At 69.8% G+C, this 56,607-nt stretch carries 53 protein-coding genes (1 of these 53 only partly in view); 31 read left to right on the top strand and 22 right to left on the bottom strand.

The window, feature by feature from the left end:
• Window positions 1–1,379: the 3' portion of a hypothetical protein gene (locus ACWEIJ_RS00265; protein ID WP_449835028.1), read on the top strand. Its footprint begins 139 nt before the window's first position; only the last 1,379 of its 1,518 coding nucleotides appear in the window; the start codon falls outside the window, past its left edge; its stop codon occupies window positions 1,377–1,379.
• On the opposite strand, the gene ACWEIJ_RS00260 is transcribed toward ACWEIJ_RS00265, so the two are convergent.
• Window positions 1,354–3,117 (bottom strand): tetratricopeptide repeat protein, encoded by a 1,764-nt coding sequence (locus tag ACWEIJ_RS00260; RefSeq protein ID WP_449835027.1) that lies wholly within the window; start codon window positions 3,115–3,117, stop codon window positions 1,354–1,356. The two genes, ACWEIJ_RS00265 and ACWEIJ_RS00260, sit on opposite strands and share 26 nt — an antisense overlap.
• 102 nt (window positions 3,118–3,219) lie before the next feature.
• Between ACWEIJ_RS00260 and ACWEIJ_RS00255 the strand changes: the two genes are divergently transcribed.
• A complete protein-coding gene (locus ACWEIJ_RS00255) occupies window positions 3,220–3,648 on the top strand; it encodes a DUF2690 domain-containing protein (RefSeq protein ID WP_449835026.1) in 429 nt (142 codons plus the stop codon).
• Window positions 3,649–3,729: 81 nt separating this feature from the next.
• Complete coding sequence (locus tag ACWEIJ_RS00250; protein ID WP_449835025.1) at window positions 3,730–4,158, top strand: hypothetical protein; 429 nt, start codon at window positions 3,730–3,732, stop codon at window positions 4,156–4,158.
• Between the two features lie 3 nt (window positions 4,159–4,161).
• On the opposite strand, the gene ACWEIJ_RS00245 is transcribed toward ACWEIJ_RS00250, so the two are convergent.
• Window positions 4,162–6,834: a BTAD domain-containing putative transcriptional regulator gene (locus ACWEIJ_RS00245; protein WP_449835024.1), complete on the bottom strand. Its 2,673-nt coding sequence runs from the start codon at window positions 6,832–6,834 to the stop codon at window positions 4,162–4,164.
• 53 nt (window positions 6,835–6,887) lie between these two features.
• Between ACWEIJ_RS00245 and ACWEIJ_RS00240 the strand changes: the two genes are divergently transcribed.
• From ACWEIJ_RS00240 to ACWEIJ_RS00220, 5 genes are all read left to right on the top strand, one after another.
• Complete coding sequence (locus ACWEIJ_RS00240) at window positions 6,888–7,349, top strand: (2Fe-2S)-binding protein (RefSeq protein ID WP_449835023.1); 462 nt, start codon at window positions 6,888–6,890, stop codon at window positions 7,347–7,349.
• Entirely contained in the window at window positions 7,346–9,154 is a 1,809-nt protein-coding gene (locus ACWEIJ_RS00235; RefSeq protein WP_449835022.1) for a molybdopterin cofactor-binding domain-containing protein, read from the top strand. The genes ACWEIJ_RS00240 and ACWEIJ_RS00235 overlap by 4 nt, the downstream gene beginning before the upstream one ends.
• A gap of 130 nt (window positions 9,155–9,284) precedes the next feature.
• On the top strand, window positions 9,285–11,411 hold the full coding sequence (locus ACWEIJ_RS00230; RefSeq protein ID WP_449835021.1) for a bifunctional diguanylate cyclase/phosphohydrolase: 2,127 nt from the start codon (window positions 9,285–9,287) through the stop codon (window positions 11,409–11,411).
• Window positions 11,412–11,439: 28 nt separating this feature from the next.
• Complete coding sequence (locus ACWEIJ_RS00225; protein ID WP_449835020.1) at window positions 11,440–13,413, top strand: amino acid transporter; 1,974 nt, start codon at window positions 11,440–11,442, stop codon at window positions 13,411–13,413.
• A 46-nt stretch (window positions 13,414–13,459) separates the two neighbouring features.
• On the top strand, window positions 13,460–15,010 hold the full coding sequence (locus ACWEIJ_RS00220) for a tannase/feruloyl esterase family alpha/beta hydrolase (protein ID WP_449835019.1): 1,551 nt from the start codon (window positions 13,460–13,462) through the stop codon (window positions 15,008–15,010).
• On the opposite strand, the gene pip is transcribed toward ACWEIJ_RS00220, so the two are convergent.
• The 3 genes from pip to ACWEIJ_RS00205 all read right to left on the bottom strand — a co-directional run bounded on the left by pip (window position 14,983) and on the right by ACWEIJ_RS00205 (window position 17,071).
• Entirely contained in the window at window positions 14,983–15,954 is a 972-nt protein-coding gene (pip, locus tag ACWEIJ_RS00215; protein WP_449835018.1) for a prolyl aminopeptidase, read from the bottom strand. The genes ACWEIJ_RS00220 and pip overlap by 28 nt on opposite strands.
• A gap of 22 nt (window positions 15,955–15,976) precedes the next feature.
• Window positions 15,977–16,519 carry a DUF305 domain-containing protein gene (locus ACWEIJ_RS00210; RefSeq protein ID WP_449835017.1) on the bottom strand — a complete coding sequence of 181 codons (543 nt, stop codon included), beginning with the start codon at window positions 16,517–16,519 and terminating at the stop codon, window positions 15,977–15,979.
• A 75-nt stretch (window positions 16,520–16,594) separates the two neighbouring features.
• A complete protein-coding gene (locus tag ACWEIJ_RS00205; RefSeq protein WP_449835016.1) occupies window positions 16,595–17,071 on the bottom strand; it encodes a hypothetical protein in 477 nt (158 codons plus the stop codon).
• 247 nt (window positions 17,072–17,318) lie between these two features.
• Between ACWEIJ_RS00205 and ACWEIJ_RS00200 the strand changes: the two genes are divergently transcribed.
• Genes ACWEIJ_RS00200 through ACWEIJ_RS00190 form a run of 3 tightly spaced genes read left to right on the top strand, consistent with a single transcriptional unit; the run spans window position 17,319 to window position 19,694 of the window.
• Window positions 17,319–18,035 (top strand): lytic polysaccharide monooxygenase, encoded by a 717-nt coding sequence (locus ACWEIJ_RS00200; protein WP_449835015.1) that lies wholly within the window; start codon window positions 17,319–17,321, stop codon window positions 18,033–18,035.
• Window positions 18,036–18,039: 4 nt separating this feature from the next.
• Window positions 18,040–18,636, top strand: coding sequence for a DUF305 domain-containing protein (locus ACWEIJ_RS00195; protein WP_449835014.1), 597 nt, complete (start codon window positions 18,040–18,042; stop codon window positions 18,634–18,636).
• A 35-nt stretch (window positions 18,637–18,671) separates the two neighbouring features.
• Window positions 18,672–19,694: an FAD-dependent monooxygenase gene (locus ACWEIJ_RS00190; protein ID WP_449835013.1), complete on the top strand. Its 1,023-nt coding sequence runs from the start codon at window positions 18,672–18,674 to the stop codon at window positions 19,692–19,694.
• Here ACWEIJ_RS00190 and ACWEIJ_RS00185 read toward each other — a convergent pair.
• Window positions 19,663–22,263 (bottom strand): BTAD domain-containing putative transcriptional regulator, encoded by a 2,601-nt coding sequence (locus ACWEIJ_RS00185; protein WP_449835012.1) that lies wholly within the window; start codon window positions 22,261–22,263, stop codon window positions 19,663–19,665. The two genes, ACWEIJ_RS00190 and ACWEIJ_RS00185, sit on opposite strands and share 32 nt — an antisense overlap.
• 4 nt (window positions 22,264–22,267) lie before the next feature.
• A complete protein-coding gene (locus ACWEIJ_RS00180; protein ID WP_449835011.1) occupies window positions 22,268–23,038 on the bottom strand; it encodes an AraC family transcriptional regulator in 771 nt (256 codons plus the stop codon).
• Between the two features lie 100 nt (window positions 23,039–23,138).
• Between ACWEIJ_RS00180 and ACWEIJ_RS00175 the strand changes: the two genes are divergently transcribed.
• The 5 genes from ACWEIJ_RS00175 (at window position 23,139) to ACWEIJ_RS00155 (ending at window position 27,509) form a co-directional block, all read left to right on the top strand.
• On the top strand, window positions 23,139–23,537 hold the full coding sequence (locus ACWEIJ_RS00175; RefSeq protein ID WP_449835010.1) for a DUF2000 family protein: 399 nt from the start codon (window positions 23,139–23,141) through the stop codon (window positions 23,535–23,537).
• 13 nt (window positions 23,538–23,550) lie between these two features.
• Window positions 23,551–24,471 (top strand): RNA polymerase sigma factor SigJ, encoded by a 921-nt coding sequence (sigJ, locus tag ACWEIJ_RS00170; RefSeq protein ID WP_449835009.1) that lies wholly within the window; start codon window positions 23,551–23,553, stop codon window positions 24,469–24,471.
• 98 nt (window positions 24,472–24,569) lie between these two features.
• A complete protein-coding gene (locus tag ACWEIJ_RS00165; RefSeq protein WP_449835008.1) occupies window positions 24,570–25,688 on the top strand; it encodes an NAD(P)/FAD-dependent oxidoreductase in 1,119 nt (372 codons plus the stop codon).
• A gap of 8 nt (window positions 25,689–25,696) precedes the next feature.
• Window positions 25,697–26,275, top strand: coding sequence for a Pr6Pr family membrane protein (locus ACWEIJ_RS00160; RefSeq protein WP_449835007.1), 579 nt, complete (start codon window positions 25,697–25,699; stop codon window positions 26,273–26,275).
• Between the two features lie 28 nt (window positions 26,276–26,303).
• A complete protein-coding gene (locus ACWEIJ_RS00155) occupies window positions 26,304–27,509 on the top strand; it encodes an MFS transporter (RefSeq protein WP_449835006.1) in 1,206 nt (401 codons plus the stop codon).
• Here the strand turns inward: ACWEIJ_RS00155 and ACWEIJ_RS00150 are convergent.
• Window positions 27,419–28,243, bottom strand: coding sequence for an alpha/beta fold hydrolase (locus ACWEIJ_RS00150; protein WP_449835005.1), 825 nt, complete (start codon window positions 28,241–28,243; stop codon window positions 27,419–27,421). The genes ACWEIJ_RS00155 and ACWEIJ_RS00150 overlap by 91 nt on opposite strands.
• Entirely contained in the window at window positions 28,240–28,923 is a 684-nt protein-coding gene (locus ACWEIJ_RS00145; protein ID WP_449835004.1) for an SRPBCC family protein, read from the bottom strand. Before ACWEIJ_RS00145 ends, ACWEIJ_RS00150 begins: the two co-directional genes overlap by 4 nt.
• Before the next feature lie 136 nt (window positions 28,924–29,059).
• Between ACWEIJ_RS00145 and ACWEIJ_RS00140 the strand changes: the two genes are divergently transcribed.
• Window positions 29,060–29,644, top strand: a complete 585-nt coding sequence (locus ACWEIJ_RS00140) for a DUF998 domain-containing protein (protein WP_449835003.1) — start codon at window positions 29,060–29,062, stop codon at window positions 29,642–29,644.
• Between the two features lie 49 nt (window positions 29,645–29,693).
• Here the strand turns inward: ACWEIJ_RS00140 and ACWEIJ_RS00135 are convergent, their stop codons facing one another.
• Window positions 29,694–29,930, bottom strand: coding sequence for a zinc-ribbon domain-containing protein (locus tag ACWEIJ_RS00135; RefSeq protein WP_449835002.1), 237 nt, complete (start codon window positions 29,928–29,930; stop codon window positions 29,694–29,696).
• 78 nt (window positions 29,931–30,008) lie between these two features.
• Between ACWEIJ_RS00135 and ACWEIJ_RS00130 the strand changes: the two genes are divergently transcribed.
• From ACWEIJ_RS00130 to ACWEIJ_RS00105, 6 genes are read left to right on the top strand one after another with little or no spacing between them, the layout of a single operon-like run.
• The gene (locus tag ACWEIJ_RS00130; RefSeq protein WP_449835001.1) at window positions 30,009–30,599 is read left to right on the top strand and encodes a nucleotidyltransferase domain-containing protein; all 591 of its coding nucleotides are present in this window, start codon (window positions 30,009–30,011) and stop codon (window positions 30,597–30,599) included.
• Entirely contained in the window at window positions 30,562–30,810 is a 249-nt protein-coding gene (locus ACWEIJ_RS00125) for a BON domain-containing protein (protein WP_449835000.1), read from the top strand. The genes ACWEIJ_RS00130 and ACWEIJ_RS00125 overlap by 38 nt, the downstream gene beginning before the upstream one ends.
• On the top strand, window positions 30,807–31,529 hold the full coding sequence (locus tag ACWEIJ_RS00120) for a metallophosphoesterase family protein (protein ID WP_449834999.1): 723 nt from the start codon (window positions 30,807–30,809) through the stop codon (window positions 31,527–31,529). The genes ACWEIJ_RS00125 and ACWEIJ_RS00120 overlap by 4 nt, the downstream gene beginning before the upstream one ends.
• Window positions 31,526–33,283 (top strand): thiamine pyrophosphate-requiring protein, encoded by a 1,758-nt coding sequence (locus ACWEIJ_RS00115; RefSeq protein WP_449834998.1) that lies wholly within the window; start codon window positions 31,526–31,528, stop codon window positions 33,281–33,283. The genes ACWEIJ_RS00120 and ACWEIJ_RS00115 overlap by 4 nt, the downstream gene beginning before the upstream one ends.
• Window positions 33,280–34,230: a TIGR03557 family F420-dependent LLM class oxidoreductase gene (locus tag ACWEIJ_RS00110; RefSeq protein WP_449834997.1), complete on the top strand. Its 951-nt coding sequence runs from the start codon at window positions 33,280–33,282 to the stop codon at window positions 34,228–34,230. Before ACWEIJ_RS00115 ends, ACWEIJ_RS00110 begins: the two co-directional genes overlap by 4 nt.
• Before the next feature lie 28 nt (window positions 34,231–34,258).
• Entirely contained in the window at window positions 34,259–34,924 is a 666-nt protein-coding gene (locus tag ACWEIJ_RS00105) for a DUF6766 family protein (protein ID WP_449834996.1), read from the top strand.
• 78 nt (window positions 34,925–35,002) lie between these two features.
• On the opposite strand, the gene tuf is transcribed toward ACWEIJ_RS00105, so the two are convergent.
• Window positions 35,003–36,187 carry an elongation factor Tu gene (tuf, locus tag ACWEIJ_RS00100; RefSeq protein ID WP_449834995.1) on the bottom strand — a complete coding sequence of 395 codons (1,185 nt, stop codon included), beginning with the start codon at window positions 36,185–36,187 and terminating at the stop codon, window positions 35,003–35,005.
• 200 nt (window positions 36,188–36,387) lie between these two features.
• Window positions 36,388–37,260 (bottom strand): LysR family transcriptional regulator, encoded by an 873-nt coding sequence (locus ACWEIJ_RS00095; RefSeq protein ID WP_449834994.1) that lies wholly within the window; start codon window positions 37,258–37,260, stop codon window positions 36,388–36,390.
• Between the two features lie 71 nt (window positions 37,261–37,331).
• Here ACWEIJ_RS00095 and ACWEIJ_RS00090 point away from each other — a divergent pair, with 71 nt between their 5' ends.
• The 6 genes from ACWEIJ_RS00090 to ACWEIJ_RS00065 all read left to right on the top strand — a co-directional run bounded on the left by ACWEIJ_RS00090 (window position 37,332) and on the right by ACWEIJ_RS00065 (window position 41,313).
• Window positions 37,332–38,369 (top strand): FAD-binding oxidoreductase, encoded by a 1,038-nt coding sequence (locus tag ACWEIJ_RS00090; protein WP_449834993.1) that lies wholly within the window; start codon window positions 37,332–37,334, stop codon window positions 38,367–38,369.
• A 5-nt stretch (window positions 38,370–38,374) separates the two neighbouring features.
• Window positions 38,375–38,995, top strand: coding sequence for a response regulator (locus tag ACWEIJ_RS00085; RefSeq protein ID WP_449834992.1), 621 nt, complete (start codon window positions 38,375–38,377; stop codon window positions 38,993–38,995).
• Between the two features lie 70 nt (window positions 38,996–39,065).
• Window positions 39,066–39,437, top strand: a complete 372-nt coding sequence (locus tag ACWEIJ_RS00080) for an ATP-binding protein (protein WP_449834991.1) — start codon at window positions 39,066–39,068, stop codon at window positions 39,435–39,437.
• Between the two features lie 16 nt (window positions 39,438–39,453).
• A complete protein-coding gene (locus ACWEIJ_RS00075; protein WP_449834990.1) occupies window positions 39,454–40,470 on the top strand; it encodes a PAS domain-containing sensor histidine kinase in 1,017 nt (338 codons plus the stop codon).
• On the top strand, window positions 40,467–40,835 hold the full coding sequence (locus ACWEIJ_RS00070) for a response regulator (RefSeq protein ID WP_449834989.1): 369 nt from the start codon (window positions 40,467–40,469) through the stop codon (window positions 40,833–40,835). The genes ACWEIJ_RS00075 and ACWEIJ_RS00070 overlap by 4 nt, the downstream gene beginning before the upstream one ends.
• Before the next feature lie 94 nt (window positions 40,836–40,929).
• Window positions 40,930–41,313: an STAS domain-containing protein gene (locus ACWEIJ_RS00065; protein WP_449834988.1), complete on the top strand. Its 384-nt coding sequence runs from the start codon at window positions 40,930–40,932 to the stop codon at window positions 41,311–41,313.
• A gap of 18 nt (window positions 41,314–41,331) precedes the next feature.
• Here ACWEIJ_RS00065 and ACWEIJ_RS00060 read toward each other — a convergent pair whose 3' ends face one another.
• From ACWEIJ_RS00060 to ACWEIJ_RS00030, 7 genes are all read right to left on the bottom strand, one after another.
• Window positions 41,332–42,477, bottom strand: a complete 1,146-nt coding sequence (locus ACWEIJ_RS00060; protein WP_449834987.1) for a glycosyltransferase — start codon at window positions 42,475–42,477, stop codon at window positions 41,332–41,334.
• 21 nt (window positions 42,478–42,498) lie between these two features.
• The gene (locus ACWEIJ_RS00055) at window positions 42,499–43,578 is read right to left on the bottom strand and encodes a nucleotide disphospho-sugar-binding domain-containing protein (RefSeq protein WP_449834986.1); all 1,080 of its coding nucleotides are present in this window, start codon (window positions 43,576–43,578) and stop codon (window positions 42,499–42,501) included.
• Between the two features lie 9 nt (window positions 43,579–43,587).
• Window positions 43,588–44,106: a TetR family transcriptional regulator gene (locus ACWEIJ_RS00050; RefSeq protein WP_449834985.1), complete on the bottom strand. Its 519-nt coding sequence runs from the start codon at window positions 44,104–44,106 to the stop codon at window positions 43,588–43,590.
• Between the two features lie 70 nt (window positions 44,107–44,176).
• Complete coding sequence (locus ACWEIJ_RS00045; protein ID WP_449834984.1) at window positions 44,177–45,097, bottom strand: hypothetical protein; 921 nt, start codon at window positions 45,095–45,097, stop codon at window positions 44,177–44,179.
• Window positions 45,098–45,231: 134 nt separating this feature from the next.
• Window positions 45,232–47,976: an AAA family ATPase gene (locus ACWEIJ_RS00040; RefSeq protein ID WP_449834983.1), complete on the bottom strand. Its 2,745-nt coding sequence runs from the start codon at window positions 47,974–47,976 to the stop codon at window positions 45,232–45,234.
• A gap of 137 nt (window positions 47,977–48,113) precedes the next feature.
• Window positions 48,114–49,043, bottom strand: coding sequence for an LCP family protein (locus ACWEIJ_RS00035; RefSeq protein WP_449834982.1), 930 nt, complete (start codon window positions 49,041–49,043; stop codon window positions 48,114–48,116).
• Window positions 49,040–49,546 (bottom strand): RNA polymerase sigma factor, encoded by a 507-nt coding sequence (locus ACWEIJ_RS00030; protein WP_449834981.1) that lies wholly within the window; start codon window positions 49,544–49,546, stop codon window positions 49,040–49,042. The genes ACWEIJ_RS00035 and ACWEIJ_RS00030 overlap by 4 nt, the downstream gene beginning before the upstream one ends.
• A gap of 161 nt (window positions 49,547–49,707) precedes the next feature.
• Between ACWEIJ_RS00030 and ACWEIJ_RS00025 the strand changes: the two genes are divergently transcribed.
• Window positions 49,708–51,318, top strand: a complete 1,611-nt coding sequence (locus ACWEIJ_RS00025; RefSeq protein WP_449834980.1) for a ricin-type beta-trefoil lectin domain protein — start codon at window positions 49,708–49,710, stop codon at window positions 51,316–51,318.
• Between the two features lie 5 nt (window positions 51,319–51,323).
• On the opposite strand, the gene ACWEIJ_RS00020 is transcribed toward ACWEIJ_RS00025, so the two are convergent.
• The 3 genes from ACWEIJ_RS00020 to ACWEIJ_RS00010 are packed head-to-tail and all read right to left on the bottom strand — an operon-like array spanning window position 51,324 to window position 53,698.
• Window positions 51,324–52,127: an SAM-dependent methyltransferase gene (locus ACWEIJ_RS00020; protein WP_449834979.1), complete on the bottom strand. Its 804-nt coding sequence runs from the start codon at window positions 52,125–52,127 to the stop codon at window positions 51,324–51,326.
• A gap of 58 nt (window positions 52,128–52,185) precedes the next feature.
• On the bottom strand, window positions 52,186–53,220 hold the full coding sequence (locus tag ACWEIJ_RS00015) for a hypothetical protein (RefSeq protein ID WP_449834978.1): 1,035 nt from the start codon (window positions 53,218–53,220) through the stop codon (window positions 52,186–52,188).
• Window positions 53,213–53,698 carry an RNA polymerase sigma factor gene (locus ACWEIJ_RS00010; RefSeq protein ID WP_449834977.1) on the bottom strand — a complete coding sequence of 162 codons (486 nt, stop codon included), beginning with the start codon at window positions 53,696–53,698 and terminating at the stop codon, window positions 53,213–53,215. The genes ACWEIJ_RS00015 and ACWEIJ_RS00010 overlap by 8 nt, the downstream gene beginning before the upstream one ends.
• Window positions 53,699–54,139: 441 nt before the next feature.
• Here ACWEIJ_RS00010 and ACWEIJ_RS00005 point away from each other — a divergent pair.
• Window positions 54,140–56,607, top strand: a 2,468-nt coding sequence (locus ACWEIJ_RS00005; protein ID WP_449834976.1) for an SdrD B-like domain-containing protein, incomplete at its 3' end; no start/stop codon positions are given.

Here is a 56,607-nt window from a genome sequence, read left to right as displayed (position 1 = left end):
GTCCGCAGCTCGGCGCCATCGGCCGCGAGGACTGGCCCGCGTTGCACGAACACGTGCTCGCCTGCGTCACCTGCAGGCCGAAGAATCCGCGCAGGCTGCGCGAACGCGTCGAGTACCTGGCGCCCGGCCTGGTCAGGCCGCCGGACGACGACCGCCGGTGGCTCGCCTGGCTGAACGCGCCGAGCAGCGGTCCGGTGCCGATGGCGCTGCGCAGGGTCGCCGGCACGCTGAACCGGATCAACCCCGCGCTCACGGACCCGCAGGTGGTCAGGGCCGTCGGCGGCGTCGTCGGACTGCTGCTGGCCGGCGCGCTGCTGGTCAGCTCGCAGCCCGTGCCCGTGAGCAGTGCGTCCGGCACCGGTCAGGACGGACATGTCGTCGGCACCACCGCGCACGACGATCCCGCGAACCCCGGCCAGACGGCGGTGGCCGGTTCGTCCGTGCCGGGAGCCGGCACGCCGGGCACAGGCCTGCAGGGCACCACCGATCCCGTTGTGCCGCAAGGGGAATCGGGTACGGAGACGGCCAGGTACAACATCAGGCCGCCGGCCCCGGGCACCGCGCCGTGCGTCGACGACACCGGCCGCATGGACCCGTCGTCACCGGACCCCGCGCCCGGCAACATCAACATCGACGCCCGTCCGCTGTCCGGCCGCCACTTCGTGGTGACGAACAAGACGAGCTGGCTGGACGCCCGCACCGTCCAGACCCTGCAGCTCGCGCCCGGCACCTACGGGTTCCAGGTCGGCGTGCCTGTGGCCTTCTGGTTCACGGTCGGCCAGGACGGCACCCTCGGCTACCCGCCCGAACTCGACGGGTTCGTGTCCGGCAGGGGAACCCGCACGCTGCGGGTCGACGGCGTGGTCGTCACGCTCGACGCGCGCAGGCTCGCACCGGGAGCGGGCGTGCTGATCGCGAGCGTCCCGGCGGACAACCGCGACTGGATCATGTGCAAGAAGCTGCGCATGGTCCCGGCCAAGCCCTACTACGTGCAGCAGGGCAGCGGCCAGGTCGTGAACGCGGCGTTCGAGGTCACCCGCGACGGCCGGGTGCTGTTCGACCCGAACCTGGGTTACCTGCGCGGCAGCGGAACGTCCACAATGGAGTTCCTCGGCTACCTGGTGCACGTCGACGCACGCCGGTCAGGAGGCTTCGGGCTGCTGGTGCACTTCGTGTCGGGCCTGCAGATGAGCTACACCGAGGAGCAGACGCTCTACCTGCTGCCGACGCCGTCGCACCGGCTTCAGGTCGGCAACCAGGTCAGCGACGCGGGGTTCACGTTGCGCGACGACGGGTCCATCGTCCTCAACCACGACGCGCTGGCGCTCGACCGCGAGGGAGGCGTCCCGGTCGTCACGGTGACTCGTCCTCTTCAGTGAGGTACAGGGCTTCGGCCTGCCGCATCCGCCGCTTCGCCTCCTCGGCGAACCCCGCGGCGTGCAGCAGCCGTGCGGCGTCGGCGAGCAGTTCCCTGTCCCGCAGGCGCGACGCGTGCTCGGCCGCCCGGTCGTACCAGCGGAAGACCTCCGGCGACCGCAGGGCCTCGTGCGCCTGGCCCATGTTCAGCAGGCAGTACACGTCCGGGAAGGCCTGCAGCGCCAGCGAATAGCAGTCGATCGCCGCCTCGTACGCGCCGGCCTCGTGGTGGACCCTGCCCATGCCGTTGTACGCCCGGCCGAGCCGCACCGCGTCACCGATGCGCGTGCAGATGTCACGTGCCTGCTCGTAGCAGGCGATGTCGTTGGTGACTCGGCCCAGGCTCAGCAGCGCGCGTGCCTCACCGGCCGCGTCACCGGAGGCGGTCCGGATCGCGAGCACCTCCTTGAAGAGCGCCTTCGCCTCCTGCTCGCCTCCGCTCGCCAGGTACACGTTGGCGAGTCCCGTCAACGCGCTCGGTTCCCGGTGGAGGTCCAACGCGTCCGCGTGGCAGGCCTCCGCCTCCTCCAGGTTCCCGCGGTCGAACCACGCGTGCCCGAGATGCGCGAGGGCCGTCGCCTCGGCGGCGCGGTCGCCCGACGACCGGGCCGCCTCGACCGCGGCCGTCTGCACCTCCACGGACATCTCGTCCACGAGCCGTTGCGCCAGCGCGAGGCGCCGCCGGGGGTCGGCGACGAACACGGCCGCCTTGGCGTTCTCGGTCTCGGTCTCGGCGACCTCGACGTAGTGGTCGAGCAGCCGCCCGAGCGCCTCCGGGTCGCGCGGGTGCAGCGTGCGCGCGTACTCCCGCAGAAGGGAGTGCATCGTGATCCGGTCGCCCGGCGCGTTCCCCAGCAGGTGCAGTGCGAGCAGCCGGTTGCGCGACCGCCGCACGTCGCCGCCGGCCAGCGCGTTCAGCGCGGTGATCGAGAACTCGCGTTCGAACCCGTCCCCGAGCAGCCGGAAGACCCGGCGGTCCTCCGGCGCGAGCTGCTCGTACGCCCAGCTGAACGCGTCGTGCACGTCACCGCGTTCGGACGGGATCTCCTCGGCCAGCGCGGCCAGCGCGGCCGTCGTGCGCAGGCGGGCGAACCCGGCGGCGACCACCAGCGCCAGGGGCAGCCCGTGGCACGCCCGCACGAACGCGCGCGCGGCGTCCGGTTCGAAGTCGACGCGCGTGCCGAGGTGCGCTCGGAGCAGCGTCAGCGAGTCCTCGGGACTCATCGGCCCCAGCTCCAGCCCGCCGAGCCGTTCCCGGCTGGTCGCGATCACCTTCCGGAACACCGTCAGGTCCTCGCCCTTGCGCACGTTGTCCAGCACGAACAGCACCCGGCGGGTCCCCAGCACCTCGTGCAGCTGCGCCTGTCGCCGCGGCCACAGCGCGATGCCGTCGTGGGTGAGCGCGCGGATGAACGCGGCCAGCGCGTCGTCCATCGTGATCTCGGCGAGGTCGGCGCACAGCTGCCCGTGCGGGAAGTCCTCCGCGACCGAGTGCGCGAGCCGGTGCGCGAGGGTGGTCTTGCCCGTTCCCGGCGGACCGCACAGCAACGCGACGCCGCCGTCGTCCAGGGCCTCGCGCAACGCCGCCAGTTCCGCGGCCCGGCCGTGCACCACCGGATCGGGGCCCAGCCACCGCGGCGCGCGCGGCGGTGGCTCCGGCAGGGAGAAGTTGCTGCTGGACGCGTCGACCGGGTTCGGCACGCCCACGAACGTAGCGTTGTGCTGCGGTTCTGACACCTCGCTGACACCCGGCGGGGTGCAGCTGTCAGGCCGCTGTGAGCGCCGTTCAGCAGTGTCGGCGTCATGAAGTCGACAAGCCTGATCGCCGCGGCGGCCCTGACGCTCCTGAGCTGCCTGATGGCGCCGGACGCCAGCGCGGCGTCGTGCAGCGGGCGCGGCTGCAACGACAAGGACCCGGTCGCCACCGGCTGCAGCAGCGGCTCCACCGTCGCGGACAGCAAGCCGATGTACCCGTCCGGCCGGGCCGAGCTGCGCTGGTCGCCGACCTGCCGGACCAACTGGGTCCGCATCACCGACTACCCCGGCGGGGACTCGGCGCTGCGCATCACCGTGTGGGCGGGCAACGACCACGTCGGCTTCGTCGCGCCGGGAACGCCCGGCACGCACTGGGGAAACATGGTCTACGCGCCAGGTTGTGCCCGTGGAGAGGTGCTGTACGTCGCCAGGGACGGCAGCCACCAGTCCGAACGACTCGCGTCCAGCGACTGCTGAGGGAGCGCGCCGTGACCGGCTACATCACCGACTGACCTCCGCTCCGCATCTGAGCCTTCGCAACACCATTGAGGGAGAAGCATGTTCATCAGGATCGCCAGCGCCGTCGGCACCGCCGCGCTCGTCACCGGCGCGATGCTCGGAATCGCATCGCCGGCGAACGCGGAGACCAACCCGAGCTGCAGCAGCGTCACGCAGATCGGCAGCACCGCCTACATCAAGTCGGGCGGCTCCACCATCGCGTCGGTGAAGCAGTTCAAGGGCTGCAACAAGAACTGGTCCTACACCTACGTGTGGGAGAGCTTCCGCAGCTCGCACAGCGGCAACTGGTGGGCCTGCTCCGGTGTGTCCGCCGGCAGCCAGGGCCTGGTCGACTACAAGTGCGGCGGCAACCACCAGGCCGAGGTCTGGTCGTCCGGTGCCAACACGCTTTCCGTGTGCACCAAGGCCTACGGTCAGCTCGAATGGTCGAACGGCGAGGGCTCGGCCGCGACCGACCAGAGGTGCTGATCTCTAGCTGATCACGCTGTCCAACAGGTTGTCCCTGCGCAGACCGGGTGTGCCGAGCAGTTCGGCCGCCCGGTCCGCGTGCTTTTCCAGCCCGCACCGCGCGAGCACCAGGTGCGCCACGCCCTCGCCGTACCGGTCGCCACGGGCGCTGGTGATCTCCAGGCAGCGCTGGGCGTCCTCCGCGGCCTGATCGGGCTTTCCCTGCGCCAGCAGCACTTCCGCGCGGCACAGCAGGGCCTGCCACTCGTCGTTGTGCTCGCCGGTGGCCCGGCACAGCTCGATGCACTCGTCCAGCGCGACCAGGGCCTCGCCGGACCGGCCGAGCTTGAACAGCGCCTGCCCCTGCGAGGCCAGCGCATAGGCCGTCCCGGCCGCGTCGTGATCCGCGCGGGCGTGCTTCAGGCTCTCCACCGCGGCGGCCAGCGCCTCTTCGTACCTTCCGGCCACCTGGTGCACCTGGGCCAGTGCGGAGAGCGGAACCCGTTGCGCGCCAGCGGGTCCGTGCGCGGCGATGAGTTCGATCGCCTGGGCGAGCGTGGCGGAGGCCTGGTCGAGCTCGCCCAGCTCCCGTTGGATCGTGCCGATGCCGGAGAGCGCGCGGCCCTGCCCGAACGGGTCGTCCGCGCGGGCCTCCAGCACCTCTTCCAACTGGGCGCGGGCGGTCTCGAACTCACCGGTCAGCCGGTTGGCCGCGGACTGCACCAGCAGCGCCGTCTGCAACGCGGCCGAGGTGCCGATCGTGCGCGCCGCACGGGAGGCGATCTGGCCGAGCTCGATCAGCTCGGCGACCCTGTCCTGTTTGAACAGGTGCGGGTAGAGCATGTGCGCGATCGCCAGCGCGTGCTCGGCCAGCGCCGGTTCGTCCATGGTGGACCGCGCGGCCGCCAGCAGGTTCTCCGCCTCGTCCGTCAGCCACTGCAGCGGTTCGTCGAGGTCCTGTTCGGTGGCGGAGTTCGTCAGGGCCCCGTAGGCGTGCGGGCGCAGCTTCTTCAGCGCGGCGGTGAGAGTCTCGCGGTAGTGCGTCAGCGCACGGGTCAGCGCGTCGTGCTTCTCGTCGCTGGGGTGCTCGGCGCCGAACAACCTCAGCAGGTCGTGCACCCGGTAGCGCTCCGGTCCGCACGGTTCCACGAGCTTGGCGTCCACCAACGGGTCCAGCACGCGGTCGACGTCGTCCTGCCCGAGCAACGCCTGCGCGGTCGACTCGCTGACCGTCGGCACGTTGAGGCAGCACAACAGGATGAACGCCCTGGTCGACCTCTCGGCCAGCCCTTCGAAGCTCAGCTGGAAGCTCGTCCGCACGCCGAGGTCGTCGAAGTGCAGCTCGTCCAGCCGGTGTCGCTGGTCCGCGAGCCGCCGCGCGAGCGTGGCGGTCGTCCAGTCCGGCCGGGACCGCAGCCGCGCGGCCGCGATCGTGAGGGCGAGCGGCAGGTAGTCGCACGCCTTCGCGACCTGCCGCGCCGCGTCGCTGTCGTCGCCGAGGAGCTTGATCGCGTCGTCCTCGGTGAGCGGGTCGAGCCGGACGTGCCGCGCGCCGAGCGTCGCGAGCATGCGGCGGCTGGTGATCAGCACCGCGGAACCGGCCTCACCGGGCAGCAGCGGGCCGACCTGCGCCGCGTCCACGGCGTTGTCCAGCAGGACCAGCACCCTGCGCCTGGCCAGCGTCGACCGGTAGAGCGCGGCGGCCTCAGAGGTGTCGGTGGGCACCGCGAGCGGCGGCGTGCCGAGCGCGCGCAGGAACCTCCTGAGCACCTCGGCGGACGACAGCGGCGACCGGCCGGGTGTGGCGCCGTGCAGGTCCACGTAGAGCTGACCGTCCGGGAAGCGGTCGGCCATCGCGTGCGCCGCCGCGGTGGCGAGCGCGCTCTTGCCCTGCCCGCCGGGTCCGTGCACCGCGATCACGGTGTCGGACGAGCCCGTGATCAGCGCGATCTCGTCGCGGCGGCCGACGAACGGTTCCGGCTTCGCGGGCAGCTCGCGCGGCACGGCGGGGATGTCGCCCTGCAGGATCGCGGCGTGCAGGTCCTTGAGCTCCTGCCCGGGATCGAGGCCCAGTTCGTCGGCCAGATGCCGGCGGCCTTCGTCGTAGACGCGCAACGCGTCGGCCTGCCGTCCGCTGCGGTGCAACGCGACCATGAGCGCGCCCCGCAACCGTTCCCTGGTCGGGTGCTGCGTGACGTGGCCGGTCAGCTCGCCGAGGACCTCGTGGTGGCGGCCCTCCTTGATCGCCTTGTCGGCACGTCGTTCGATCGCCGCGAGCCGTTCCTCCTCCAGCTGGTTCGCGAGCTGCGTGTTGGTGGTCAGCTCGGCCAGCGCGGGACCGCGCCAGTAGCCGAGGGCCTCGTCGGGGTCCTCGGCCTCCCGGAACAGCTGCAGGTCGAGCGACCGGTCGGGGATGTCGAGCCGGTAGCCCTGCCGCGACCACTCCAGCGAGACGCCGGGCAGGTCCTTGAGAGCCCGTCTGAGCTGCGAGACGTGCACCTGCACGGCTTTGCGCGCGCTGGCGGGCGGGTCACCGTCCCACAAGATCGACATGAGGTGGTCGACGCTGACGGTCTGACCGGCGTGCAGGAGCAGCAGCACCAGAACCTGACGCGGCTGACCTGCGGAGATGCGCACGTCCCGCCGCCCGTGGGTGACGAGCAGCGGCCCAAGCACTCCGAACCGGACGCCGTCCACAGGCCCACGATATCCCGTCCATAACAGCGTTGTGGCCGCTACGCTCCGGTGACGTGACGATGTATCGGCTGCGGATCAACGGGGAGGTCCGCGACGTCGAAGCCGATCCGGACACCCCGTTGCTGTGGGTTCTGCGAGATCACCTGGGGCTGACCGGGACCAAGTACGGGTGCGGGGTCGGCGCGTGCGGCGTCTGCACGTCCATAGTGGACGGCCAGGCGTTCCGGCCGTGCCAGCACTCCGTGGCGAGCACGGCGGAGCAGGACGTGCTCACCATCGAGGGCGTCGAGGACCACCCGGTGCAGCTGGCGTGGCTGGACGAGGACGTGGCGCAGTGCGGGTACTGCCAGCCCGGCCAGATCATGGCGACCATCGCGCTGCTCGCCAAGCACCCCGATCCGACCGATGAGGACATCGACGAGGCCTTGCGGGACAACGTGTGCCGGTGCGGCACCTATCCGAGGATCCGCAGGGCGATCAGGAACGCCGCGGCCCGGCTGAAGGCCGAGTCGTGAACCCCTTCGTCCGGGTCGACGCGGAGGGCCGGATCACGGTGACCGTCCCCGTGCCCGACACCGGGCAGGGCGTGCGCACGGCCGTGGCCATGATGGTCGCGGAGGAGCTGAGGGTGCCCGTCGAGAGCCTCGTGATCGAGCAGGCCGAGGGCGATCCGGACACCTACGGCCCGCAGATCTCCGCCAACTCCAACTCGATGCAGCGCCTGCACGAGCCGATCCGCACGGCCGCGGCGACCGTCCGGCACCAGCTGGTCGAGGCCGCCGCCCGGCGCTGGCGGGCCGCGGTGGCCGAGTGCCGTGCCGACCGCGGTTTCGTCCACCGCGGAGACGACCGGCTGAGCTACGGGGAGCTGGCGGAGGAGGCCGCGGCCCTCACCCCGTCCGAGGTCGTGCTGACCCCGCGGGACGAATGGCGCGTCCTCGGCAACCCGGCGGTCAAACGGGTCGACCGGCACGCGATCGTCACCGGCAAGCTCGCCTACGCCATCGACCAGCCCGCGGATCTGGTCGCGGTCGTCGCCCGGCCACCGTGGATCGGTGCCACGCCAACGGGTTTCGACGCCTCGAACGTCCGCAACGCCGAAGTCGTCCAATTGGCCAACGGGTTCGCCGTTCTCGCCGGCGACACCTACACCGCCATCAAAGCGCGGGAGAACCTCGACACGTCGTGGGAAGGCGGATTTCCGGACGCCGACAGCGACCGGTGGCTCGCCGAGCTGGAAGCCGCCCTGCCGGAAGGAAATACGCCACCGGGCGAGTACCTCGAAAAGATCTTCGTCTCACCGATGCTCGCGCACGCGCCGATGGAACCGCCGACGGCGACCGCGAAAGTCACCGGCGACGAAGTCACGTTGTGGGCCCCGACCCAGGCACCTGACCGGGTGCGCAAACTTCTGGAAGAGGACTTCGCGACCGTCCGGGTGATCCCGACGAGGGCGGGTGGCGCGTTCGGACGGAAGTTCGAGACCGACTTCGTCATGGAGGCAGTCCAACTCGCACGGCACACCGGCAGGACCGTGAAAGTGCTGTGGACAAGAGACGACGACATGCGGCACGACTCGTACCGTCCATTGTCGGTCCATCGCATCCGGGCAACGGTCGACGACGAAGGTCTGCCGGTCTGGCGGGATCACGCCGTTTCCACGTGGCCTCTCTCGTCACTGCTCGATGTCACGAGCAACCCCGACGTCATGAAGATGATGTCGGCCAACAAGTACCCGTACGACGTGGAGGGAGAGTGCCACTTCGCCATCCTGCGACCGCCGATCAGGACCGGCTTCTGGCGCAGCGTCTACGCGGGCCAGTTGGTTCATGCCGACGAGATGTTCCTGAGCGAGCTGGACACCCCGCACGACCAGCTCGAACGCCGGTTGCGGCGGTTGACTGACCAACGGGTCAGAAAAACGCTCGAAGCCGCCGCGGAAGCGCATGACGGAGAACCACAAGCCGTTGCCTGTCATCGCGACTACGGCTCGGTCGTCGCGGTGATCGCCGAAAGGCGACACGACGGTCGCACGAAAATCACCGCTGCGGTGGACGTCGGCCCCGCACTGCACCCCTCGGGTGTCCGCCAACAGGTCGAAGGCGCGATCATGGACGCGCTCTCGGTGGCACGAGGTGCGCGAATCACCGTCAAACACGGAAAAGTCGTGCAAAAATCGTTCGGGGACTACCCGTGGGCGAGGATCGGCGACACCCCGGAGATCACCGTCGTGGTGGTGGCGTCGGACGCGCCCGTGGGCGGATTGGGTGAGCTGGCGTACCCGGCTGCCGCAGCGGCACTCGGTTTTCTTTCACGCTGAAAACAGAACAGGGATTTGCGGTAGCGTCCGTATTAGTGGGTCACCTCATTGGAGTAACGGCGGTGCCGCGATCATCCCAAGTCGGGCATCATCACCTGGCTCGACCAAGTCGTAGAACGAGGGGTCTCGTGTGACCATCTTCCGTGCCGGCCGTACCGGAGCGTGGTGGATGTACCTGGTGGCAGGTCACCTGCTGCTGGGTCTCTACTACCTGATTCCGGTCAGCCCTGCGGGGACAACGGGACAAACGGTGCGTGTGGTGCTCTACTGCACGATCAGCGCCTCGGCCGCCGTCGCCACATTCGCGGGTGTCAAGCGCAACCGTCCCCAATGGAGGCGGCCGTGGGTGTTCCTGGCACTCAGTCAGGTCGTTTACGCGATGGCCGACCTCACGTTCTACACATCGCACTACGTCTTCCGGTACGACGTTTACCCCTCGTACGCGGACATCCTCTACCTGGGGCATTACCCGTTGATGGTGGCGGGCGTGATCCTGCTGATCCGCCGCCGCACTCCCGGCCTGGACCTGCCGAGCCTGCTCGACGCCGCGGTGCTCGCGGTCGTCGCGGGCATGGCGTCCTGGCTCTACGTGATCGGCCCGCAGGCGCGGCTCACGTCCCCGGCACTGGTGAAGATCGTCTCGCTCGGCTACCCGATGATGGACCTCGCCCTCTTCGTGGTGGCGTTGCGCCTGATCTTCGGCGCCGGTCCGCGGCCGCGCGCGTTCGTGCTGCTCACGGCCAACCTGCTGGGCATCCTGACCGCCGACACGATCTACGTGCTGCAGCGCCTCGACGGCACCTACCAGGCGGGCAACTTCCTCGACGCCATCTGGTTGTCCGCCAATCTCTGCATAGGTGCCGCCGCGCTGCACCCGACGATGACGCGGCTCGTCGACCGCGCGCACGTCAAGGACGTGGGCCTGTCCCGCGGCCGGATCATCGCGCTGTCGTCGGCCGCGCTCGCCGCGCCGGTGCTGATGCTGATCCACGAGGTCGGCTCGTCGCAGGACGTGCTGGTGCTCGCGGCGGGCGGCGCGCTGCTGTCGTTGCTGATCATCGCCCGGCTCGCGGGGCTCGTCGCGGACCAGCGCAAGCTCGCGATCACCGACAGCCTCACCGGGTTGCACACCCGCAGGTTCTTCGAGGCCCAGCTGCCGTTGGAGATCGCCCGCGCCCGCCGCAGCGAGGGCTCGGTGGCGGTGTTCATCATCGACGTCGACCGCTTCAAGTCGATCAACGACAACTACGGCCACCCGGCGGGCGACGACGTGCTGATGGAGGTCGCGGCCCGGTTGCGCGCGGCGTCGAGGTCGGGTGAGGTGCTCGCGCGCTACGGCGGCGAGGAGTTCGCGCTGCTCGTCCCGGACGCCGGTCCCGGCAGGCTGTCGGTGATCGCGAACCGGTTGCGCGAACGGGTCGCGGAGAAGCCGATCCCGGTCAACGCGGGCAACGACGACATCCCGTTGTCCGTCACCGTGTCGGTGGGGTCGGCGAGCTTCCCGACGCACGGCGACGGCCCCGACGACATCGTGGTGATCGCCGACCGCGCGCTCTACGCGGCCAAGGCGGCGGGCCGCAACCGGATCGCGGTCGGCCCCGAGCCGTTGCCCGCGGTCGACCCGGACACCGACGGCGCGATGGCGGAGTTCCTCTGCCAGGTCGCCGACCGGGTGGACGGGTGGCTGCACCGCTACGACCACAGCCGTTCGGTGTCGCGCTGGGCCGGGGTCGCGGCGGGGGAGTTCGGGCTCGACGCGCCGACGATCAGGGTCGCCCAGCTGGCCGGCCGCCTGCACGACATCGGCAAGATCATCATCCCTGAGGTGGTGCTCACCAAGCCCGGTGCGCTGTCGGACGAGGAGTGGCGGCTGCTGCGCCAGCACCCGGACTTCGGCTACCGGCTCGCACGGATGGTGCCGGGCTTCGCGGGCGTGGCGCACGTCATCCGGCAGCAGCACGAGCGCTACGACGGCGACGGCTACCCGGACGGTCTGCGCGGCGCGGACATCCGGGCCGAAGCGCGCATTCTGTCCGTTTGCGTGGCTTGGGCCGCGATGCGGTCAAACCGTCCACACCAGACCGCGCTGGACGAGAACCGGGCGCGGCGCGAACTGTGGGCCGGTCGGGGCATGCAGTTCGACCCGGACGTCGTGGACCTCTTCCTCGACCTGCACTCGCAGGGCAGCATCGGCATGTTGCGTCCGTCCGGTTTGTCCGTCCAGGAAGCGGGTTTCCCGGCCGACTGGAGGCCATGATCGCCTCGGCCTGGCATGCTCTCCGACCATGAGCACGGAGTACGCCCTGCCCGCCGAGGTGCCGAGCCCGGAGCGGCCGGATCCGCCGGGTGGACCGGTGGCGAAGTGGTTGCTCGAGGACCGGGTCGCACCGAGCGGTCCGGAGAGCCACGAGTCGCACGCCAAGCCGCACGCGTGGTGGAAGGTCATGACGCTGACCGGCGTCGACTACTTCTCGACCTTGTCGTACCTACCGGGTATCGCGGCACTGGCGGCGGGCTCGCTGTCGCCGCTCGCGACCCTGCTGATCGTCGCGCTGACGTTGCTCGGCATGCTGCCGATGTACCGCCGGGTGGCGAAGGAGAGCCCGCACGGGCAGGGCTCGGTGGCGATGCTGGAGGACCTGCTGCCGTTCTGGCGGGGCAAGATCTTCGTGCTGGTCCTGCTCGGGTTCGTGGCGACGTCGTGGATCATCACGATCACGCTGTCCGCGGCCGACGCCTCGGTGCACGCGCTGGAGAACCCGTACGTCCCCGAGTCGTTGCGCGGCCACGAGCTCGCGTTGACGATCGTGCTGCTGCTGATCCTCGGCGGGGTGTTCCTGCTGGGCTTCAGCGAGGCCGTGGGCGTCGCGATCCCGCTCGTGGTGGTGTTCCTCGCGCTGAACGCCGTCGTGGCCGTGGTGGGCATGGTGGACGTCTTCGCGACGCCGGACGCCCTTGATCGCTGGCTCGCGGCGCTCGGGCAGCAGGGCAACGGCGTCTTCGGCGTGATCGGCCCGGCGATCCTCGCGTTCCCGCTGCTCGTGCTGGGCCTGTCCGGTTTCGAGACGGGAGTCAGCATGATGCCGCTGGTCTCGGCCACCGGCAAGACGCCGGAGGAGGTCATGGCGAGCCGGGTGCGCAACACCCGGAAGCTGCTGACCACGGCCGCGCTGATCATGTCCGTGTACCTGATCGCGACGTCGTTCATCACGACCGTGCTGGTGCCGCAGGACAAGTTCGCGCAGGGCGGCCCGGCGAACGGCCGGGCGCTGGCCTACCTCGCCCACGAGCTGCTCGGCGAGGGGTTCGGCACCGCCTACGACATCTCCAGCATCCTGATCCTGTGGTTCGCCGGCGCGTCCGCGATGGCCGGCCTGATCAACATCGTGCCGCGCTACCTGCCCTCCTACGGCATGGCACCGGAATGGGGCCGCGCGGTCCGGCCGGTGGTGATCGTCTACACGCTCATCTGCATCATCATCACGATCATCTTCAACGCCGACGTCAACGCCCAGGCCGGCGCGTACGCCACCGGAATCCTGGCGATGATGGTGTCCGGCTCGTTCGCGGTGACGGTGTCGGCCTGGCGCAAGAAGCAGCGCGGTGCCGTGATCGGCTTCACCGTGCTGACGCTGATCCTGGTCTACGCGCTGGTGGAGAACGTGATCGAGAAGCCGGACGGCATCACGATCTCGGCGTTCTTCATCCTCGGCATCGTGGTGATCTCCCTGATCTCACGCATCTCGCGCACGACGGAGCTGCGCGTCGACAAGATCAAGTTCGACGAGAACGCCCGCCGGTTCATCACCGACACGATCGCCTTCGACAACCGGATCACGCTGATCGCGAACCGCCGCCAGCACGGTGACAAGGCGGAGTACGACGAGAAGGAGTCCGAGCAGCGCGGCATGAACCCGGTGCCCGGCACCGCGGACGTGATCTTCCTGGAGATCGACATCGTCGACCCGTCGTCGTTCAGCCACGTGCTGTGCGTGCAGGGCGTCGAGGTCGACGGCCACCGCGTGCTGCGCGCCTCCGCGCCGGCCGCGCCGAACGCGATCGCGGCGATCCTGCTGGCGTTGCGCGACTCCACCGGCGTGATCCCGCACGCGCACTTCGAGTGGTCGGAGGGAAACCCGCTGGGGCACCTCTTCCGCTACCTGATCCTCGGCCGCGGCGACACGCCTCCGGTCGTACGCGAGATCATCCGGTCGGCCGAGGCGGATCCGTCCCGACGGCCACGCGTGCACGTCAGTTAGCTGCCAGACTTCCCCCTGTACGTCCGACTACAGGGGGAAGGACGCCATGCATCGCAAGCTTCTGGTCTTCTTCGCTTCTCTCGCCGTGGTGGCAGCGGGCATCGCTCCCGCTGCCGCCACAGGGGAATCCGCCGTCCGGCCGGTGCGTTCGTGCGCCGATCTGGTGCGCACGTTCGACGTGCCGGACGCGCACACCCGGGTCACGTCGGCCGCGGTCGTCTCCGGTGCCACGGAGTTCTGCGACGTGCACGGCACGATCGAACCGAACATCGGTTTCCAGCTGAAGCTGCCCACCCGCGGCTACCAGGGCCGCTACCTCCAGTACGGCTGTGGCGGGTTCTGCGGCATCATCGCCGATCCGGCCTTCCCGGCCGGCTGCGGACCGGCGGTCGGTGACGCCGCGGTGGCCGCCACCGACGACGGTCACCAGTCCGCGCCACCCGGCTTCGACACGACCTGGGCCATTCACGACCAACAAGCCCGTGACGACTACTTCTTCCGCGCGCCCCATGCGTTGTCGAAGGTGTCGAAGGCGGTCATCAAAGCGTTCTACGGCAAGGCGCCTGCTCGGTCCTACTTCGGCGGTTGCTCCAACGGCGGCCGCGAGGGACTGCTGCTGGCCCAGCGCTATCCGCACGACTTCGACGGCATCATCGCGGGCGCACCAGGTGCCTACATCGGCGCGCTGGTCGGCTACGAGGCGTGGATCGCGCGCAACAGCATCCCGAACGACAAGATCCTCGTGCTGCACAGCGCGGTGATCTCCGCGTGCGACGGTCTGGACGGCCTGGTGGACGGTCAGATCGACGATCCGCGGCTGTGCAGGTTCGATCCGGGAACGCTTGCGGGCCAGCTCACCGACGACGAGATCGCGCGCGTTCGCCGGCTCTACGCGGGACCGTCCGACCACGGTGTGCGGCTCTACCCCGGTGGCCAGCCGTACGGTTCGGAGATCTCGTGGACGTTCTGGCAGAACCCGTCGCCGGAGCTCGGCCGGGGAATCGCCGCCGAGCTCGCGGACAACGCGTTGAAGCACCTGGCTTATCCGATCGGACAACCGCACTCGTCATTGGCGGACTTCGAGTTCACCCTGCGCGAGTTCCGCCGCCTGGTTCCGGAGACGGTGAAGGCGAACGCGCTGTCGCTCGACCTGAGCGAGTTCCGGCGCGCGGGTGGCAAGCTCATCATCTGGCACGGTGCGAGCGACCAGGGCATCCCGTTCGAGGGCACGCTCGACTACTGGCAGCGCCTGACCGGCGGGCGTCCCCAGGACTGGGCCCGCTTGTTCGTGGTGCCGTCCATGTGGCACTGCAGCGGTGGCGACACGCTGACCGAGTTCGACCCGTTCCGCTCGCTGGTCTCGTGGGTGGAGGGTGGTCACGCGCCCTACCGCTTGACCGCCACCGGCAAGGACCGTGACGGCAAGGTCCTGCGCACTCGCCCGGTGTTCCCGTATCCGTTGCGCGCCAAGTACACCGGATCGGGTTCCGTGGACGACGCGGCGAACTTCGTCGCGGCACCGGGGTTCGGCTTCTCCGACCGGATCCGGTGGGCCGGTGAGGATCTGTACTACCGGCCCGGACCCGTCGCGCCCTGACGGAACTTCTGCACGGCAGCGGTGATGGCCCGGTCCATGCTGTTGCCTTCCATGATGAGGTGGCCGGCGTCGTTCAGGATGACCAGTTCGGCGTCGGGCCACCTCTTCGCCACCTCCCACGCGGTGTGCAACGGCCCGCCGAAGTCGTTGCGGCCGTGGATGAGCACACCGGGGATGCCCTTGAGCCGATGCAGGTTGTCGAAGATGTACGTCGGCTCCAGGAAGCAGTCGTTGCCCCAGTAGTGCGTGACCGTCCGTGCCATCTGGTAGCGCATCAGCGGGTCCTCGTACCGGGTGCCCGTGAAGTCGTTGTCGCCACCGGTGATCGTGGACAGGTCCCACTTGTTCCAGTCCCAGGCGGCTTTCTCGCGCGTGTGCTGGTCCGGTGAGTTGAGGAGCCTGTTGTAGGCGAGAGCCAGGTTGCCCTCACGGTCTTCCTCGGGAACGCCGTTCTGGAAGGCCTCGAAGTAGTCGGGGAAGAACATCCCAAGGCCGCGGGTGATCCACTCGATCTCCACCGGGCGGCCGGTGGTGACCGCGGGGATGATGATCTCGCTGACGCGCTCCGGGTGCTGGACGGCGTAGGCGAGGATCAGGGTCGAGCCCCAGGAACCGCCGATCAGCAACCACTTGTCGATGCCGAGGTGTTCGCGGAGCTTCTCGGCGTCGTCGATCAGGTGCTGGGTGGTGTTGTGCACCATGCTGGTCGCCGGATCACTCGCCGGTGGGGTGCTCCGGCCACAGCCTCGTTGGTCCCAGAGGATCAGGTTCCAGTGGTCGGGGTCGAAGTCCTCGCGCCAGCGCGGGTTCGAGCCGGAGCCCGGCCCGCCGTGGAAGACCACGGCGGGTTTGCCGTCCGGGTTGCCGCTCGCCTCCCAGTGGATCCGCTGGTCGTCGCCGACGTCGAGCATGCCCTGGGCGTAGGGCTCCACCTGTGGGTACATGGTGGGAGCGTATTGGGCTCCGTCACGCCTTTTTCTTGGCCGCGATCTGGTCGATGACCTCGGACTGGGAGACGACGATCTTGCCGGCCAGCGCCTTCGAGCCCACGTGCACGCCCTTGGTCTGGGCGTCCTTCGCCATGTCGACGCCGCTGCGCAGGTGGCGGGAGAGGGCGGCGAGGAAGAGGTCGTCGAACTGCTTGCCCTGGGCGGCCTTCAGGGAGTCGAAGTCCTTCACGGTCATCATGCCGGCCATCTTGTGGGTGGCGGCGGCGTCGTCACCGGGGACCTGGATGTTCCAGGAGCGCAGGTAGGTGGCCATCTGCTCGATCTCGCCCGCTTCGGCGGTGGAGATCTTGTCGGCCACGTTGACGACGAACTCGTCCTTGGACTTCTCCAGGGCCATCTTGGAGATCTCGATGGTCTGCCGGTGGTGGGGGATCATCATCAGCGAGAACTTCGCGTCGTCGTCGTTGGCCGCCGGTTGGCCGGAGCTGCTGCCCCCGGACATCGAACAGCCCGTCAGTGCCAGTAGTCCCAGCAACAGGATGAGCAGACGCGCACGCATGAAGGCCTCCCGGTTCGGTTCCCTGTGTGGGCATACGGGTGGCCGATGTGTCCGGTTCAGCGGAACTTCCGCAACCTAAGCGTTCAGGTCCGCCAGTGCGCTGACCACGCCGGACACCACGTCCGGGTGGCCCAGCGGGAGCGGTGCCGGGAGGTGGCCGGGGTGGCTGCGGAGCACCACGCGGGCGAACGGTTCGTCGACGTCCACCTCGGGGTCGATCAGCAGGACCGATCGGACCAGGTCCGAGTGGCCGCGGACCAGGTCGACCACGTCGGCCGCGACCGGGCCGCTGGTGACCACGTCGAGGACGGTCGAGGTGTCGTCGCGGTGCCTCGTCAGCACCTTGTCCACTGTGGACTTCCACGACGGGGCGGCCGGTACGCGCAGCCACACGATCCGCATGCGGTCTGCCAGTGGCCGCCAGGTCGCGGGGATCTCGTCGTGTGACGCCTCGCCGGCTGGATCGATCACGAGCACGGTGGACGTGCTGAGCCGGCCGTCGGCCACGACGCCGGGGCCGGTCGCCCTGGCGGGCTCGGTGAAGTCGCGCATGCGCCCGGTTACCCGGTCGGGACGAATACCACTCCGAATGGTGGCGATAAGACCAGTTGCGCACGTGGACTTGTTGGCGGACAGCGGTTCGAGGTCCACGGCCGGTGATTGCTTGACCACTTTCCGAGCGCAGGTTTATGGTCTAGACCACACCGAAACTGGATCGGCGAGCGATCTGGATCGCTCCCGGTTCCCACCCCTGCCACGGGGTCCACCCCGCCTGGGAACGATCCAAGGAGTTCGGACGATGAAACTCACCCGAAAAGCGGCGCTGGTCATGGCCGCCGTCCCCGCAATCGTGTTCATCACGCCGGTCGGCTCGGCCAGCGCGCACGGTTACGTGTCGTCGCCGCCCAGCAGGCAGGCGCAGTGCGCTTCCGGAGCGGTGCAGAACTGCGGTGGTCCCCAGTGGGAGCCGCAGAGCGCCGAAGGCCTGAAGGGTCAGACGACCTGCGCCGGTGACCGCCAGGACTTCAAGACCGTGCTGGACAACGACGGCCTGCCGTGGCAGGTGACCAACACCGGCACCAGCCTGACGCTGACCTGGACGTTCACCGCCCGCCACCGCACGCGTGACTACGAGTACTACATCGGCGGCACGCGCGTGGGCTTCGTCGACGGCGGCAACGCGGCGCCGGTCGACCCGGTGCGGCACACCATCAACCTGAGCGGGTTCTCCGGCCGCCAGAAGCTCCGCGCGATCTGGAACATCGCCGACACGGCGAACGCGTTCTACAACTGCATCGACATCAACATCGGTGGCACCGGCGGCAACCCGACCCCGCCGCCGACCACTACCACCACGACGGCACCGCCGGTCGGTGGCACGTGGGCGCCGAACACCTACTACGCGGTGGGCGCGACGGTGACCTACGGCGGATCGAGCTACCGGTGCCGGCAGGCGCACACCTCGCTGACCGGCTGGGAACCGCCGAACGCGGCGTCGCTGTGGGAGAAGATCTGATCCGATGAAGCGCCTGGTGATCGCGGTCGCGGTCCTGGCGCTGGCGGGGTGCGGCGGAGAGGCGATCGTGCCGGAGGGCCAGTCGGTCCACGGGCACGGCGCCACCTCCGCCGCACCACCCGTACCCGCCGCCAGTGCGAGGTTCAACGACGCGGACGTGACGTTCGTGCAGATGATGGTCGACCACCTGCAGCTCGGCATCAGCCTCTCCCAGCTGGCGATGGCGAAGGCCACCAAGCAGGAGGCGAAGGATCTCGCGGGAGCGATCAACACGACGCAACGCGAGGAGCTCACCATGCTGAAGTCGTGGCTGAAGCTCTGGGGCAGACCGGAGGGCGGCGGCGCGAACCTGCACGCCGCGCACGGCGGCCAGCCGTTGCTCGACGACAAGGTCATCGACGCCACGTTGGACAAGAGCGGAGCGGAGTTCGACCTCACGTTCCTCAACCTGATGGCCGGGCACCAGGGAGCCGCGGTCGAGATGGCGCTGACGGAGAAGAAGGACGGCTCGAACCCGGAGACCGTCGCCTACGCGGAGCGCGTGGCCACCTCCAGACAGGGCCAGATCGCGCAGATGCTGAAGGCCATCAGCGAACCGTAGGCGTTCGGTCAGCGGCCCGGCGTTCCCTTCCCGGCATGGACGTTTTGATCTCGGGAGCGGGCATCGCCGGGCCCGCGCTCGCCCACTGGCTGGCACGTTTCGGCTGCTCGCCCACGGTCGTGGAGCGGGCACCGTCGTTGCGGCCCGGCGGTCGGGCCGTGGACTTCCGCGGCGAGGCGCACCTGTCCGTGCTCCGGCGGATGGGCGTGCTCGACGCCGTGCTGGCAGCGCAGACCTCACCGCGTGACATGGTGTTCCGCGACCCCGACGGACGCGAACGGGCGCGGCTGCCCGCGTCGTTCACCGGAGGGGAGGTGGAGATCCGCCGCGGTGACCTGTCCCGGCTGCTGTACGAGGCGAGCGCCGCCGAGGCCGAGTACGTGTTCGGCGACTGGATCACCTCGCTGCACGACGACGGCGCCGGTGTCGACGTCACCTTCGCGCGCGGGCCGTCGCGCCGGTTCGACTTCGTGATCGGCGCGGACGGCATGCGGTCCGGCGTGCGGCGGCTGGTCTTCCCCGGCTACCGGCCCAGGTTCCAGGGCTACTACTTCGCGATCTGGGACGCCGACGGCGACGACCGCGACCTGACCTGCACACCGGGCGCGGTGACCGCACCGGGGTGGCTGATGTACAGGTCGTCGGTGCCGCCGGAGCTGATGCCGTTCGAGCTGATCTCGTCCGGCGTCTACTTCGACTCGATCAGCCAGGTGCGGATGCCGGCCGTGAGCTCCGGCCGGGTCACGCTGATCGGTGACGCCGGGTACGGATCCACGCTGGGCGGCATGGGAACCGGGCTCGCGGTCGTCTCGGCCTACGTGCTGGCGGGGGAGATGGCGGCGGGAGGGAACGCGTTCGCGAGGTACGAGGCCCTGATCGGACCGTACGCGCGCGGCTGTCAGGGCAATCCGGGCCCGTTCCTCGCGCCCGCGACCCGGCTCGGGATGTGGGCGCGGGACCGGATGTTCGGACTGCTGCCGAAGATGCCGACGGTCGCCCGGATGGACATGAGGGCGGCCACCGCGATCAAGCTTCCCGACTACGCACCAGTTCGCTGAACAGCTCCTCCACCTGCAGCATGGCCGCCTTGTGCATCCACCCGAACCCGAGCTCCTGCCGCGCCTCCCGCAGCAGCTGCTCGGCGCGCACGAGATCGCCCCGCCGCTGGGCGATCTTGGCCAGGCCCGCGTTCGCGAGCGCCCGAGTCGCGGCCAGGCCCGCCTGCGTCGCCATCGCCAGCGCCTGCAGGTAGTCGCGCTCGGCCTCGTCCACCACGTCGAGGTCGAGCAACCGGTCGGCGCGCCGCCCGCGCAGCTCGGCGAGCTCCTCCTCGGCGCCCAGCTCGCCGACCGCGCGCAGGGCCTCGTCGGTCAGGGCGAGGGCCTCGTGCGGGTCCTCGGTCAGGTTGGCCAGCACGTCCATGACCTGGGCCGCGCCCCAGCGTTCGCCCAGGTCCTGGAACTGCCGCAGCGCCGAGCGGGCCTGGGCGATCGCCTTCGCCCGGTCGCCGGTCGCGGCCCAGCCGGTGTAGGAGTTGCTGAAGCCGAGCAGCCCCTGGATCCACGGGTCCTGGCTGCTCTCGACCTCGTCCTGCAGTCGCGTGCGCGGCGCGCCGGGGTCCGGTGGACCGCTGAGCATCGCCCACGCGATGAGCACGAACGGCTGCTTGATCGGACCGCTCAGGCCCTCCAGCACGTTCTGCACGCGTTCCGGAGCGGCCAGGGCGAGCAGGATCGCGTACTCCTCTGTGGACTGCTCCGGCACGCGGGTGAGGAGTTTCCGCGCCGCGCCTTGGACTTCCGTGCGGCTGCCCTTCACGTACCAGTACCACGACAGCGCCGAGACCAGCTGCAACGCCAGGTCCTGGTCGTGCTCGGTGGCCCACTCGATCGCCTGCAGGAAGTTCGCGTGCTCCGCGGTCAGCCGCGCGAACCACCGCACCTGGTCGTGCCGGCGCAGCTCGGGATCCGCCCGCCGGGCGAGGGCGAGGAAGTACGCGGCGTGCTCGGCGTCCGCCCGCCCGTGCCGCGAGCAGAACTCGCGGATGGTCTCCAGCATGCGGTAGCGGCCGTCGACGGCCTCCACCAACGACTTGTCCACCAGCGCTTCCAGCACTTCGAGGTCGTGCCCGCAGACCTGTTCGACGGCCTCCAGCGTCGCGCCGCCGCTGAACGTCGCGAGCGCCGCCGCCAGGTCGCGTTCGTCCGCGTCGAGCAGGTCCCAGCTCCACTCCACGACGGCGCGCAGCGTCTGGTGGCGTGGTGCCGCGGCGCGGTTTCCCTTGGTGAGCAAGCGAAAGCGGTCGTCGAGCCGCGACGAGATCTCCTCGGCGGTCAACGTCCGGGTGCGTGCCGCCGCGAGCTCGATGGCGAGCGGCAGGCCGTCCAGCTCGCGGCAGATGTCGACGGTGTGCCGGTCCTGCACGAACGCCGGGTTCACCAGCCGGGCGCGGTCGACGAACAACGCCACGCTCTGCTCCGGCTGCAAGGGTGGCACCGGGCACAGCGTCTCGCCGGTGATCCCCAACGGTTCCCGGCTCGTCGCCAGAATGCGCAACGAGGGGCACGTGCTGAGCAGGTGCTGCGCCAGCTGGGCCGCCTGGACGATCACGTGCTCGCAGTTGTCGAGGATCAGCAACGCGTCGCGCTCGCGCAACGCCAGTGTGAGCCGGTCCTCCGGCGCCAGCACGGTTTCCTTGAGCCCCAACGCCTGCAGCGTCGCCGCCGGCACGTCCTTCACCGGCGCCAGATCGACGAAGATCGCCCCGGGACCGGCGCTCTGCAGCGCGAGCCGGGTCTTGCCCGCGCCGCCGGGCCCGGTCAGGGTGACCAGCCGCGACGTCAGCGAGGCGAGCCGCCGCAGTTCCTCCTGCCTGCCGACGAAGCTCGTGAGCTGCGCGGGCAACTCCCGGTGGGTCTGCCCGCGCAGGATCTGCAGGTGGATCGCGCGCAGTTCCGGCGACGGATCCGCGCCGAGCTCCTCGGCCAGCAACGCCCGCGCGTCCTCGAAGGCCTGCAACGCCTCGGCCTGCCGTCCCTGCTGGTGCAGCGCCTGCATCAGGTAGCCGCGCAGGCGTTCGTCCAACGGGTGCCGCGCGACGAGGTCGGAGATCTCCTGCACGTCGGCCTTGCCGAGCCGGATGCGCGCGGCGATCAGCGCGTTCGTGGCGGCGGACCGCTGCTGCTCCAGGCGAGTCGCGTGGTCCGGCGCGTCGACGTCGGCGAGCGCGGGACCGCGCCACAGCTGAAGTGCCTCGGACAAAAGGGATTCCGCACCCTGCGGATCACCGTGTTCCAGCGCCCGCTGGCCCTCCGCGGCCAGCTCCGCGAACCGGTGCGCGTCGACGTGCGCGGCCTCCAGCGCCAGCCGGTAGCCGGCCGGGTGGAACTCGATCAGCGAGGCGTCCCCGAGTGCCCTGCGCAGCCGGGAAACCTGTCCCTGCAACGCATTGGCGGCGTCCGAGGGCGGTTCGGAGCCGTAGAGCCCGTCGATCAACCGGTCGAGCGGGACGATGTCACCCACCCGCAGCGCCAGCAACGCCAGCAGGGTGCGCGGCCGCGGGCCACCCACCGAGACCTTGCCGTCCGGGGAATGCGCCTCAACGGGGCCGAGAATGCCGACGTGCACGGTGTCAGCGTACGAACCGGCCGGGGCTCGTACCCAGGACACGGCGAAAATGGCGCGTGAGGTGCGACTGGTCGTGGAACCCGGCCAGCACCGCGGCCTCCGCCGCCGGCCGTCCCTCCACCAGGTACCCGCGCGCGAGATCCACCCGCCGCCCGGTCAGGTACTGGTGCGGCGGCAGCCCGAAGCGCCTGCTGAACGCCCGCACCAGGTGCGTCGGGCTCGTCTGCAGTTCCTGCGCGGCCGCGTTCAACGTCATCCCGCCGGGCAGCGACGCGTCGAGCAGCTGCCGCAACCGGTCCGCCAGCGTGGGATCCGCGTGGACGACCGGCGCGGTGCGCGCGAAGTGGTGGGTGAGGCGTTCGATGATCAACGCCAGCCGGCTCGCCGCCTCGAACGGCTCGTCCAGCGCGAGGTGCAGCTGATGCACGCGTTGCTTCAGCAGCGGGTCGACCAGCATCGGCGTGTCCACGGCCTTGCCGATCAGCTCGCCCGGCAGCACCGAACCGTCCAGGTACAGCACGCGCTTGCGGAATCCGGTCGGGTGGGCGGACCTTCCGTCGTGCGGCACGTGCGGCGGCAACAGCGTGACGCCGCTGACCAGCGCGCCGCGCTCGTGCCGGTCCAGTTCGTAGCGCACAGCACCCGTGTCGAGCAGCATCAACGTCCACGCGTCGTGCGTGTGTGCGGGGTAGACGTGCGTGGTGAAAGAGGCGTGGAAGACCTCCTTCACGCCCGGTACTGCCGGCCGCCAGGCCGAGCCTTGCTGGCTCACCATGTTGTTCTGGTTACTCGTTCCAGGCACAGCTTCCACGCGGCGACACCCATGTCAAGAACGTACAAGACGCCACCACCGGACGGCCGCAATCGTGAGACCCATGTTCGACACCAAGATCGCTGTGCTGCTGCGGGACGACCTGGCCGGCTGGCAGGCGCTGAACGTCACCGCCTTCCTCGTCAGCGGCCTGCCCGACGAGCTCCGCGGCAAGCCGTACGTGGACGCCGACGACGTGCACTACCTCCCGATGTTCGGCCAGCCCGTGGTGGTCCTTCAGGGCGACCAGAACCTGCTCAAGAAGGCCCACGAGCGCGCACTCAACCGCAACCAGCCGATGGCCATCTTCACCGCCGACCTGTTCGCGACCGGCAACGACGACGACAACCGCGCGGCCGTGCGCAAGGTCCACACCCAGGACCTGGACCTGGTCGGAATCGCCGTGCACGGCCAGAAGAACGCCGTCGACAAAATCTTCAAGGGCGCGCGCATGCATCCGTGATCTACTTCGAACCATGCTGTTCGAGGAGTCCAGGCCGCGGCTGGAAGCGATCGCCTACCGGCTGCTGGGGTCGGCGGCCGACGCGGAGGACGCGGTGCAGGACACCTACCTGCGCTGGCAGGCCGCCGATCACGCGCTCATCGAGACGCCGGAGGCCTGGCTGACGAAGGTGCTCACCAACATCTGCCTCAACCGGCTCACCTCGGCGCGGGCCAGGCGCGAGACCTACGTCGGGCAGTGGCTGCCGGAACCGGTCTTCGCGGGCGACCGGATGCTCGGTCCCGCTGAGACCGTCGAGCAGCGCGAATCGGTCTCGATCGCGATGCTGACCCTGATGGAACGGCTCTCGCCCAACGAACGGGTCGTCTACGTGCTGCGCGAGGCGTTCGGGTACGCGCACGGCGAGATCGCCGAGGTCCTCGACCTCACCGAAACGAACGTGCAGCAGATCTACCGGCGCGCCAAGCAGCACCTCGCCACCGGCAGGACCCGCGTGGAGGTGGACGCGGCCGGCGCGCGCAAGATCGTCGAGGAGTTCCTCGCGGCGGCGCTCAGCGGCAACACCGACTCGTTGGTGAAGCTGCTCGCCGACGACGCGATGGGGGTGGGCGACGCCGGCGGTGTGTTCTTCAGCCTGCCGAAGCCGATCACCGGTGCGCTGCGGGTGGCGAGGTTCCTCCGCACGCTGTTCACCCCCGACGAGGCCAAGCGGGCGCTGGCCGGTGGTCACCTCGCGCTGTTCGCCGCGGTCGCCAACGGTGTGCCCGCGCTGGTGCTGCAGGCCGGTGATCGGGTCTTCGGCGTCATGGCGCTGGAGGTCACCACGGAGGGCATCACTTCGGTCCTCCTGCAGGTCAACCCCGCCAAGCTCGACCGCGCCAACCGCGAGTGGGCCGCGGCCGACCGCGGGGAGCCGCTCGTCGAGAGCTGGTGACGCAGCTCACAGGACGGTCCTGTCAGGTTTCGCGGCGCTGTCCGGTTCAGGAGGCGATCACGAACCAGATCGGCAACGAACCAGACAGGAGCGAAACCATGAAGCACCGCATCGTCGTTCTCGGGGCCGGATACGCCGGAGCCAACGCGGCCGGTCGCCTCGCCCGGCGGCTGCACCCGTCCGGCACCGAGATCACGCTCGTCAACGCCGACCCGGAGTTCGTCGAACGCATCCGCCTGCACCAGCTGGCGGCCGGCCAGGACCTGAAGGTCCGCAGGCTGACCGACGTCTTCGCGGGCACCGGCGTGCACGTCCGGCTCGCGCGCGTCACCGCGGTCGACGCCGAACGCAAGACCGTCACCACGGACTGCGGCGACATCGCCTACGACACCCTCGTGTACGCGCTCGGCAGTGCCGCCCGCGGTGTCCCGGAGCACGCCTACGACATCGCCTCAAAGCAGTCGGCGCAACGGTTGCGTGCACGACTCGCCGCTCTCGGTGCGGGTGCGACCGTGCTCGTCGTCGGTGGTGGCCTCACGGGCATCGAGGCGGCCACCGAGATCGCCGAAGCCCGGCCGGACCTGCGCGTGTCGCTCGCTGCACGCGGTTCGCTCGGCGATTGGCTGAGCGAGAAGGCGCAGCAGCACCTGCGCCAGGTGTTCGACCGGCTCGGCATCACTGTGCACGAGCACACCGACGGCGGCACGATCGACGCCGACGTCACCGTGTGGACCACCGGGTTTGCCGTCCACCCCATCGCCGCGGCCACCACCTTGCAGGTCACGGAGACGGGCCAGATCGTCGTCGACGACACGATGCGGTCGGTCTCTCACCCGGACGTGTACGCCGTCGGTGACGCCGCGTTCGCGCCCGGTGGGAGCGGCAAGGCGTTGCGGATGTCGTGCGCGTCTGGCGTGCCGACGGCCTACCTCGCGGCCGATGCCATCGCTGCGCGCCTGACCGGTCGTGAGGTCCCGCGGAACAAGATCGGTTACAACGGCCAGTGCATCAGCCTCGGCCGCAACGACGCCCTCATGCAGTGGGTGACTCCCGACGACCAGCCCAAGCCGTCCGCTCTCACCGGCAAGGCCGCCGTCCGTCTCAAGGAGCTGATCTGCAAGGCGGCGGCCTGGAGCGTTGAACACCCGACGCTGATGCTGCCGGCTCGGCGCCGGCAGGTCACCGTGGCCAGCGAGGTGCTCGAAACCGCGCTCTAATGCTGAGCGTGATCAAGCTGCTCCGGATGGCCGTGTTCCTGCTGGTCCTTTCGGCAGAGGTGTACCTGGTGGTGGCGTTGGGGGAGCGGTTCCGCCTCGTCAACCACTTCGGCTACTTCACCGTGCTGTCGAACGTCTTCGCGGCGGTGGTGGCGCTGCTGGGCGTTTTCGGCCCGGTCTCCGGGCAGATCAGGGGCGCGGCCGTGCTCTACATGACCACCACGGGCATCGTCTACGCACTGCTGCTGCGGGGCATCGACGTGCAGACACCCGCCTACGCGAACTGGGTGCTGCACGTCGTCGCACCGGTCCTCGTGGTCGTGGAATGGCTCATCGCGCCCGAGAAGACGACGAGAGCGTGGATCTGGCTGTCCTTCCCGCTGGTCTACCTGACGTACACGCTGGTCCGGGGCCCGATCGCGGGCTGGTACCCGTACCCGTTCCTCGACCCGCGCCCGCACGGGTACGGCGACGTGCTCCTGACCTGCGTGTTCGTCGCGGTGGTCATCGCCGCGCTGGCCTACGTGGTGTCGTGGACCGGCACGAAATTGGCCCAAAGAAGCAACGCGGTCTTGTCCCACGACTAGGGCCAATCGACGCCATACGGTCTAAGGCATGACCAGGCGACTCGCGTACGCGCAGCTGACGAACTCGATCGGTGACGGCGGGTTCCTCGTCGTTTCGGCGTTGTACTTCACCCAGATCGTCGGCCTGAGCGCGGCACGGGTCGGCCTCGCGCTGACCCTCGCGTGGGGCGTCGGAGCGGTCGCGGGCGTGGCACTGGGCCACGTCGCCGACCGGCTCGGCCCGCGCACCACGGCCGTCGTGCTGGCCGCCGCGACGGCGACGAGCATCTCGATCCTGCTGTTCACCCGGAGCTTCGCGGCGTTCGTGCTGGTCATGTGCCTGTACGCGAGCTTCCAGAGTGGACTGCAGGCGTCCAGGCAGGCCCTGCTCGCCGGCCTCACGACCCCCGAGGAACGGACGCGGGCCCGCGCGCGGATCCAGTCGACGGCCAACGCGGGCATCGCGATCGGCGCGGCGATGGGCGGCCTCGCGCTGCACCTGGGCACCGAAGCCGCCTACACGGCCGTGTTCGTGCTCGACGCGCTCAGCTTCCTCGCCGCCGCGGTGATCCTGAGCACGCTGCCGGAGACCGTGATGACCCGCGCCAAGGGCAGGTTCGACGTGCTGAAGGACCGCCCGTACGCGCTGATCACGTTGATCAACGCGGTGATGCTGCTCTACATGCCCTTGCTGAGCCTGATCATTCCACTGTGGATCGTCCAGCGGACGCAGGCGCCGACGTGGCTCGCGGCCGCGCTGCTGGTGCTCAACACCGGCGCGGTCGTGCTGTTCCAGGTGAAGATCGCCCGCCGCGCCACCGACCTCGGCAGCGCGTCGAAGCTCGTCCGCCACGCCGGGGTGGTCCTGCTCGCGTCCTGCGCGGTGTTCGCGGTGACGGCGTTCAGCCTCGGCGCCTGGCAGGGCGCCGCGATGCTGATCGTGGCCGCCGCACTGCAGGTGCTCGGCGAGATGATGCTCGCCTCCGGCGCGTGGGAGATCAGCTTCTCCCTCGCGCCCGCCGACCGGCAGGGTCAGTACCAGGGCTTCTTCGCCACCGGCACGGCCGTCGCCCGCATGGTCGGCCCCGCGCTGCTGACCACTGTGGTGCTCGGCTGGGGCTCGCTCGGCTGGCTGCTGGTCGGCGGGCTCTTCGTCGTGGCCGGCTACGCGATGGGACCGGCGGTGCGCTGGGCCCGCGAGAAGAACTCCACCAGCACCGGTGCCACCGCCGACGACTTGAGCATGTGCGTCTGACCGGGTAGCTCCTGGTACTCCACGTCCCCGAGCACCTCCGCGGCGTTCCTCATCGTGTTGCGGAGGTACTCGGGGCTCTTGCCGCCGTTCATGACGAGCGTCGGCACCTTGATGTGCCAGCGGTCCGCCGGCAACGGCTCGCCGCGGCCGTCGTCACCGAGGATGCGCAGGTCCCACGGCAGCGTGTGGGCGACCGGCTTGAGCTTCTTCCACACCGGGGTCAGCTTCATGACCGCGAGGCCGATGCCGGGCACGCCGACCATCTTCATGAACATCGTCAGCGCGGCGGAACGCTCACCGCGCGCGATGAGACCGTCCATCGTGGCCACGACGTCGGCGGGCCGCGGGGTGTACGTGTCGTCCACGACCATCGGCAGCTCGTAGACCGCGAGCCTGGTGATCGACGGCAGCCTCGTCGCCGCGTCGAGCGCCAGCACCGCGCCGGAGGACTGGCCGAACACGAACGCGCTGCCGCCGGCTTCCCCGATCAGCGCGGCGATGTCCTCGATCTCGCGCTCGACCGACCACGGCGTCGCACCGTCACCGGTCGCGCCGCGACCGCGCCGGTCGTAGGTGTAGACGGTGAAGTTCTTGTCCAGCACGGACGCCAGCTCGGTGGACGGGCCGAACACGCGGTGGCACATCGCACCGTCCACGAGGATCAGCGCGGGCCCGGAACCGGTGATCGAGTACGCGATCTCGGTGCCGTCGGCGGAGGTGGTGAAGCGCGTCATGCCTGCTCTCCCAGGGTGGTGTCGAGGAAGACCTGCCAGTCCTGTTCGGACTCGTCGCCCTCGAAGACGTTGTGCGCGGCGATGAACGGGCCGAAGAACCCGCGCATGAAGCGGTACAGGCCCCGGTCGGTGCGCAGGGCGAGGGTGTGGGCGTTGCGGTGGAACTCGACGGCGTCCGGGAGCCTCACGGCGATCGCGTCGTCGAGCTTCTTCCAGGCCTCGTCCCAGTCGCTGATCACCGGCCCGAAGACCGTGATCGGCCGGGCCGTGCGGCCGGGGAAGTGCGTCAGGTACTCCCTGAGCGTGCTGACGAACAGCGCGCCACCGAGCTGCATCGCCTCGAACTCGTCGGCCCAGTCGTCGCCGGGCAGGAAGCCGCTCGTGACCATCCGCAGCACGGTGCTGCCGTGCTCGCGGCCCTCGACCAGGAACTCGTAGGCGACGAACCGGCCGTCAGGTGCCTTGCCGCTGTCGTACGCGAAGTGGCGGCCCGGCTCCGCCGCGGTGATCTCGCTGGTCGGCCGGTAGTCGCCGAAGGCCATCTTGACCTGGCCGTTCGCGACCTCGTTGCGGCCCATGTACCAGGAGTCGATGCCGGGCCCCGTCGCGATGGCCGTCCAGACCTCCTCGACGGACGCCGGCACCTCGATCTCGTCGGTGCTCTCGAACGCGTGGCCCATCAGCTCTCCTCCTGGCTCGGGTGGATGCTCTCATCCTCGTACCGACAACTCCAGTAGTCAAGACAGCGAAGCTAGTCTTGACAAAAAAAGTTGTCGGTGGTTCGGTTCTCGCCGTCACCCGTTGGAGGAGGAAGTCATGTCCCGCATCGCATGTGGCGTCGTCGCCGGCCCGCTCTACCTGGTCGTCGGGTACGCCCAGGCCCTCACCCGCGAAGGTTTCGACCTGACGCGGCACCCGTTCAGCATGCTCAGCCTGGGCTCGCTCGGCTGGATCCAGGTCGCGAACTTCATCGCGAGCGGCGCGTTGTTCGTCATCGCCGCCACGGGCATGGCCAGGTTCTCGAAGTGGGGAGCGCGTCTGATCGGCCTGATGGGCGTGGGGATGATCCTGGGCGGGGTGTTCACCGCCGACCCGGCGCTCGGTTTCCCGGCGGGCACACCGGACACCGTCCCGGACTCGATCTCGTGGCACGGCGTGCTGCACGCGGTGGCGTTCGGTCTCGCCATGATCGGCTGGATCGGCGCCTGCTTCGTGTTCGCGCGTAGGCTCGGGGGATGGCTGGCGGTGATGAGCGGCCTGACGGGCCTGCTGCTGATGGTGCCGATGGCGTTCCTGGGCAACCCGTCCGGAACCGTGCTGCTCTACGTCGTGGCGACGATCGGCTGGCTGTGGACGTCGGCCGTGTCCCTGAAGCTGAGCCGGCCTGCCTTCTCGAACTGATCTGCCCCGACTGCGGGCGCGTCACCACCGACCAGCACGCGCCCGGCTGTCAGACGTGCGCGCCGAGCTGAAGAGCGTGCGCCTTGCTGATGTCGTAGGAGACCCCGCAGAACGTGCACTGCAGCCCGTACCGGCTGCTGATGGTGAACAGCGGGATGAAGAAGATCGTGGGCTTGGTGCGGCGGCGGAACAGGTGGTGCGCCGCCTGGTTGTGGCAGTGCCCGCACACCAGCGACAGCATGCGCAGCTGGTCGATCGTCGTCCGCCAGCCGAAGAGGATCAGCATGTGCACTCCCGGGGTCTGTTGACTCTTTGACGCGCTGCCGGTGATTCTCGTTGCGCCCGGGTGGGTAACCGGCACGGCATGAGCGACGTGCAGGACGAGCTGCTGCGGACGCTGACCAAAGTCGCCAACGCCCTGCGCAGCGCGGAGATCCCCTTCGCGTTGACGGGCGGGTGTGCGGGCTATGCGCGCGGCGGACCGGCGAGTGAACACGACGTCGACCTCCTGGTCCGCGAGCAGGACGCGACGGAGGCCGTGCGGGTGCTGGTGCGGCGTGGACTGAGGGCCGCGGAGCCACCGGAGGACTGGCTGCTGAAGGTCTACGACGGCGACTCGCTGGTGGATCTGCTGTTCCGGCCCAACGAACGCCCGGTCACCGACGAGACGCTGGCCATGGCGGAGGAGATGCCGGTCGGGTCGGTGATGCTGCCGGTGATGCCGGCGACGTTCGTGCTGACCAGCAAGCTGCTGGTGCTGGACGGGCATCGCTGCGACTTCAGCGAGCTGCTGCCGTTCGCGCGCGCCCTCAGAGAGCAGATCGACTGGGAACAGGTGCGCGAGGACACCAAGCACTCGCCGTACGCCGAAGCGTTCCTGGTGCTCATCGAACGCCTGGAGATCATCGGGAGGGGCAATGGAATCCGAGCAGTACCTCGCGGCAAACCTGCGTAGGGCGGTGGCGGAGGACCCCAGAACGGCCGAGCTCGGCGTGCGGATCACCGTGCGCGGCGGTCACGTGATGCTCTCCGGTGACGTGGCGTGCGAGGAACGGCGTGCGCTGGTGGAAGAGGTCCTGCACGAGGCGGCGCCCGAGTTGAAGATCCTCAACGACGTGCGGGTGACGCCGGCGGGCGAGCCGCAAGGTGAGGAGGACCTGCGATGATCCGCGTCGCCGCCGTCGGGGACATCCACCTCGGCGAGGACATGCGCGGCCACCTCCGTCCCGCGCTGGAGAAGGTCGGCGATCACGCGGACATCCTGCTGCTGGCCGGCGACCTGACCCGGCACGGCACGGTCGAGGAGGCCGCCGTGGTCGCCGACGAGTTCGCGGACCTGCCGGTGCCCGTGGTCGCCGTGCTGGGCAACCACGACCACCACGACGACAAGCCGCTGGAGGTCGCGAAAACCCTGGAGGACAAGGGCATCAACGTGCTGGAGGGCACGACGTTCACCCATCGGGCGAACGGGTGCTCGATCGGCATCGCGGGGGTCAAGGGGTTCGGCGGCGGGTTCGCCGGCAAGTGCGGGAGCGCGTTCGGCGAGCGCGAGATGAAGGCGTTCATCCAGCACACCTGCGACATCGCGGAGACCCTGAAGGGCGCGCTGTCCGAACTGGACACCGACATCAAGGTCGCGCTCACCCACTACGCGCCGGTGCCCGACACGTTGCGCGGTGAGCCGCCGGAGATCTACCCGTTCCTCGGCTCGTACCTGCTCGGTGAGGCGATCGACGCCACCGGCACGCAGCTCGCCGTGCACGGCCACGCGCACTTCGGCACCGAACAGGGCATGACGCCGGGCGGGGTGCGGGTCCGCAACGTCGCGCAGCCGATCATCCGCTCCGCCTACACGGTGTACGTGCTGGAAGGGAACTCCTCATGACCGTCGGCGACTTCATCGTCCAACGCCTGCGCGACTGGGGTGTGAAGCAGGTGTTCGCGTATCCCGGCGACGGCATCAACGGGATCGTGGCCGCGTTCGGCAAGGCGGACAACGACCCGGCGTTCATCCAGACCCGGCACGAGGAGATGGCCGCGTTCGCCGCGGTGGGCTACGCGAAGTTCAGCGACGACGTCGGCGTGTGCCTCGCGACGTCCGGCCCCGGCGCCATCCACCTGCTCAACGGCCTGTACGACGCGAAGCTCGACCACGTGCCGGTCGTCGCGATCGTCGGCCAGACCGCGCGCAGCGCACAGGGCGGCAGCTACCAGCAGGAGGTCGACCTGCACTCGCTGTTCCGCGACGTGGCCTCGTACCTGGTCGACGTCACCGTGCCGGAGCAGCTGCCGAACGCGCTGGACCGGGCGATGCGCACGGCCCAGGCCGACCGCGCACCGGCCGTGCTGATCATCCCGAACGACGTGCAGGAGCAGGACTACGAGCCGCCCAAGCACGAGTTCAAGTACATCCCGTCGAGCCCGCCGTCCCGGCCGTCGTCCTGCGTCGTGCCGGCCAACGACGAGGTGCGGCGCGCGGCCGAGGTGCTCAACAGCGGCGAGAAGGTCGCGATCCTCATCGGCCAGGGCGCTCGCGGCGCGGCCGCGGAGGTGCGCGAGGTCGCCGAGATGCTCGGCGCGGGCGTCGCGAAGGCGTTGCTGGGCAAGGACGTGCTGCCCGACGACCTGCCGTTCGTGACCGGCTCGATCGGACTGCTGGGCACCCGGCCCTCGTACGAGCTGATGCGCGACTGCGACCGGTTGCTGATCGTCGGCTCGAACTTCCCGTACTCGCAGTTCCTGCCGCAGTACGGCAAGGCGCGCGGCGTGCAGATCGACGTCGACGGCCGCGCGATCGGCATGCGCTACCCGACCGAGGTCAACCTCGTCGGTGACGCGCGGGAGACGCTGCGATCGCTGATCCCGTTGCTGGAGCGCAAGACCGACCGCTCGTGGCGGCACACGATCGAGAAGAACGTCGAGCGCTGGTGGGAGGTCGTGGAACGGCAGGCTGAGGTGCCCGCCGACCCGGTCAACCCGATGCGGATCGTCTCGGAGCTGTCGAAACGCCTGCCCGCCAACGCGATCGTCACCGCGGACTCCGGTTCCGCGACCAACTGGTACGCCCGGCTGCTGAAGATCCACGGCAACGTGCGGTCGTCGCTGTCCGGCACGCTGGCGACGATGGGCTGCGCGGTCCCGTACGCGCTGGGCGCCGCCTTCGCTCAACCGCAACGCCCGTTGATCGCACTGGTCGGTGACGGCGCCATGCAGATGAACGGCATGGCGGAGTTGTTGACGTTCAAGCGTTATGGCATCCGATGTGTCGTGTGCGTGTTCCACAACAACGACCTCAACCAGGTCACGTGGGAGCTGCGCGCGATGGGCGGCGCACCCAAGTTCGAGGAGTCGCAAACGCTTCCGGACGTGTCGTACGCGGCCTACGCGCGCTCGATCGGCCTGCAGGGCATCGAGGTCGACGCACCGGACCAGCTCGGCCCCGCCTGGGAGACCGCGCTGGCGTCGGACGGCACCGTCGTGCTCGACGTGCGCTGCGACCCGAACGTGCCGCCGATTCCGCCGCACGCGACGTTCGACCAGATCAAGGACATGACCGAAGCGGTGCTGCGCGGCGACCCCGACGCGTGGGACGTCCTGCGCCGCGGCCTGCAGACCAAGATCCAGGAGCTCCTCCCGTGAAACTCGGCTACTTCCTGTCCTCAGAAGAACACGGTCCGCGCGACCTGGTCCGGCACGCGCGCCTGGCCGACGAACACGGCTTCGAAGCGCTGTGGATCTCCGACCACTACCACCCGTGGAACGACGAGCAGGGCCAGTCGCCGTTCGTGTGGGGCACGATCGGCGCGTTGTCGGAGACCGTGTCGCTGCCCATCACGACCGCTGTGACCTGCCCGATCGTTCGCATCCACCCGGCGGTCATCGCCCAGGCCGCGGCCACCGCCGCGGTGCAGTGCGAGGGCCGGTTCGTGCTCGGCGTGGGCAGCGGCGAGGCGCTGAACGAGCACGTGCTGGGTGATCACTGGCCGTCCGCCGACGTGCGGCTGGAGATGCTGGAGGAGGCGATCGGCCTCATCCGCACGCTGCACCAGGGCGACGAGGTCACCCACCACGGCAAGCACTACACCGTCGAGAACGCCCGCATCTACACCGCGCCCGAACGACCGGTGCCGATCTACGTGTCGGCGTTCGGTCCCAAGGCGGTCAAGGTCGCGGCCCGCTGCGGCGACGGCTACATCTGCGTCGGCCCGTCCGGGGACCTGGTGCAGCAGTACCGCGCCGAGGGCGGCCGCGGCCCGGCGCAGAGCGGGCTCAAGGTCTGCTACGCCGAGTCCGAAGAGGACGCCGTGCGGACCGCGCACCGGTTGTGGCCCAACGACGGCCTGCCCGGCGAACTGGCCCAGGTGCTGCCCACGCCCAAGCACTTCGAGCAGGCCTCGGAGCTCGTGACGCCGGAGATGATCGGGTCGGCGATCCCGTGCGGCCCCGACCCGGAGCGGTACGCGGCCAAGGTGAAGGAGTTCGCCGACGCAGGGTTCGACGAGCTGTACGTGCAGCAGATCGGTTCGAACCAGCGGGAGTTCTTCGAGTTCTGGGCCAAGGAAGTGGTTCCGCTGCTGGAGGTTTAGCCGCGTTCGCGCAGGGCATCCGGGTCCTATGAGGAGGTTCCTGCGCGAACACAGCCTGACGCTCGGTTTCGGAGGACTGTTCCTCGCGGCGCTGGTCGGTCAGTTCTTCGCCGGCCACGCCGACTACAACGAGCGTCAGGCTGCGCTGGGCCAGCCGCTGCTGTCCCTGGGGCAGTACCTGTTCTCCGCCGACTTCATCGCCGACGTCGCGGAGAACTGGCAGTCCGAGTACCTGCAGTTCTTCCTGTACGTCACCGCCACCGTCTGGCTGATCCAGCGCGGTTCACCCGAGTCGAAGCCCGCGGACAAGGCAGGTCTCGACACCGACGAGAACCAGCAGCTCGGCCGGCACACCACCGAGGACTCGCCGAAGTGGGCACGCGTCGGCGGCTGGCGGACGACGTTCTACTCGACATCGCTCGGTGTGGCGATGCTGGTGCTGTTCCTCTTCTCGTGGTCGACGCAGTGGGTCGCCGGCTGGTACGCCAACAACTCCGACCCGCTGGCCGAGAAGATGGGGCTGTTCGAGTACTTCCTGAGCTCGGACTTCTGGAACCGGTCGCTGCAGAACTGGCAGTCCGAGTTCCTCGCCATCGCCTCGATGGCCATTCTCAGCGTCTACCTGCGCCAGCGCGGCTCGCCCGAGTCGAAACCGGTCGGTGCCTCGCACGACGTGAGCGACAGGTCCGGATGAGAAAGCGCGGCGGAACCGTTGTCCCGCCACGCTTTCACCAAGGCAGCGCGACCACCTTCTCGGGTCGTCACCGCCGCCTTACGCGAGGATCTCGCCGACCGTGCCGGCACCCACGGTCCGGCCGCCCTCGCGAATCGCGAACCCCAGCCCGGTGTCCATCGCCACCGGCTTGCCCAGCTCCACCGCCACCTCGACGGTGTCGCCCGGCAGGGCCAGCGCGCCGTCCAGCAGCTCGACCACGCCGACGACGTCGCCGGTGCGGAAGTGGAACTGCGGCCGGTAGTTCGAGACGATCCCGGTGTGCCGGCCGCCCTCCGCGGCCGACAGCAGGTACACCGACGCGCGGAACCGGGTGTGCGGCGCCACGCTGCCCGGCAGGGCCAGCACCTGGCCGCGCCGGACCTCGCCGCGCTTGACCCCGCGCAGCAGCACCGCGGCGTTGTCTCCCGCCTGGGCCTGCTGCATCGGCTTGCCGAACGTCTCGATGCCCGTGGCGACGCTCGACACGGCCGCGCCGAGACCGACCACCTCGACCGCGTCGCCGAGGCCGAGCACGCCGCGCTCCACCGCCCCGGTCACGACGGTGCCGCGACCGGTGATGGTCAGGACGTTCTCGATCGGCATCAGGAACGGCCCGGTCAGGTCGCGTTGCGGCACCGGCACGTGCTCGTCCACGGCCTCCAGCAGCCGCACGATCGACCGCGTCCACTCCGGGTCGCCCTGGAGCGCGCGCAGGCCGGACACCCGGACCACCGGCGTGGCGTCGCCGTCGAAGCCGTACCTGGACAGCAGGTCGCGGATCTCCAGCTCCACCAGGTCGAGCAGCTCCGGGTCGTGCACCGCGTCGGCCTTGTTCAGCGCCACCACCACGTATGGCACGCCCACCCGCCGCGCCAGCACCACGTGCTCACGCGTCTGCGGCATCGTGCCGTCCTCCGCGGACACCACGAGGATCGCGCCGTCCAGCTGCGCCGCACCCGTGATCATGTTCTTCACGTAGTCGGCGTGGCCGGGCATGTCGACGTGCGCGTAGTGACGCGTGGACGTCTCGTACTCGACGTGCGCGATGTTGATCGTGATGCCGCGGGCGAGCTCCTCCGGCGCGCGGTCGATGCGGTCGAACGCGGTGAAGGTGGTGCCCGACGGGTCCAGTTCGGACAGAACCTTGGTGATGGCGGCCGTCAGCGTGGTCTTGCCGTGGTCGACGTGGCCCATGGTGCCGATGTTGAGGTGCGGCTTGGCGCGCACGAACTCCTGCTTCATTTCCCTTGTCCTCGTAGCTGGCAGAGCTCAGAACCGTGGACCGCTACGACCCTCCTCCAGCGGTCCTGAAGGAGCGGACTGGAGAAGGGTCAGAGTCGGGCGCCGGCCGGCTGTGCCGAGGCAACGGCGAGCGCGCCCGCAGGAACACCTGCGAACGTGTTGTGCTCAGCCGTCAGGAACATGCGCCGATCATGACAGGGCTAAAGATCCGCTGTCACGTGGTTTTCCGCGAGCCGGATCAACGCCCGTGCGGCCGGGCTGTGCGGTCCCTCGGTGCGCCACGCGAACGAGAGCCGGCTTCGCGGCGACGGATCGGTGATCCGCACCGCGTGCAGGTCGGCGGCCATCGACTGGGCGAGGATCGCCGGCCCGAGCCCGCGCTGCGCCAGCGTGATCACCATCGGCGGCGCGGAGGCCTCCAGTGCGATCCGCGGCTGCCGCCCGCCGCAGGCCGCGTCCAGCGCCCCGCGCAGGCCGGTGCCCGGTGGCAGGCAGATCAACCCGCGCTCCAGCAGCTCGTCCAGCGGCACGGACTCCCTGCCGTACCAGGGATCCGCCGCGGACACCGCCGCCACGAGCGGTTCGTCGGCCAGCACCCGCACCGACAACCCGTCCGGCGCCGGTCCGGCGTACCCGACGAGGGCGAAGTCCAGCTGACCGTCCAAAAGGGATGCGATCAGCACGTCGGAGTTGGCCTCCGCCAACGTGATCTCCACGCCGGGGTGCAGCTCGTGGAACGACGACAGCAGCTCGGGCAGGTCCATGATCCCGCACGACACGACCATGCCGACTCGCACGGCACCGCGCACCAGCCCGGCCATCTCCTCGACGGTCCGGCGGGCCGACTCCACCGACCGCAGCGCCGCCCGTGCGAGCGGCAGCACGGCCGCCCCGACGTCGGTCAGCGTCACGGTGCGCCCCGACCGGTCCAGCAGGTCGTGCCCGAGCTCCCGCTCCAGCCGCCGGATCTGCGCGCTCACCCCGGGCTGCGCGACGTGCACCCGTTCCGCGGCTCGCGTGAACGAGGCCTCCTCCACGACCGCGACGAAGTACTCCAGCTGCCGAAGCTCCATAACCAACGATTATAGCCATGAACACAACTAGATCTTGGACATATAAGCGCAGGCCAACCATGCTTGGAGACATGCAGATCTACTACCCCGGCGACACCGGTTACGACGACGAACGCAGCGGCTTCCAGACCGGCCTGAAGCACGAACCGCAGGTGATCTTCGCCGTGGAGAACGCCGGGGACGTCGAGGAAGCGGTGCGGTACGCCGAGTCGCACGGCCTGGAGTACGCCGTGCAGACCACGGGCCACGGCCTCACCACCGCGACCACCGGCGTCCTCATCTCCACCAGGCGCATGAACTCCGTCGAGGTCGACCCGAAGCGCAGGATCGCGAGGGTCGAGGCGGGCGCGGTGTGGCAGCAGGTGATCGAGCAGGCCGCACCTCACGGCCTCGCCCCGCTCAGCGGCGACGCGAGCGACGTCGGCGTCGTCGGCTACACCCTCGGCGGCGGCTACGGCGTGCTGGCCCGCGAGTTCGGCTTCGCGAGCGACCGCGTCCGCGCCACCGAGAAGGTCGGTGACGTCGTCACCGCGCTGGAGTTCGAGCTCCTCGACGTCGACCAGGTCCACGCGGGCGAGATGTACTTCGACGCGAGCCACGCGGAGGTGGTCTTCGAGGCCTTCCACAAGTGGGACGTGCCCGATCACGTCACGCCGTCGCTGACCACCATCTCGTTCCCGGACATCCCGGTCTTCCCCGCACCGCTGCGGGGCCGTGACGTCGTCCGCCTCACCTTCGCGAGCACGAAACCGTTCGACGTCGACCACCTGCGCGTGGCCCCGGTGCTGGTCGAGGACTTCGGCACGAAGCCGTACGCGGAAGCCGCCGGCGCCCCGCTGCCGCCGCACACCTACCAGGGCGACAACGTCCTGCTGAACGACCTGCCGCTGGACGCGTTGCACCGGGTCCGCGAGAAGGCGGCCAGCGCCGAGGTGCCCATCTTCCTCGGCATCATGGTGCTGGGCGGAGCGCTCGGCGGTGAGGCCACCCACGTGCTCAAGCTGATCTCGCCTCGGCTCGGGGTGGAAGCGCTGCACGCGGAGGTGTTCGCCGAGGTGCGGCCGTTCGTGATCGGCACCGCGCGGAACTTCCGGTACGCCGTAGGCTGAGCGGTATGACCCGAGTGGTTCTCGTGGAGGACCACGACATGGTCGCCGAGGCGATCGGGCTCGCGCTGGAACGGGCCGGGATCGAGGTGATCGCCCGCGCGACCACCGTCGCGGCGACGCTCGCGGAGACCCGTCGCGGCGAACCCGACGTCGTCCTCCTCGACCGCAGGCTCCCCGACGGCGACGGCACCGCGCTCATCCCCGAGCTCGTGAAGGGCGGCGCGAAGGTGCTGGTGCTGACCGGGGAGGCCACCGCGTCCGTCGCCGCCCGCGTCGCCGAGGCGGGCGGAGCCGGGCTGATGCTCAAGTCGGCGCGCCTGGACGAGCTGGTCGACGCGGTCCGCAGGGTCGCCGACGGCGAGGTCGTGTTCGACCCGAAGCTGCTCGCGGGCGTGCTGGACCGGCTGACCGGCCGGGTCAAGGCCGCCGGGACCACGCTCACCGCACGCGAGCACGAGACGTTGCTGCTCCTCGCGGACGGTGCCGGCACCGACCAGATCTCGACGCGGCTCGGCGTGGCCCGCAACACCGCGCGCAACCACGTGCAGCGCGTCCTCGACAAGCTCGGCGCCCGGTCGAAGCTGGAGGCGGTGTCGATCGCCCGCCGCGAGGGCCTGCTCGACTGATGCAGCTGCACCAGACGAGTTGGTTCGGCTGCGTCTGCAGCGCCGCCTCTCATTGGTGCACTGTGCTTTGGTGACCATGAGTTCGCTCACCGAAGCCGTGTTCTCCCTCCCGGAGGACGATCGGCGCGGTGGCGTCGCACTCGCTCGTTCGTTCGCCCGCCGGACCGTCCTCACCTGCGAGTTCCGCGGCAACCACGACGACGTCGTGCTGGTCGTCAACGAGCTCGCCACCAACGCCGTCTGCCACGGCGAAGGACGTCCGGTCGTGCGCATCGTGGGCGGCCAGGACCGGGTGCTGGTCGAGGTCGCCGACGACGACACCACCCGTCCGGAGCTGCGGGCGAACGGCTGGGGGCTGCAGCTCGTCGCAACGCTCGGCGAGAGCTGGGGTGTCACCGAACGTGCAGGTCAGAAGGTCGTCTGGTGTGAGCTGACGGCGTAACGGCCATGATGACGCCGTGCAGCGCGACGAGTCCGAACTCTTCCGGCTGCTCGTCCAGGGAGTTCGTGACTGCGGCATCTTCATGCTCGACCCCGGCGGGCACGTCGTGAGCTGGAACGCGGGTGCCGAGCGCATCAACGGCTATGCCGCCGAGGAGATCATCGGACGGCACTTCTCGACGTTCTACCCACCGGAGGACGTCCGCTCCGGCAAGCCCGAATGGGAGCTGCGGGTCGCGAAGGCCGAGGGTGCGCTGGAGGACGAGGGCTGGCGGGTGCGCAAGGACGGCACCCGGTTCTGGTCGAACGTGATCATCACCGCGCTCTACGACGACACCGGCGAGCTGCGCGGGTTCGGCAAGGTCACCCGCGACATGACCGAACGGCGGCGCGCCGAGCAGCAGCTCACCGACCGGCGCCGGCTGCTCGCCCACCTCGTCGAGGCGCAGGAGCAGGAACGGCAGCGCATCGCGTGGGACATCCACGACGACACGATCCAGGCGATGGTCGCCGTCGACATGCGGCTGCAGCTGCTCGCCCGCAGGCTGCCGGAGGAGCACCGCGACACCCTGGAACAGCTCGACGGCGCGGTCCGGTCCGCCATCAGCAGGCTGCGCAACCTGGTGTTCCGCGTCCGTCCGCCCGGCATCGAGCGGCAGGGGCTGCGCGACGCGCTGGCCGGGTACCTCGCCGACACCGCCATGGCGGGCGAGATCCGCAGCACCCTCGAACGCGAGCCGGGGGACGACGCGGCCATCACGATCTTCCGCATCTGCCAGGAGGCGCTGACCAACGTCCGCAAGCACGCGCGCGCCTCGTCCGTCGTCGTTGACCTGTCCACAGTGGATCGCGGCTTCCTGGTGCGGGTGACCGACGACGGCGTGGGCCTGCCCGAGCTCGACCAGAACTCCAGCCACTTCGGTCTGATAGAGATGAGGGAACGCGCGGAGGCCGCGGGCGGTTGGTGCACGGTGACGGCGGTGCCTGGAGGTGGCACGGTGGTCGAGTTCTGGCTGCCGGACGTGCGGCCGTGATCCTGCGCGTGCTGATCGCCGACGACGATCCCCTGATCAGGGACGTCCTGCGCGACGTGCTCGACGACGAACCGGACATGGAGGTCGTCGCGGTCGCGTCGGACGCCCGTGAGGCCGTCGAGCTCGCCGAACGCCACGCCCCGGCCGTGATCGTGCTCGACGTGCGGATGCCACGGGGCGGTGGCGCGCACGCGGCGAAGGAGATCCTGCAACGCGCACCGGACGCGCGCATCCTCGCGTTCTCCGCCTACACCGACGCGGGCGCCGTGGACGAGATGCGCCGTGCCGGCGTCACCGACTACGTGGCCAAAGGCGTCCGCAACGCCGAGCTGGTGGCCGCCGTCCGGCGGCTGGGCAGGTTGTGATGTGGGAGCAACAGCCGTAACGTCGGAGTCTGCAGCCGGGTTCAGCAGCGTGCTCGGGCGGGTGTCTACGTGCTTCGGCCACCGGGGAGTGCTGGTGAACGGAGATCAGTTCGAGGAATCACCACTGCTCACCGTGCGTGCCGAGGACGTCGCCGGTGTGGTCGTCGTCGCGGTCGAAGGCGAGATCGACGTCGACACGGCCGATGTCGTCCTGGACGCGTTGCGGCTCGGCCTGACCTCCGGCGGTCCTGCGGTCGTCGCGGACCTCACCGAGGTGAGCTTCTTCGGCTCGACCGGCATCTCGACGTTGATCACGGCGCACGAGCTCGCCGAGGAGCACTGCACGGACCTCCACGTGGTCGCACCGCATCGCGCGGTGAAGAGACCGTTGCAGGTCACCGGGGTCGCCGACGTGCTGGCGATGCACGACTCGGTGGAGGAGGCGTTGTCCGCTCTGAAACCGGTGCCCAGCGAGTAGGCACCGGTTCTCCCGCGTTCAGCCGGCGAGTTCGACGAGCTTCGGCACGACCTCGTCCGGGTGCGGCATTCCGGCGATCTCGGCGGCGACGGCGTCGACCGCCTGCCGGATGTCGCCGTCCTGCAACAGCTTTCGCGCGGTCTCGCGCACGGCGTCCGACGTGAACTGCTCGCCGACGAGCTGAGCGCCGAGGCCGGCGTTCGCGACGATCTCGGCGTTGCGGAACTGGTCGGCGCCCTGGGGCACCACGAGCTGCGGCAGGCCGGCGGACATCGCGGCCACCGTGGTGCCGGCGCCGCCGTGGTGCAGCACGAGATCCGCGTGCGCGAGCAGATCCGCCTGAGGCACCCACGGCAGCACGTGCACGTGGTCCGGCACGTCGCCCAGTGCGGACGGGTCGACCTGCGGTCCGGTCGCGACGAGCACCTCGGCGTCCAACGCGGACAGTCCGGCGACCGCGGTCCGCAGGAGGTCAGGGCCGGCGAACGCGGTGCCGAAGGTCAGGTACAACAGCGGCCGTTCGTGCTCGATCACCCAACCGGGCAATTCGCCGGTTTCCGCGAACGGGACCGGCCGCATCGGAATCCGCTCCACGTCCGCGAGAAACGCCAAATCCTGCAGTGACGGCGGGAAGACGTCGACATAAGGCGATCCGAGTGCCAAATGGTGCCCATCGGGCAGTTCGATGCCGAGTTCGGTCGTGTACTCCCGCAGCAGACCGATCATCGCTTCCGGGGTGACGTCTCGGTCCACTTTGCCCAAACCGTGGCAGACGGCCGGAATCCCGGCGCGCAGGGCGGCGAGGCCGGCACCGGGGTTCATGATCTCGAAGACGACCAGGTCGGGCTTGTCCTGCTCCAGCACGGGTTCCAGGTCGGTCACGAAGGCCCGCGGCAGCACGGAGCCGAAGCCCGCCATCGCGGTCGGCCGCAGCATCGCCCGGTCGAATTCAGGGGTGCCGAACAGGTCGTTGGCCTTGCGGAACGCGTCCGCAATGCTCAGCCCGGCGTCCACGGCCGTGAAACCGAGTTTTTCCACGGTCGGGTGGAATCCAGAGTCGGTGGCGTAGAGAACTTCGTGTCCCTGCTCGCGGCAGGCGATCGCGAGCGGGAGCAACGGGTACGTATGTCCGTGCGAGCCTAAGCTCGAGAAGAGAATGCGCACGAGATCCACAATAGGGGCAGATCATTTCGGCGGTGTGAGTTCCGTCCAGAACCCGGCCACTTCGGACGGGGCCGGCATCGCGGCGATCTCGTCGCGCACCTCACCGGCACCGCGCTGCAGCTTCGGGTCCTCGATGAGCCGGGTGAGCAGCTCCGGCGTGACCTCGCGCGGGCTCGCCTTCAGACCCGCCCCGCGCCTGGTGACCGCGTGCGCGTGCACCGTGCGGTCGCCCGGTCCCGGCTCCACCAGTTGCGGCACACCGGCCGCGAGGGCGCTCAGCAGCGTTCCCGCGCCACCGTGGTGCACGATTCCGTCGCAGAACGGCAGCACGCGCGGGATCGGCACCCACCCGACGGTCCTGACGTTGTCCGGCAGTCCTTCCGCGCGGTCCGGCCGCACCAGCACGAACTCGGCGTCCACGTGGGCCGCCGCCTTCGTGACGGCCGCCATCATCCGGCCCGCGCCGGGACCGGGCGCGGTGCTGCGGCTGACCAGGATGCGCGGCCTGCCCGCGGGTTCGGCGAGCCACGGAGGGACCTCGCCGTCACCGCTGTAGGCGACGAACCGCATCGGCTGACCGCCGCCGAACTCGGCCAGCGACCGCGGCGCGGTGCGCAGAACCGTTGCGGGAGAACGCACTCCGGCCTTCATCCGCGCGCCGACCGCGCTGGTCAGCTCCAGCCCGTCGAACAACGACACGTCGTGGACGATCGACGGCACGCCCAGCGCCGATCCCGCGGCGGCCAGCGGTTCGTGCACGACGACGTCAGGTCGCCACTTCGCGGCCAGCGCCTGCAGCGGCCCGGTCATGGCGTCGCCGACCGCGCCGAACAACCGCGACACGAAGTCCAGCCGGCCGCTGCCCTGCATCTCCCTCCTGGCCACCAACGGATGCGCGAGCATGATGCGCAACGCGATCGGTCCGAACCGGACGTTCGCCGGGACGACGTCCTCGACTGGCAGACCGGAGTCGCGCACCTTCATCGCCTCGCCACCGGTCGCCACGACGACGTCATGTCCAGCATCGCGCAGAGCCATCGCCAACGGCATCAACGGAAAAACGTGACCCAGCAGGGGCGCGGCAACCACGAGAACACGCATATGACCAGGTTACGGCTCGATCAGGCGCCGCACGGCGTCCTCGACGGCCTGCCTCCGCGCTCCGTGGTCCGCCCCCTCGGCCGGGGTGCCGGCCCACATCGAGGCGATGGCCAGCACCAGCACCAACACCTGTTCGGCGGAGAACCGCGTGGACACCAGCCCGCGAGCCTGCGCGTGCCGGATCGCCTCGACCTCGGCCGACCTGTCCACCTGGCCCGGCCGTTCCAGCCGGCACCAGGTCGCGAGCCGGGCGAGCTCCGGCCGTTCGTGCTGCCGGTCGTAGCACCGGGCCGCGTAGCCGGCCAGGTCCGCCGCGTCGAACTCCACGAACGCCGCGTCCACCTCGGCCCGCACGGCGTCGAACAGCTCCTGCTTGCCGCCGTAGTAGGTGTAGGCGAGCCCGGTGCTGCAACCGGCGATGCGGGCGATGCGCTCCATCCGCGCACCGGCGACTCCGTAGGCCGCGAACTCGACGGACGCGGCGTCCAGCAACCGGCGGCGGGTCTGCTCCCGATCGCGCCTGGGCATGCCCGTCAGGCTATGTCCAAGGGGCCGCACCCAGAAGAGTGCGGCCCCTCGACCGGAACCGGAACCGGGACTACTTGGCCATGTCGAACCAGTTGAAGCCCTCGACCATCTGCCGCGTGGTGTCGCTGACGTAGCGCGTCCCGGTCAGCTCCCACCGGTCCACCCAGGTGTAGGTGCCCGGCTGCTGCGACTCGTCCTCCGCGGTGTTCTTGTCGTCCGCGACCGGCGAGTACTGCAGGAAGTGGCGCTTGGTCAGGGTGACGTCGAGCGCCTCGTAGGCGGACTGGGTGTCCAGGTAGTCGCCGTCACCGTGGTCCGCGGCGCGGCCGGGGTCCGCGAGCTTGAGCTTGATCGTGTTGCCGCCGAACGACCCGGTGGCGGACACGACCGTGACGATGTGACCACCGGTGCGCTGCAACGTGTCGCTCAGCGGGCCGTTCTTGTAGCGGCCGTACACGAGCTGCAGGGGTCCCTCGTTCAGCTTGCGGGCGAGGTCGCCGGCGAAGTCCGGGTTGTCGTTCGTGCTGACGACACCGCGGGAGGTCTGCCAGCCGGCGTCGCGGGCGAGCTTGGTGGCGGAGTCCCACGCGGTGCGCAGGTTGGTGAGATTCGTACCGCCGTTGTACTGGGCGTCGGAGCCGATCCGGTAGATCGAGCCGGTGACGAGGTCGTAGTCGGACGGCTTCAGCGGGTCGAGGTAGTTGACCTTCGTGGGTCCCCAGCCGACCGGCGCGCCCTTCACGTGCGACCAGTAGTGCAGGACGTTGTACAGGGAGGCGGGCCCGCAGTAGGCGTTGCCGTTGGCGTCGAGGCCGGTGCGGAACTGGTCCACATCGCTCACCCCGCACTTGCGGACGTTGAAGTCCGGGCCGGTCAGGTCGGAGGCGGTCGCGCACGGAGCGGGCTGGGCGGCGATCGGGTCGGCGATCGCGGTGGCCGGTGCGACGACGGCGGTGAGAGCGGCGGCGGCGAGCAGAGCGTTGCGGATCATGTCGGTGTCCCCTTCGGATCTCCTGTGGTGACACGAGATTCGCCGAGGCGGACCCCCAAAGGCATGAGGGGCGATCCCTCAACCCTCCGGTGCGGAAGTTGGGTGTATCAGGGGCACCCCCACGTCGCTCCGTCTCAGGCGAGAACGCGGGCCAGCTCCCTGCGACCTGCGATGCCGAGCTTCGTGTAGATCCGGCCGAGGTGGTTCTCGACGGTCTTCGGCGTCACGAACAGCTCCTGCGCGATCTCCCGGTTCGCCCGGCCCGCCGCGGCCAGGTCGGCCACCCGCCGCTCGGACGCGGTCAGCGCCTCCGCCCCCACCACGACCTGCCGGCGCGGCCGGTCGCCGAGCGCCTCCAGCGCCTCGACCGCCCGCGCCCGCAGCACGACCGAGCCGCACTCGGTGGCGAGGTCGATGGCCCGGTGCAACGGCTCCCGCGCGTCCGCCCGCCGCCGGGCGACCCGCAGCGCCTCGCCCAGGTCCACGAGCGACCGGGCGAGCTCCAGCCGTGCCGGTGAACCCTCCAGCGTCTCGACGGACTCGATCAGCAGCTCCAGCCGTGCGTCGGCGGTGGCGTGCGCGAGCAGCCGCAGGGCCGCACCGACCTCGGTCGCCGCACCCCACTTGCGCGCCACGCCCAGCTGTTCGGAGGCCAGTTCCGCGGCGGGTTCACCGAGCTGCAGCAACGCGCGGACCGCCACCCCGCGCCACGGAATCGTCGGCGGGTCCACCTGCACGGCGGCCATCGCGTCCCGCTGCCGGTACGCGTCCTGGAGGGCCTGGGCCGGGTCGTTGCGCGCCAACGCGATCAGGCCCCGCACCTCGTGCAGCCAGATCGTGGGCATCATCGGGGTGGTGTCGGCGGAGTCGAACGCGTCCATGAAGGCCTGTGCCGCCGCGACGTCACCCCGTTCCAGCGCCGCGTAGGCCGCGAAGTGCGTCGAGGTGGCCCGCAGGCCGATCACCTGCGACACCGGGTCTTCCTGCGCGAGGGCGGCGAGCGCGCCCTCCGCCTCGGCCTCGACCGCCTGCATGTTGCCGCAACGCCAGTTCAGGAACTGCGAGGCGTTGGTGACCATCGCGAACTCGACCGGCGACCCGTGCGCCCGCACCTTGAGCCGCGCCCGTTCGATCTCGCGCCGTGCGACGTCCACACCGTCCGCGGCCATCAACGCGAGCAACGCCACCAGCCACGCCACCATCGCGTCCGTGCTGCCCGTCGCGTCGTCGAGGTACGCGCCGTTGGCCAACGCACGCGTCGCTGTCGCCGCCACCTCGTTGTGCGGCCACACCTCGTAGCGCCCCATCTGCGCGAGGAGCCCGAGCAGCGTGCGTTCGTCGGGTGTGCTGCCCGCGAGGCCGGCGTAGCCGCTGAGGTGCGCGGACGCGGTCTGCCGCTGGTCGGGCAGGAACGACCGGAACACCGCCAGCCGTGCCTCCAGGTGCAGCCGCGACTCGCCGTCCGGCCGGGCCGCGATGGCCTCGGTCAGCTCCTCGATCGCCGCCTGCGGGCCCTGGAGCACCGCGGTCGCCGAGGCGGCCGCCGCCACCAGTTCCGCGTCCGGCAGTCCGGTGGCCGCGGCCTTGAGGTGGTGGTGCGCGTTCACCGCATCGCCGGTGCGCAGCAGCGCCCGTCCCAGCTCGGCCCGCAGCGCGGCATCGTTCGGACGCTCCTCCACGGCTCGTTGGAGGTGGGCCGATGCCGTGTGCGGGTCACCGGCGGCCATCAGCTGGGCCGCTGCCCTGCGCAGGATGTCGGCGGCGTCCGGGAGTGTCCCCTTGGGAGCGTGGACGAGGTGCGCGGCCACCCGATCGGCCGAGGAGTGGTTGTCCCACAGGGTTTTCGCGGCACGCGCGTGCAGCGAGGCCCGCGTGATCGGGCCGAGGCTCGTCAGCACCGCCTCGCGCACGACGGGGTGCACGAACTCCAGGTACTCCCCGGTGACGATCACGTTCGCCGCGGCCAGCGCCTCGACCGCGGCCGGCAGGTCGTCGATGTTCGCGAGCGCCGCCGCCTGCCACGGATCCGCGTGCGACCCGAGGACCGCGACCGCACCCGCGAGCGCCACCGCGTCCGCGGGCAGGCGGCCGAGCGTGGCGCGGAAGACCGTGCTGGGACCCAGCCCGCCGATCCTGGCCGCGGTCTCCGGCGACCGCAGCGGCAGGCCTAGGGCTTTGAGCTCGTCCACCAGCACCTGGGTGAGGAACGGGTTGCCGCCGCTGGCCGCGTGCAGGGCGTTGACGACGTCCGGGTGGCCCTTCACCAGCTCGGTGAGGGCCTCGGTGGTGAGGGGGCGGGGGAGCAGCCGGTCCGCGGACACGCTCAGCTGGGCCAGTGGGCCGGAGTTGTCCGCCGGGCGGGTCGCGACCACCAGCGCGATCGGCAGGTCGGCGATTCTTCTCGACAGGTAGACGAGGAACTGCAGCGACGACAGGTCCGCCCAGTGCGCGTCGTCGACCGTGATCAGCAGAGGGCGGGTCGAGGAGAGGTCCACCGCCACCCACCACAGGGAGTGCAGGGTGCGGGCCAGCTCGGCCTCGCTCGGGTCGTGGGCGGCGTCGTCGAGGGCTTTGAGCGCCGCGCCCGACGGACCGGCGAGGATCTTCTCGCGGATCTCGCCCGAGTACCTGGAGACCGACCGCTCGACCATCTGCCGGACCACGCCCCAGGCCATGGCGCTCTCCAGGGCGTCGCCCACCGCCTGCAGCCTGCCGAAACCGCGTTGTTTGGCCTGGTCACGACATTCGTTGATCAGCCTGGTCTTGCCTATGCCCGCTCGGCCCTCGATGACCACGACGCGGCCCTCGCCGCGGGTGGCTGCGTCCAGGGCGGTGCGGATGTGCGCCAGCTCATCGGCTCGTTCAAGTGGTTCGCGCACGAATTGATCGTAGCGGCCGATTAGCGGGCTACATGCTGGTCATCGGCCTCGCGATTGGGCGACTTGATGCTCCATTGGCGTGAACGTCTCGCTCGGGATTCGGGGCCAGGTCGACCTGACCCCGAATCCCGAGCGTCTCAGCTCACGCAGCCGTCCTGGGCCGGGCTCTTGTCGTCGCCGAAGTAGCCCTCCACGAACTTCTTGGTCTGGTCCGGGTCCGGGGCGTAGCCGAACGTGTTGTTGCCGCGTCCGACCGGCTCACCCACCGGCAGGGTCGTGGTCCGGATCTTCACCGGGCCCTGGAACCGGGACGCGAAGTCCAGCAGGTCCCAGCCGGGGTCGGTCTCGATCACGCCGTTGACCGCGCGGGCCAGCGCGGCCGCGTTGTCCTTGGTGATCTTCGCGGCCAGGCCGGTGAGGAAGGCCTGGTGGCGGCGGATGCGGTCGAGGTCGCCGTGGCTCAGGTTGTGGCGTTGCCGCAGGAAGGCCAGGGCCTGGTCACCCGAGACGGACTGGCGGCCGGCGGGCAGGTTCACGCCGCTGTACGGGTCCTTGGCCGGGGCGGTCAGGCAGACCTCCACGCCGCCCACGGCGGTGGAGATGCGGCCGAACTCGGACATCTTGATGGCCGCGTAGTGGTCCACGGGGACGCCGGTGAGGCGTTGGACCTCGTCGGTCAGTGCTTTGGGAGCGGTTTGGTAGAGGCTGTTGATGCGGTCCACGGCCGCGCCCGCGTAGATGTCGCGCGGCAGCGAGATCACGGAGGCCGAGCCGTCGGCGCTGAAGCGCGCGAACACTAGGGCGTCGGTGTTGTTGTAGTCGTCGGTGCCGATCAACAGCACGTTGACCGCAGACGCGATGGGTGCGGTGGCCGGGGAGGCATTGGTTTTGTGGACCGCGGTCTGGACGATGACGCTTGTTGCCGCTGCGGCGACGGTCAGGGTCGCCACGCCGATGATCAGGGCCATCGGTTTGCGCTTGCGCTTGTGGAGCTCGGCCATGACCGTGCGGGAGTCGACGGCTTCCTCGGCCTCCGCGGCGATGGCCGAGCGGATCAGGTCGTTCACGAGTGCACCCCCAGGGTGGTGGACCGGGCTAGTTCGTGGGCGCGCAGGGTTTGCAGCGCGCGAGAGAGTTGGCTGCGCACGGTGGATTCCGTGCAGCCCAGCACCTGGGCGATCTCCGCGTCCGAGCAGTCCTCGTAGAAGCGCATGACCAACGCGGCACGTTGTTTGCGCGGCAGCACGGCGATCCGCGCGCGCATGGCCTCGCGTTCGGCGTGTGCGTCGGCCGGATCGGCCGTTGACGGCACGTGCTTGGCGAGCTCGCTGCGTTCCACCGCGATCTCTCGTGCGGACCTGCGGTGGCGCCACGACAGGTAGTCGTTGGTCACCATGCGCTTCAGGTAGAGGTAGGGAGCGTCCATCGCGCCGATGCGATCCCACTTCTTCTGCGCGCGGATGAGCACGTTCTGCACGATGTCCTGCGCCACGTGTTTGTCGCAGGTAACCGCGGTGGCGTACCTCAGCAGCCGGTCCAGCCGCTCAGCGACGAACTGGTCGAACCCCACGCCGCCCCCTTCGTTGTCCGATGTGTTTGCGGCTCGGGAAACCCCCTCGCGGCCGTCGGTTGCTGCATCGGGTTTTGTGGCCTGGACCACAGCTGTCCTTCTTGAGACGAATCTCGGCCCAGTCCGTTGCGCGTTCACGTCGATCCGTGAGCCTTCACGACATGCGCATCATCCCTGCACTCGCGCTGTTGTCGCTGCTGCTCGTCCCTGTGGACGCACAAGCGGCACCCAACGGCTCGTACTACCTGCAAAGTGCCGTGACCGGCCTGAACGCCACCGTGTCCGGCTCGTCCGTGGTCCAGCACCGCCCGCGTGGCAACGAGGACCACCAGCAGTTCACCTGGAACGGCAGCACGCTCGCCGAGGGAGGGCTGTGTCTCGGGCGGTCCGGCGACGCCGCCCAGATGGTCAGCTGTGCCGGCGCGGACGCCCAGTGGGTCGCCACGCTCGACGACCAGGACCGCTACCGGTTGAAGGATCCCGGTTCCGCGCGCTACCTGATCGCCTCCGGCACCGACCAGATTCGCGTCGGCACCGGCAACGACGCGTGGTTCCTCACGCCGGTCAACCCCGTGCGCGTCCCGGCGCAGAGCGACCCGCGCCTCGACGAGGTCACGTTCCTGACCGCCCACAACGCCTACGCGAACGGCGTCGACGGCGGCTTCACGTTCGGCAACGTCGCACCCAACCAGTCGCGCGGCATCGTGCAGCAGCTGGGCGACGGCGTCCGGGGCTTCATGCTCGACATCCACCAGACGTCCGACGGCGCGATCCTCTGCCACAACAGCTGCACCCTCGTCAGCAAGCCCGTCGCCCTCGGCGTCGACCTGCAGCGCATCGTCGACTTCCTGAAGTCACACCCGGCCGAGATCGTCACGGTGTTCCTGGAGGACTACGTCGACGCCGGCACCCTGCGCTCGTCGCTCGCGTCGGTGAACGGCCTCAACGACGTGTTGTTCCGGGCAGAGGGCGTCCGCGAACACGGCTGGCCGACGTTGTCGCAGATGAGGGCCAACGGCAAGCGCTTGCTCATCTTCACCGACCACGGCGCCGACGGCCGCGAGGACTCCGGCGTCCTCTACCAGCGCGACTGGACCGTCGAGAACTACTGGTCGATGGGCTCCGGCACCGGCACGTCCGACTGGTCCTGCTACAGCCGATGGGACAAACCGCTGACCGCCACCGAGAACAACTTCCGCCCGCTCTTCGTCATGAACCACTTCCGCGACGTCCCGGTCCAGAGCACGGTCTCGACCGACAACGCCAAAGCCGCCGACCGGGCCCGCCGCTTCTGCGAGCCCGCGGCCCGCAAGACCCCGAACTACCTGGCCGTCGACTTCTACCACCTGAACACGCCGTCGCTGACGAACGAACGCCACCCGTCCGGCGCCGGATCCGCGGAACTCTCCGCCACCCCGGCGCTGTGCCTGGACAACAACGCCGGCGGCACCGCCAACGGCAACCCGGTGCAGATCTGGACGTGCAACAACTCCTACGCGCAGAAGTGGCGCGTCGTCGCCGACGGCACCATCGCCATCGCCGGCAAGTGCCTCGACGTCAACGGCGGCGGCACCACCAACGGCACCGTCGTGCAGCTGTGGGACTGCAACGGCGGCGGCGCGCAGCAATGGCGCGTGCGGCCGGACGGTTCCGTGCAGAACCCGCAGTCTGGGCTGTGCCTGGACGACCCCGGCGCGTCGACGACGCCCGGTACCCGCCTGACCATCTGGACCTGCAACGGTTCCGCGGCCCAGGCCTGGCGCTTCCGCTAGCGGCGTCAGGGCTTGCGGGCGACTCCCACGTAGACGTCCTCCGGGCCGCCTTCTCCGGCCGGGCCGAGTTCCGGGTGCCACGACGGTGCCGGCACGACGCCCGGCTGGAGGACCTCCATGCCCGCGAACATCGGCTCGAAGTCGGCCAGGGAACGGAAGTACATCGGGTCGCGGCTGTGCTTCATGGCCTCGACGACGCTGCCCATCTCCTCCGGCTTGAAGTCGGCGGTCAGGTGCGAGAGCGCGATCAGGCTGCCGGGCGGCATGGCGTCGCGGTAGCGGGCGACGACCTCGGCCGGGCCCTTGTCGTCGGAGACGAAGTGCAGCACGGCGACCATGAGCAGGCCGACCGGGCGGGAGAAGTCGATCAGGTTCTTCACCGTCGGGTCGGACAGGACCTCGTCCGGGCGGCACATGTCGGCCTGCACGACGCCCGCCTTGTCGTTGCCCTCCAGGATGAGCTGGCTGTGGGAGACCGCGACCTCGTCGTAGTCCACGTAGACGACGCGCGCGTCCGGGTTCTCCTGCTGCACGATCTCGTGGACGTTGCCGACCGTCGGGATGCCCGAGCCCAGGTCGAGGAACTGGTCGATGCCCTGCTCCATCATCAGCAGGACGGCCCGGCGCATGAACGAGCGGTTCGAGGCCGCGATGGCGCGCCCGTCGCGCAGGACCTGCAGCACCTTCTCGCCGACCACGCGGTCCGACGCGAAGTTGTGGCCACCTCCCAACAGGAAGTCGTAGACGCGTGCCGCGCTCGGCACGTCCGTGTTGATCCCTGCGGGCACCCACGAGAAAGGCTCGGCCATGGCGCAGAACCTACCTGTTCGCGTTCACATGTGTATCGGCCCGGATCGGGTGAAAAGGTCAGACACAACGCGCGGAACCGGCCGAGATCTGCTCCACCAGCGCGGATGCTCCCGCGGCACGGGCTTCCTGGGCGAGCCACCGCAGCTGGTCGTCCACTCGCGCCGAACGCACGGTCGCCGCCGCGGCCACCGCGCGCGCCCCGAATTCGGACGCGGTGTCCACGTCGCCGGCCGCGAGGTGGTTGCGGGCCAACGCGGTCAGGGCGATCGCACGCGCTCGCACCTGGTCCGGGCGGTATGTCTCAACGGTTGTGGTGAGTGACGTGATGGCGTTCCGCGGGTCCGGCAGCGTCCGGTGGTCGGTCCAGGAGTTGTGCGCCGCCACGAAACCGAGCTGGAACGCCTTCAGCGCGTCCTCGGGAGCGTTGTGGTGCAGGAACATCCGGCCCGCACGGGTCAGCACCGACGCGATCAGCTCCTCGTTCTCCGCCTGCCGTGCCAACGTCAGCGCGCGTTCGAAGTGCGGCAGCGCCACGCCGGGCATGCCGCTGTCGAACGCCGTCCAGCCCGCCAGCTCGTGGGCCTCCGCGACGGCCGTCCACATCTCCGCGTCACCGAGCATGATCTGCGGTTCGACCGCGGCGACGTGCTCCGCCACCGCGAAATGGCAGGCCATACCGCCGTATCGCTGGTCCAACGAACGCAACGCCCGTGTGCGCGCCTGTATCCGTTCAACGTCCATTCGCTCCACTGGTGGTGAAGCGGGCAGCCAGTCGAACGTCGGCGCACCGACGGTGATCCGGGCCGCGTGCTCCAGGAACCGTTGACGCGCCTGGACGTCCGACTCCACCAGCTCCTCGGCGAACCCGTCGGCCACCGCGACCCGGTGCCAGTGGGTGGCCTCGGCGGCCTCCCCGAGCGCGAACAGCACCCGCGCCAGCCGCACGGCTGCGTCACCGAGCTGCTGGTCGGCCGCGACCCGGAAGCAGACGGCGGCCTCGCGCAGGCGGCCCGCCCGTTCCGCGGCCTCGCCGGCGCGGTAGGTGCGCTCGACCTCCTCGTCGAACTCGAACTCGCGCAGGAGCTCACTCATCACTGCCTCCGAGAATCCGCCGCAGCTCTGCCCTGCCGCGGGTGAGGTGCGTCCGCACGGTCGACTCGCTGACCACCAGCACCGCGGCGATCTCGCTGACCGGGTAGCCGAGCAGGTGGTGCAACGCGACGACCTCGCGGTGCCTGGGGGACAGCCGGCGCAACGCGGAGTGCACCGCCTCCACCTCGTGCACGCGGTCCACGTCGTCGGCCGCGGGTACCGCGACCAGCGGCGTCTCCTGCCGGTGCCGGTGTTGCCAGCGGCGCATCAGCCGGATCGCGACCTTCAGCACCCATGCCTCGGGCTTGTCGTACGTGCGCACGTCATCCCATCGATGCCGGGCGATGAGCAACGCGTCCTGCGCCACGTCCTCGACGACGCGGGTGTCGCCGCTCAACGCCGTCAACGTCCTGGTCACCACCGGCAGGCAGGTGCGGAAGAACTCGGCGAAGCCCTGATCCGGCTCCGGTGTGCTCAACGGCCTTCCCTTCAGCGTCCGCTCGGGTCCTTCACCGCCCGTGGGCGACCTTCACGGGTTACAGGCGCCGAAGCCAGGAAAGGCTGAGTCCGATGCACACATTCACCCGTTTAGCCTCATATGCCGTGTGGTCAAGCTGTGACGTCCACACACACGAATGACCCGGTAGAGCGAACCTCTCATGTGGACAGTTGCACACTGCAACGGACGCGGCTAAACCTGAATCCCCGATCGTGGATCGCGTCTCACTCGAAAAGGGGCAGCGTTCTACGGAGGGCTACAAAAAGTCGAAACCAAGCGGCCGATCTCGCGAGAAAAGTTCACCAGTAAGTGTGACAAGCAACGGCGCGTAAGTGGTGCACGGCAGGCGGACCTGCGGAAACGGTGGCATTTTCCAGTTTCCCGCTGTGTGCCCCGTCCCTGCTGCCCAGGAGCGAATTCGTGAAACGACCGCTCGCTACCGCGCTCGCCGCGCTGGTGGCCGCCTCGTCCGCCGTGGTCATCCCGACGACAGCGCATGCCGGTCCCGGTGACGGCTCGTTGACCGTCAAGGTCATTCGTGACGTGAACGGCAACGGCAACTACGACGCCGCCGTCGAGGTGCCCGTCCAGGGTGCCTCCGTCCTCGTCACCGATCCCGCGGGCAAGACCGCGGCCGGGACGACCGACGCGTCCGGCGGTGTCGCGGTGGGCCTCGGCGCGGTGAGCGGCGGGAAGTACCGGGTGCAGGTGAACCCGCCCGCGGGCAGCGTGCTGCAGCCGGCCCCGGCGGGCGGCACGCTGGAGAGCAACACGATGTTCGTGGACGTCTCCGGCGGTAAGAACGTCACCGTCACGACCGGTCTGTGGAACCCGTCCGACTACTGCCAGTCGAGCCCCGCGCTCGCGACGGCGTGCGAGCGCGCGACGCGTGACCGCGACGGCAAGAGCATGGTCAACGACTCCGCGCGGTCGTTGGTGACCATGCCGTTCACCGCGCGTGGCACGAACACCGCACCGACGCAGATCGCGAACCAGGGCGCCACCGGCACGGTGTACGGCCTGGCCTACCGCAAGCAGGACAAGCGGCTGTTCTCCGCGGCGTTCGCGAAGCGCCTCACCAACTACGGTCCGGGTGGTCCCGGCGGCGTCTACGTCACGCCCGCCGGCGGCGGCGCGACGACGTTGTTCACCACCGTGCCGAACGCCGGTGGGGCCACGCACAACCACCAGGCCGACTTCGACGGCGGCTTCTTCGCCGTGCCGGGCACGCAGAGCCTCGGTGACATCGACGTCTCCGAGGACGGCAGCGAGCTCTACGTCGTCAACCTGTTCGACAAGAAGCTCTACGTCTACGACGCCACGCTGCCCACGGCGCCCGCGCCGAAGGGCTCGTACGCGATCCCGTCGACGTGTCCGTCCGCGGGCGACTGGCGCCCCGGTGCGCTCGGCGTTCGCGACGGCGTCGTGTACGTCGGTGGTGTCTGCTCCGGCGCGTCGACGAAGAAGATCGCGGACGTGAAGGCCGTCGTCATGAAGTTCTCCGGTGGTGCGTTCAGCGCGCCGGTGCTGACGAAGGTCCTCGACTTCCCGCGCGGCAGGACGTTCAACAGCCGCCCGGCGAGCAACGTCTGGTACCCCTGGACGAACAGCTGGAACGACACCGCGGCCAACGATCTGCAGCACAACACCTACCCGATGCCGTTGTTGATCGACATCGGCGTGGAGAACAACGGCGACCTCGCGCTGGGCTTCCGCGACCGCTTCGGCGACATGGGCGGCTTCTGGATCCCCGCTCCGGACGGCACCGGCGGTGAGTGGGAGACCTTCTCCGGCGGTGACCTCAACCGCGCCTGCAAGACCGCCACCGGTTACGCGTGGGAGGGCACCGGCGGCTGCAAGAACAACCACGTCAACCCCAACGGCGGTGCCGAGCAGGCGGCCGACGTCGTCGAGTACTACCCCGGTGAGTACTTCGCGTTCGGCGGCGGCTACGCGCCGCACCAGGAGACCGCGCAGGGTGCGGTGGGCCTGGTCTACGGCGAGACCCGCATGCCGGCGACCGTGATGGACCCGACCGGTGTGCGCACCGGCGGCGTCGGCTGGTTCGACCGCACCACGGGTCTGATGATGGACGCCACGTACTCCAACTCCTACAAGATCATCGACGAGTTCAGTGAGGGCTGGGGCAAGGCGAACGGTCTCGGTGATCTGGAAGCGTTGTGCGACCTGGCGCCGGTACAGCTGGGCAACCGCGTCTGGTTCGACACCGATGCCGACGGCATCCAGGACGGCGACGAGCCGGCGATCGCCGGGGTGAAGGTGACGGCGACGCCGTGTGCCGGTGGTGCCGCGTTGCCGGTGAAGACGACGAATGCCAAGGGTGAGTACTACTTCGGTGCGGCGGATGGTCTGAAGCCGGAGACCTGCTACAACCTGACGTTCGACTACAGCGGGGTGAACGCGGCGACCTTGCCGGGTGCTCCGGCCAAGGCCGATCTCAAGTGGACCGTCAAGGAGGCCGGTCCGGACCGCGCCGCCGACTCCAATGTGGACACTGCGGGCAAGGCGCAGGTGACCACGGGCAAGGCCGGTACCGTGGATCACACGATCGACGCGGGTATCAACGCCAAGGTCACCAACTCCCTCGGTGACTTCGTGTGGGTGGACACCAACCGCAATGGTGTGCAGGACGCGGGTGAGCCGGGTGTTGCCGGTCTGACGGTGAAGCTGTCGACCGGTGCGACGACGAAGACCGACGCGCAGGGCAAGTACCTGTTCGACAATCTGCCGGACGGCACGTACACGGTGTGCTTCGACCTGTCGTCGCTGCCCGCTCAGTACGCCGGTTACACGTTCACCGGTAAGGATCTGGGTGGGGATGACGCGAAGGACTCCGACGCCGACCCCACGACCGGCTGCACCCCGGC

This window comes from Lentzea sp. NPDC004789 (assembly GCF_053601075.1).
Note: the sequence above shows the minus strand (reverse complement) of the source record. Positions and strands in the feature narration are given on the sequence as shown.

Coding starts and splice junctions, on each gene's coding strand:
- ACWEIJ_RS00255 (WP_449835026.1), top strand. CDS start 3,220: ATGAAGTCGACAAGCCTGATCGCCGCGGCGGCCCTGACGCTCCTGAGC.
- ACWEIJ_RS00250 (WP_449835025.1), top strand. CDS start 3,730: ATGTTCATCAGGATCGCCAGCGCCGTCGGCACCGCCGCGCTCGTCACC.
- ACWEIJ_RS00225 (WP_449835020.1), top strand. CDS start 11,440: ATGAGCACGGAGTACGCCCTGCCCGCCGAGGTGCCGAGCCCGGAGCGG.
- ACWEIJ_RS00220 (WP_449835019.1), top strand. CDS start 13,460: ATGCATCGCAAGCTTCTGGTCTTCTTCGCTTCTCTCGCCGTGGTGGCA.
- pip (WP_449835018.1), bottom strand. CDS start 15,954: ATGTACCCACAGGTGGAGCCCTACGCCCAGGGCATGCTCGACGTCGGC.
- ACWEIJ_RS00210 (WP_449835017.1), bottom strand. CDS start 16,519: ATGCGTGCGCGTCTGCTCATCCTGTTGCTGGGACTACTGGCACTGACG.
- ACWEIJ_RS00205 (WP_449835016.1), bottom strand. CDS start 17,071: ATGCGCGACTTCACCGAGCCCGCCAGGGCGACCGGCCCCGGCGTCGTG.
- ACWEIJ_RS00200 (WP_449835015.1), top strand. CDS start 17,319: ATGAAACTCACCCGAAAAGCGGCGCTGGTCATGGCCGCCGTCCCCGCA.
- ACWEIJ_RS00195 (WP_449835014.1), top strand. CDS start 18,040: ATGAAGCGCCTGGTGATCGCGGTCGCGGTCCTGGCGCTGGCGGGGTGC.
- ACWEIJ_RS00190 (WP_449835013.1), top strand. CDS start 18,672: ATGGACGTTTTGATCTCGGGAGCGGGCATCGCCGGGCCCGCGCTCGCC.
- ACWEIJ_RS00180 (WP_449835011.1), bottom strand. CDS start 23,038: ATGGTGAGCCAGCAAGGCTCGGCCTGGCGGCCGGCAGTACCGGGCGTG.
- ACWEIJ_RS00175 (WP_449835010.1), top strand. CDS start 23,139: ATGTTCGACACCAAGATCGCTGTGCTGCTGCGGGACGACCTGGCCGGC.
- sigJ (WP_449835009.1), top strand. CDS start 23,551: ATGCTGTTCGAGGAGTCCAGGCCGCGGCTGGAAGCGATCGCCTACCGG.
- ACWEIJ_RS00165 (WP_449835008.1), top strand. CDS start 24,570: ATGAAGCACCGCATCGTCGTTCTCGGGGCCGGATACGCCGGAGCCAAC.
- ACWEIJ_RS00155 (WP_449835006.1), top strand. CDS start 26,304: ATGACCAGGCGACTCGCGTACGCGCAGCTGACGAACTCGATCGGTGAC.
- ACWEIJ_RS00150 (WP_449835005.1), bottom strand. CDS start 28,243: ATGACGCGCTTCACCACCTCCGCCGACGGCACCGAGATCGCGTACTCG.
- ACWEIJ_RS00145 (WP_449835004.1), bottom strand. CDS start 28,923: ATGGGCCACGCGTTCGAGAGCACCGACGAGATCGAGGTGCCGGCGTCC.
- ACWEIJ_RS00140 (WP_449835003.1), top strand. CDS start 29,060: ATGTCCCGCATCGCATGTGGCGTCGTCGCCGGCCCGCTCTACCTGGTC.
- ACWEIJ_RS00135 (WP_449835002.1), bottom strand. CDS start 29,930: ATGCTGATCCTCTTCGGCTGGCGGACGACGATCGACCAGCTGCGCATG.
- ACWEIJ_RS00130 (WP_449835001.1), top strand. CDS start 30,009: ATGAGCGACGTGCAGGACGAGCTGCTGCGGACGCTGACCAAAGTCGCC.
- ACWEIJ_RS00125 (WP_449835000.1), top strand. CDS start 30,562: ATGGAATCCGAGCAGTACCTCGCGGCAAACCTGCGTAGGGCGGTGGCG.
- ACWEIJ_RS00120 (WP_449834999.1), top strand. CDS start 30,807: ATGATCCGCGTCGCCGCCGTCGGGGACATCCACCTCGGCGAGGACATG.
- ACWEIJ_RS00115 (WP_449834998.1), top strand. CDS start 31,526: ATGACCGTCGGCGACTTCATCGTCCAACGCCTGCGCGACTGGGGTGTG.
- ACWEIJ_RS00105 (WP_449834996.1), top strand. CDS start 34,259: ATGAGGAGGTTCCTGCGCGAACACAGCCTGACGCTCGGTTTCGGAGGA.
- tuf (WP_449834995.1), bottom strand. CDS start 36,187: ATGAAGCAGGAGTTCGTGCGCGCCAAGCCGCACCTCAACATCGGCACC.
- ACWEIJ_RS00095 (WP_449834994.1), bottom strand. CDS start 37,260: ATGGAGCTTCGGCAGCTGGAGTACTTCGTCGCGGTCGTGGAGGAGGCC.
- ACWEIJ_RS00090 (WP_449834993.1), top strand. CDS start 37,332: ATGCAGATCTACTACCCCGGCGACACCGGTTACGACGACGAACGCAGC.
- ACWEIJ_RS00085 (WP_449834992.1), top strand. CDS start 38,375: ATGACCCGAGTGGTTCTCGTGGAGGACCACGACATGGTCGCCGAGGCG.
- ACWEIJ_RS00055 (WP_449834986.1), bottom strand. CDS start 43,578: ATGCGTGTTCTCGTGGTTGCCGCGCCCCTGCTGGGTCACGTTTTTCCG.
- ACWEIJ_RS00050 (WP_449834985.1), bottom strand. CDS start 44,106: ATGCCCAGGCGCGATCGGGAGCAGACCCGCCGCCGGTTGCTGGACGCC.
- ACWEIJ_RS00045 (WP_449834984.1), bottom strand. CDS start 45,097: ATGATCCGCAACGCTCTGCTCGCCGCCGCCGCTCTCACCGCCGTCGTC.
- ACWEIJ_RS00025 (WP_449834980.1), top strand. CDS start 49,708: ATGCGCATCATCCCTGCACTCGCGCTGTTGTCGCTGCTGCTCGTCCCT.
- ACWEIJ_RS00020 (WP_449834979.1), bottom strand. CDS start 52,127: ATGGCCGAGCCTTTCTCGTGGGTGCCCGCAGGGATCAACACGGACGTG.
- ACWEIJ_RS00015 (WP_449834978.1), bottom strand. CDS start 53,220: ATGAGTGAGCTCCTGCGCGAGTTCGAGTTCGACGAGGAGGTCGAGCGC.